This window comes from Streptomyces daqingensis (assembly GCF_014645895.1).
In the GTDB taxonomy this organism is placed as follows: Bacteria; Actinomycetota; Actinomycetes; order Streptomycetales; family Streptomycetaceae; genus Streptomyces; species Streptomyces daqingensis.
The window spans coordinates 1-57,671 of sequence record NZ_BMMP01000002.1 but is presented as its reverse complement, the minus strand read 5'-3'; the positions used below and the strand labels follow the sequence as shown (position 1 = coordinate 57,671).

Below are 57,671 nucleotides of genomic sequence, written 5' to 3'. Positions count from 1 at the left end.
CTCAGTCTTCGCGCCGGACGCCGCCGGCCTCAGTCTTCGCGCCGGACGCCGCCGGCGAGGGCGAGCCGGAGCAGCGCCCGGTCCTGGCCGCGCGCCGCGACGGCGCACAGGCCGACCGGCAGGCCGCCGGCCGTCATGCCCGGGAGCACCACGCAGGGCAGGCCGCCGATGCCCGCGAGGCAGGTGAGCTGGATGGTGCGGCGTCGCACGTCGTCCCGTTCCGCGGACGTGGAGTCGACGCGCGGTGCGGGACCGGCCGCCGCGGGCAGCATGAGCAGCGTGCCGGGGGAGAGGGCGGCGTCCAGGCCGAGCGCGGTGGCGCGTACCGACTGCGCGGCGCGTTCCGCCCGTTCCCGGGTGACGGCGGAGGCCCAGGCGAAGCGCTCGGCGACTCCGGTCCCGAGCGCGTCCGGGTGCGAGGCGACCCACTCCCCGTCGTTCTCCCACACCTGTACGGCCTGTACGGCGGAGAAGGCGCCGGCCCGCAGCTCGCAGTCGGCGCCCTCGGGCCCCAGCAGCGGATACGTCTCGACGCGCAGACCGGTCCGCTCGGCCAGCTCCTCCACCGCCGGGGCGAAGCCCTCGCGTACCGCGTCGTCGGCCGGAGCGAGGAGGCTCTCGTCGATGAGAGCCGTATGGAAGGGCACCCCTCCCTCCGGGCCCGCGACGCCCCGGCCGGTGCCCGTCACGCCGCCGTCCCCGCGGCCGCTGCGCTGCTGTTCGTCGCGCCCGGCGTCCTCGGCGGGCGGAAGCAGCGCGTCTCCCACCCGCAGCAGCGTCTCCGCGTCCCTCGCGAGCCAGCCGACGGTGTCGAAGCGCGGGGCGAGCGGCAGCATGCCGGTCACGGGTACGGCGCCGTGCGTGGGCCGCATCCCGTAGAGCCCGCAGTAGGAGGCCGGCACCCGGATCGACCCGGCGGTGTCGCTGCCGAGTCCGGCGTCGGCCTCGCGGAGGGCGACGGCGGAGGCCGGTCCGCTGCTGGAGCCGCCGGGGATGCGGCCGGGGGCGGCCGGGTTGGGCGGCGTGCCGTAGTGGGCGTTGGTCCCGTCGAGGCTGTAGGTCAGCTCGTCGGTCTGGGCGATGCCGGTCACCTCCGCCCCCGCGTCGAGAAGTGCCTGGACCGCCCAGGAGTTGCGGGTCTCCGGCTCGGCCTCCTCGAGCCAGTACGGGTTCCCGGCGCCCATCCGGTGGCCGGCGACGGCGTGCACGTCCTTGACCGCGAGGCGCACGCCGCTGAGGGGCCCGGCCGCCGCAGGTGCGACGAGAGGGGCGCCGCGCTCCCGCCACACCGCCTTCTCCGAGTCGGTCTGCATCGTCATGCGGGATGCGTACCCGCGCGGGCAAGCGGCTGACGCCGGATCACCTGCAGGCGTGCACGCGTCAGTCCCCGGGACGTCCCCGCCTTGCGTGCGGGCGCGGGGGAGGGGCGGGACGCCGGTGAGCGGCGGGCAATCGGCGGCCCGCCGGGCGGAACGGGGAACCGGCCCTGCTCCTGCGGACGGATCGGAGATAAGGGCAGGTCATTGACAGGGCCACGCAGTGCTTCGTAAGTTGCGCGGGATTCTAGATCACGGAATCGCATTCCGTGAGACGGAATACTGATGGCCCTGGCGACGGTGAGGAGGCGCTGTGACGACTCAGGCGGAAGTGCGACACCTCTCGGACTCCGCGGCCAGACACGTCCTCGCCAGACACGGTACCGACGCCGGACGCCGCACCGGCTGGCTGATGATCTCCACGATCCTCATCGAGGCCTGGGACCTGTACGCCATCTCCTTCCTCCTGCTCTTCGTCAAGGCGGACCTGAACCCCAGCGCGAGCATGCTCGGACTCGCCTCCGGGGCGGTCCAGCTCGGCGCGCTGATCGGCGCCGTCTGCGGAGGCTGGTTCGCCGACAGGTTCGGCCGCCGCAAGGTCTTCATCACGACGATGGCGCTCTTCGTCGTCCTCGCCCTTGCCCAGTCCTTCGTCACGTCCATGTGGGAACTGGTGCTCGTCCGCTTCCTGCTGGGGCTCCCGCTGGGCAGCGACATCTCCACGGGCTACGCCTACATCATGGAGACGATGCCCAAGGGCAAGCGCGAGGTGATGGGCAACCGCTGGCAGGGGATGTTCGGCCTCGGCGAGATCGCGGCGATCGCCGTCGTCACCGGGCTCTACCTCAGCGGCATGGACCACAGCCTGCTGTGGCGCATCGGACTCGGGCTGGGCGCACTGCCCGCGCTCGCCCTGCTGATCGGGCGCCTCGACGTCCCCGACACGGCGCTGTGGCTGATACAGCGCGGCAAGTTCCGGCAGGCCAAGGCCGTCGCGCGGAAGATGTTCGGGGACGACCTTGCGATGCTCCCCGACGAGGACTTCCGCATCGAGCGGCCCCGTACCCGCGACTTCCTCGCCGGGATCTGGAAGGACCCCGTACGCCGGCGCAGCAGCGTCTTCGCGTGGATCTCCAACGCCATGCAGGGCGCGGAGTTCGCCGCCTTCGCCTTCTACCTGCCGGTGATCCTGGTCCTCACGGGCGTCTCGGGCATCGGCGCGACCAACTTCATCACCGGCGCGATCTACGTCGTCGCCACGGTCAGCGGCTTCGTCGCCCCCATGGTGACGCCCCGGCTGGGCCACCGCGGCGTCGCCCGCTGGGGATTCGGGACGGCCTTCCTGTCGCTGCTGCTGGCGGCGCTCTTCCTCCACCTGGACTGGAAGTGGCTCGTGCCCGTTGCGGCGGGCGCCCTGATGTGGGGCCACTACTGGGCCGCGTCCAACGGGATGACCATCGCCTCGATGGTGGCGCCGAGCCGCTACAAGGCGACCGCGTCGGGCTTCGGGTACATCTTCGTGAAGCTCGCCGCGTTCGTGACGATCTTCTTTTTCCCGATCATGTTCGAGAGCCTGGGCGTCCCGCTGGCGACCGTCATCGTCTCGGTGCTCTCCCTGACCGGCTACCTCGCGGCGACGTACGTGCTGCCCGAGGTGTACGGGTACGTGGAACAGGACGCAGAACAGAACGGGGAAAACGCGCAACACGACGTGGCACCGGACGTGCAAGAGGACGGAGCACGAGGGGCGGAGAGCGGCATCGCCGAGCAGTCGCCGAAGTCCCCGACGAAGGAGCGGACTTGACCGACGCACACGCCGGCGGGCCCGGAGCGCGCCGCATCCTGCACCTGGGGCTCGGCAACTTCCACCGCGCCCACCAGGCCCTCTACACCGAGGACGCGGCCCGCTCCGGCGGCCCCTGGACGATCACGGGGGCCGCCGGGAGCACCCGCGGCGTCGTGGAGGCGCTGCGGCGGCAGGGGATGCGCTACCACGTCCTGACGCTCGGCCCCGGGCAGACGGACGTCCGTGAGGTAGCGAGCATCACCGACGCGTTCGTCGCCGCGGACGAACCCGGCCGCACCACCGCCGAGATCGCCGACCCGGCGACCCGGATCGTCTCCCTCACGGTGACCGAGAAGGGGTACGGCATCAGCGCCCGCACCGGCGGCCTCGACCTGGACGCCCCAGCCGTCCGCGACGATGTGGCGGGCTCCCCGCCGCGCAGCACGGTCGGCCGTCTGGCAGCGGGGCTGCTGCGCCGCTGCCGCGCCTCCGCCGAGCCCGTCACGCTGCTCAGCTGCGACAACCTCACGGCCAACGGCACGACCCTCGCCGGGCTGCTGCGGGACTTCGCCGGGGCCATGCCCGCCCGGGACGGCGCGGAGCTGCTGGCCTTCCTCGACGAGTCCGTCACCTGCCCGGACACCATGGTCGACCGGATCGTCCCCGCAACGACCGACGAGCACCGCCGGATGGCCGCCGAGGCCGGCTTCGACGACGAAGTGCCCGTCCCCGCCGAGCCGTTCACCATGTGGGTGATGCGCGACGACTTCGCCGCCGGCCGCCCCGCGTGGGAGAAGGCCGGCGCCGTGCTGACGGACCGCGTGCACGACTACGAGACGGCCAAGGTGCGGCTGCTGAACGGCGTCCACTCGCTCCTCGCCTACCTCGGCATGCTCACGGGCCGCGAGCTGATCGCCGACGCCGCCGCCGACCCCGTCGTCGCGCGGGCCGCCGAACGGCTGGGCGACGAGTACGAGCCGACGCTCGTCCTCCCCGGCGGCTTCGACGTCGCCGCCTACCGCAGGGAGCTCCGCGAGCGCTTCGCGAACCGCAGGCTGGCCCACGGCACCGCGCAGGTCGGTGCCGACGGATCGCTCAAGCTCGCCCAGCGCGTCCCCGGGGCGGTGCTGTGGCACAGGCGGCACGGGACGCTGCCCGCCGTGCTCGCACTGACGGTCGCCGCCTGGCTCAAGTGCCTCGCCCACCCCGCCGCGTTGCCCGGGGGCCGCGCCCTCGCCGACCCGAACGCGGAGCGCCTGCGGGCCAAGGGGGAGCGGGCGGCCAGGGGAGGAACCCCGGAGCGGCGAGGGCACGAACTCGCCCGGCTGTGCCTGCGGGAGGAGGCGCTGCTCGGTCAGGAGCTGGGCGGGCAGGACGAGTTCGTCGCGGCCGTCGGCGAACTGCTGGCGGAGCTGGAGCGCGGGGGAGTGGCAGCGGCGGTGGAGGCGGCGACCGGATCCTCCGCCGGCGGCCACCGCAGCGGAGGACCGGACGTCCCCTCCGGGGGGCCGTAGACCGGGTCGCGGCGGGCGCGGAGACCGCCGCCGGACCCCGGCGGGCGCCGTCCGCGAGCAGTACGAGACCACACGCATCGACGGAGAGCATTCCCATGACGACACTCGAACGCCGGTTCCCGCGCCCCCGGGACATCGCACCGCTGCTGAAGATGAAGCCGAGGCAGAGGAACGCCACGGCACGGAGGCTGGCGAGCGCCCACACCATCTGGGACCTGAGGCGGATCGCGAAGCGCCGCACCCCCGCGGGCCCGTTCGACTACACCGACGGCGCGGCCGACGGCGAGGTCGGCGTACGACGTGCCCGGGAGGCCTTCGAGGACCTGGAGTTCCGGCCCGGCGTGCTGCGGGACGTCGCACATGCCGACACCTCGGCGACCGTGCTCGGCGGGACGTCCGCGCTGCCCTTCGGCCTGGCGCCCACCGGCTTCACGCGCATGATGCACTCCGCGGGCGAACGTGCCGTGGCCGCGGCCGCCGAGCAGGCGGGGATCCCCTACGCGCTGTCCACCGTGGGCACGACCTCCATCGAGGACGTCGCCGCGGCCGCACCCTCGGCCCGCAAGTGGTTCCAGCTCTACCTGTGGAAGGACCGCGACCTCTCCCGCGAACTCGTCGCCAACGCCAAGGCGGCGGGCTACGAGGCGCTGCTCGTCACCGTCGACGTACCCGTCAACGGCAACAGGCTGCGCGACCTGCGCAACGGCATGACGATCCCGCCGCAGCTCACGCTCCGGACGTTCCTGGACGCCTCCTACCGCTGGGAGTGGTGGCTGAACTTCCTCACCACCGAGCCGTACTCCTTCGCCTTCGACAAGAGCGGCGAAGGAGCCCTCACGGAACTGGTGAGCAAGCTCTACGACCCGACCGTCACCTTCGACGACCTCGACTGGATCCGTGAGACGTGGGACGGCCCGATCCTCGTCAAGGGCATCCAGACCGTCGCCGACGCCGAGAAGGTCATGGCGCACGGCGCCGACGGCGTCGTCGTCTCCAACCACGGGGGCCGCCAGCTGGACCGCGCCCCCGTGCCGCTGCACCTGCTGCCGCGCATAGCCGAGGCGGTCGGCGACCGCGGGACGGTCATGCTGGACACCGGGATCATGAACGGCGGCGACATCGTGGCGGCGCACGCCCTCGGCGCGGACTTCGCGCTCGTCGGCCGCGCCTACCTCTACGGGCTGATGGCCGGCGGTCAGGCAGGCGTGGCCCGCGCGATCGAGATCCTCGGCGCCGAGGTGGAGCGGACGATGAAGCTGCTCGGCGTCACCTCCGTCGACGAACTCAACCCGGGCCACGTCCGGTTGATGACCCGGAGGGGGCCCGTCAGCGCGGACGTCCTGGACGCTCCGGGCGTCCCGGACGGGCGGTGACGCGGCAGAGCACCCGGCGCGGCGGAACGAAGGGGGAGCGGGCAGGACGTGGGCCTTCTCCCCCTTCTCCGGTGGGACTGGTGGGTGTGGGGTTTCTGTGCAAGCGTGATCGTGCCGCCGCCGGGACCGCCGCCGCGGCACCCCCACGACGCTCGACGCACCGCCCCGAAGGAGCACGACACCCATGGACAGCATCGCCTCCCACGCGCTGCCGAAGGAGACGACCGAGGACGTAGGGGAGCGCCGGGCGACCGTGGCGGTCCTGCCCGTGGGCAGCTACGAACAGCACGGCCGCTACATGCCGTTGGCGACGGACACGCTCGTGGCGTGCGCCGTCGTCGACCGGCTCGCCGCCGCCTACCCGGTGCAGCCGCTCCCGCCGCTGACGTTCTCCTGCTCGCAGGAGCACGCGAAGTGGCCGGGCACGGTGAGCATCACCGCGGGCACCCTCGTCGCGGTGATCCGCGACATCGCGGCGTCCCTGCGGCGCTCCGGGGTGACGGGGCTCGCGATCGTCAACGGGCACGGCGGCAACTACGTGCTGCGCAACATCGTCCAGGAGGCCACGGAGGAGGGGCACCGCATGGTGCTCTTCCCGACGGGCGCGGACTGGGAGGAGGCCACCGCGAAGGCCGGGGTGGAGACTCCCGCCCGGAGCGACATGCACGCGGGCGAACTGGAGACGTCGATCCTGCTGCACACGCGGCCGGAAGCCGTTCGCGAGGGATACGAGTCGGCGGACTGGCTGTGCGACGACCGCCGGCATCTGCACTCCCTCGGCCTCGGCCCCTACACCTCGTCCGGCGTCGTCGGGCGCCCCTCCCTCGCCTCCGCCCGCAAGGGGGACGACGTACTCACGGCCCTCTGCGGCGCGTTCGAGGACCACCTGCGCGTGCTGGAGGCACTGTGACCGCCCCTGGAGAGCGCGGCCACGCGGACGTGACCGGCGCGGCCGCCGGGACCGGGGCCGCAGCCGGGGCAGCGGCGGCCGACGGACCCGAAGCCCTGGGAGACCAGGAGGCGTGGGAGCGGCTGCTGCGCGTGCGCACCCGCGAGGAAGCAGCCGCGGCCGGCCTGGAGCAGGGGGCGGACGGCGGATGGCGGTGGCGTGTCCCCGCGTCGCCGGAGGCCGGGGTCCTCGCCTCGCTGTACACGCCGCTGTGCCTGGCGGGGGCCGAGTGCGCCTTCGCTCAGCTCGGCCAGAGCATCGACGGGTTCATCGCCACGCGCACCGGCCACTCCAACTACGTCACGGGCGAGGAGGACCGCCTCCACCTGCACAGGCTGCGCGCCCTGTCCGACGCCGTCCTCGTCGGAGCGGGCACCACGATCGCCGACGATCCGCGCCTGACGGTGCGCGCCTGCCCGGGCGGCAACCCGGTGCGGGTGGTGCTCGATCCGCGCGGCCGCGCCTGGGAGGCGAGCCGCGAGGCGCAGGTCTTCACCGACGGGCAGGCACCCACCCTGCACGTGATCGGCACGGACGCACCCGCGGGTCCGGAGGCGGCCCCCGCTTCCGGCACCTCCTCGTCCGCTACCCCCTCGACCGGCGGGGCCCCCGGCTTCGAGGTGCTCCGGCTGCCGCGCGGCGAGGGCGGTTTCGAGCCCCGGCTGCTGCTGGACGCGCTAGCGCAGCGCGGTCTGCGCCGGGTGATGGTGGAGGGCGGGGGCGCGACCGTGTCCGGATTCCTGCGCGCGGACGTGCTGCACCGGCTCTACGTGACGGTCGCGCCCGTCGTGATCGGCGACGGCGTGCCCGGCCTGCGGTTCCCGGGCCCCGTCAGGATGGGGGAGGCCCTGCGGCCGCCCACCCGCGTCTTCCCACTCGGCGAAGACGTGCTCTTCGAGCTGGACCTCCTCGCGGCGTGACCGGCGCGCCGCCACCATGCGGAGCGCCAGCACGCCGGCGCCGGGCAGGCTGGAGAGCAGCGCCAGGGCCCCGTAGACGACCGCGGCCGCGAGGCCCTGGGCGGCTCCCAGCCCCGCGACGCCGAACGCCAGCGCGCACACGCCCTCGCGGGGCCCCCACCCGCCGATGTTGACGGGCAGGGCCATCACCAGCAGCGCGAGCAGCAGAGGCGGTACCAGCACCGCCAGCGGAGCCGTCGCCCCGGCCACGCGGGCGGCGGCGAGGAACAGGCTCAGGTGGCCCGCCAGGGCGAGCACCGACAGCCCCAGCACGCCGGGCCAGCTGTCGCGGGCGAGCAGCGCCGTACGCGCGTCCGCGAAGAACGCGGCGAGCGAACACTGCCACCCGGCACGCTCCGCGGGGGACCGGCGGGCCCGCACCACGCACACCGCGGCGACGGCCCCGATAGCGGCCACCAGCACGGCGAACACGGCCAGCTGCATCCGGTACGCGCCGAGCACCGGCAGGTACGAGGTGCCAGCGCCCAGCACGGCGAGGGAGGCGGCGACCACGACGACCTGGCCGGCGGTGCGTTCCAGCAGCACCGCGCGCACGCCCCGTCCGACGTCGCCGTTGTCCTTGCCGTGCCGCACTGCCCGGTGGACGTCGCCCAGCACGCCCGAGGGAAGCGTCGCGTTGAGGAAGAGTGCCTGGTAGTAGTCGGCGACCGCGGTGCGCAACCGCATCCGCACGCCCAGCCGTTGGGAGACCACCACCCACCGGCCCGCGCTGAAGACGGTGGCGGGGACGCTGAAGAGGAAGGTGAGGAGGACGGCGCGGGCGTCTATCCGCCCCAGTGCGTCGAGGAGTTCGGAGGTGCCCAGCCGGTAGAGGACCGCGACGAGGATGCCGACGGCGATCGGTACGCGCAGTCCGCGCCACAGTCTGCGCGTCATGCGCGTCCGCCCGGTCCGGGGAGCGCGAGGAGATCGCGGTGGTGCACCACGGCGCGCAGCCCGCCCTCCTCGCAGGTGCGGAGTCTGCGGCGCAGGTAGTCCTCTCCCGCCGCCCGCAGAGCGGGCCGCTGCGCGAGGGCCGCGCCGACCCAGCCGCGCAGCCACTCGGCGGTCAGCTCTCTCTCCTGCGGCCCGAGTCGCCACGGGCTGAGCCGGGTGCGCACGGTCGCGCCGTGCAGTTCGAACGCGGACGTGGCCGCTTCGACGGCGTCGGGTCCGAGCAGGCGGCGCCCGTCGACTGCGCGGCGCTGATGTTCGTTGAAGGCGTCGGCCATCTCGCCGTCGAGGGGGTCGGCGGGGTCGAGTTCGACCCTGCCCTCCACGGAGAGGGCGAAGAGGACCGCGCTGCCCGCCGACGTGCACGCGGCGGCGATGCGGTCCACCTCCTCGGCGGTCAGCAGGTCCAGCAGCGCTGAGGCGGCCACCACGGAGGTGCCCGCCAGGTAGTCGCCGGTCACTTCGGTGACGTCCAGCTCCTCCGGCACGACCTCGACGGGGCTGCCGTCGGCGGACTGCTCCGGCATACGGGAGGCGATACCGGCGAGCAGGTCGGGATCGCGGTCGTGCATGATCCAGCGCTGCGGTCCGTCCAGCCGGGACGCGAGCCAGCGCCCCATCGAGCCCGTACCGCAGCCGAGGTCGCGGACGGTGACCGTCCCGGTGCCGCCGTTTGCCCGGGCGGCGGACAGGAATTCGCGCAGCGGCTCCAGCAGTTCGCAGGAGCGGGCCTGTGCGTCGGCGCCTTCACGCAGCGAGAGCCATTCGGGGGCGTAGCGGGAAGCGCCGACAGCGTTCAAGGAGTTCTCCGGTCTTCATGTCGCGCTCCGTCGTCCGGCGGAACGGACGGTTCGGGCGCATCGGGTCGTTCGCCGCGAAGACTCTCCAGTACCTCGTCAAGGCGCTGAGAGGCTCCGGGCCAACCTTGCAGTCCGGCACGGCGCCGGCGTGCGGATGTTGTCACAAGACGACGAATTGTGGGCTCGGTCAGCCACCTGCGCAGGGCTCCGGCCAGGGCACCGGCGTCGCCGGGCGGTACGAGGATGCCGGGGACGCTCCCGTCGGGTGCCGTTCCCACGGTGTCGCTCACGGCGCCCGCCGCTGTCGCCAGTACGGGGATGCCGCGGGAGAGCGCCTCCGTGAAGACCATGCCGTAGGTCTCGGCGTGCGACGCGAGGACGAACAGGTCCGCCGCGTCGTACGCCTCCGCGAGCGGCCGCCCCGTGAGAGGCCCCGACAGCTGTACGCGGTCCTCCAGCCCGGCGTCGCGCAGCACACCGCGGAGCTCCTCGGTGTAGGCGGGGTCCCGGTCGAGCGCTCCGGCGAACTCGCAGGTGAACGGCGTGTCGGCGACCTCGGCCAGGGCGCGGGCCAGATCGGCCTGCCCCTTGCGGCGCGTGACGGCGGCGACGCACAGCAGCCGCGAGGCGCCGTCGGTGCCCCGGGCGAGCGGGGCGGGGTCCGTGCCGGGGCACACCGTGTGCACGCGCCGCGGGTCCAGCCCGTGCCGGTGCCGCACGTCGCGGGCCGCCCAGTCGCTGGTGGCGACGACCGCGTGCGCGGCGCGCAGCGTCCGGCCCTCCAGCTCCTCCAGCCGCGCCGCCAGGCCGGGTTCGATCCCCGTCTCGTCCGCGAGGGGCAGGTGCATCAGCACCGCCACGCGCAGCCGTCCGGTCTCGGGCACGACGATCTCGGGCACCCCGCAGGCCACGAGACCGTCCACGAGGACGACGGATCCGTCCGGCAGGCCCGCCAGTTCACGCTCCAGGGCGGACCTGGCCGACGGGCCCGGATCGGGCCAGCCGCCCGGGAGGGCCGCTTCGCCCACCGGCCGTCCGGCGGCGGCGAGTTCGCGGCACATCCGGCGGTCGTAGGCGTTCCCGCCGCTGGGGGACGCGGGGTCGTCCACGTCGCCGGGCATCACGAAGTGCACGGGCGAAGCCCTCTGCGCGCCGCCTCCCGGACGGCCCCCGGTGCCGTCCGCCGAGCTCACAGGGAGCGCTCGTAGCTGGCCCACGCGACGTGCGACTCGTGCAGCGTCACCACGATCGAGTCGAGGCCGCGGGCGTTCTCGCCCAGCGCGCCGCCGTGGACCTTCTCGGCGAGACGGTCGGCGACGACCTTGCAGAGCACCTCGGTGGAGGTGTTCATCCCGGCGAAGTCGGGCTCGTCGTCCAGATTGCGGTAGTTGAGGGCGGCGAGAATGCCGTTCAGCTCCTGCGTCGCGGCACCGATGTCGACCACGATGCCGTCGGAGTCCAGCTCGCGGCGGCGGAAGGTGGCGTCGACCACGAAGGTCGCGCCGTGCAGCCGCTGCGCGGGCCCGAAGACGTCACCGCGGAAGCTGTGGGCGATCATCATGTGGTCACGGACGGTGATGCTGAACATCGTTCACTCTCCGGTGGTTCTTGGTGGTGGTGGCGGCCGGAATCGGGCCGGTGGTCGGGTTCGGGTTCGTCACTGGACGGCGTCGTCGCCGTACGTGATGAGGTGGCACAGGGCGGGCATCCGGCCGCTCGCGATCTCGGGCATCACCTCGGGGAGTTCGTCGAAGGCGGAGCTGCCGGTGACGAGCATCTCCAGGGCGGGGTCCCGCAGCAGGTCGAGCGCGAGGGCCATGCGGTCCGCGAACGTGCGGCGCGAGCGCATCGACGGGGGCAGCGCCCCGACCTGGCTGCTCCTGATCGCCAGGCGCCGCGAGTGGAAGAACTCCCCGAGAGGGACGCTGACCTTCTCCTCGCCGTACCAGCTCAGTTCGACGATCCGCCCCTCCGGTGCCAGCAGTTCCAGGGACCGGGTGAGACCGGCCTGCGTGGCGCTGGCGTGCACGACGAGGTCGCAGTCCTCCGCCGCCTCCTCCGGCAGGGCGAAACCGACGCCCAGCGCCTCCGCGGCCTCGGCGCGCGAGGGATCCGCGTCGACCAACTCCACCCGGGATGCGGGGAAGCGGCCGAGGACGGCCGCGACGCTGCAGCCGACCATCCCGCCCCCGACCACGGCGATCCTCTCGCCGAGCATCGGCGCCGCGTCCCACACCGCGTTCACCGCGGTCTCCATCGTTCCCGCGAGCACAGCCCGGCGCGAGGGCACCTCGTCCGGCACGGGAGTCACCGCGTCGGCGGGGACCACGTAGCGGGTCTGGTGCGGGTAGAGACAGAAGACCCGGCGGCCCAACAGGTCATGATCCCCCTCTTCGACGATCCCCACGTTCAAATAGCCGTACTTGATGGGTCCGGGGAAATCGCCCTCCTGGAAGGGGGCCCTCATGACATGGTGCTGGCTTTCAGGCACCCGGCCGTGGAAGACGAGGCTCTCCGTCCCGCGGCTCACACCTGAGCAGACCGTACGCACGAGCAACTCGCCTTGGCCGAGGGAAGGAAGGGTGACGGAGTGGATCTCGCCGAATCCCGGGGACCGGAGCCAGTAAGCCCGAGCTGTGCGCTCCATTTGTGCCCTCCAGGCAAGGTGGCAACTGCAATTTCTTCACATCACGCTGATCACTCGTACCATAATCAGCCCCATCCGGCTCCGCCACACCTGCACCAGGAGGCGCGATGATCACGCAAGACTGGCGGAAGGTCGGGCAGTTGGGACGGCAGACCGCCCTGGGGGTCGCCGCTCAGCTGCTCCTTCTCGCGCTCCTGTGGTCGACGGTCGGCCTCGGGCCGGTGGGCTGGCTGACCGGCACGCTCTTCGGTGTGACGGTCTGCGCCGTGCTGCTGCGCTCCGGCAAGCCCGGCCTCGGGCCGGCCGACAAGGTCACGCTCGCCCGGGCCACTCTCGTCGGCGGGGTCACGGCGCTCGTAGCGGACGCGGCAGGCGGCGCGCACATCGGCGCGACGGTGGCGATGACGACCTGCGCGCTCATGCTGGACTTCGTGGACGGCCTCGTGGCGCGGCGCACCGGCACCTCGTCCTCTCTCGGAGCGCGATTCGACATGGAAGTCGACGCGTTCCTTCTTCTTGTACTGAGCATCTACCTCGCGTTCGCCCTCGGACCGTGGGTCATAGCCATCGGCGGCATGCGGTACGCGTTCGTCGCGGCCGCGCGGGCCCTGCCCTGGATGAACGCCCCGCTCCCGCCGAGCTTCGCGCGAAAGACCGTCGCGGCGCTCCAGGGGATCGTCCTCCTCGTCGCGACCGCCGGTGTTCTGCCCGGATCTGTGAACGTCACGCTGGTCGCTCTCGCGCTGACCTCGCTGGTGTGGTCCTTCACACGTGATGTCGTCTGGCTGTGGCAGTCCCGTCCGCGCTGTGGGAGAGTCGGCTCCGTTCCGGCCGCCCGGTATCCCGCCGGGCGTTCCCGCGCGACGCTGCCCTGACTGTGCTTTTCACCCAACTCTGCGCATTCAATTCCGAGAATGCGCACGTTGATTCAGCTTTTTCGGCAAGAGCCAGATGAATGGTTGTACGGGAGGTACGCTCAGCCCATGGCAGACCTTGAATCCCTTGCGAACGGCGCCCCGCCGCGATCTGCTGTCGAGCGGGTGGTCGAGGTCCGGCTGCCCACGGTGCACGGAGATTTCCTGGCCATCGGGTACTTGGACCGGGAGAGCGGAAGAGAGCAAATAACCCTCGTACACGGCGACATCACCCCGCACGGGGTGCTCACCCGTGTGCACTCCGAATGCCTGACAGGAGAGGTCTTCGGGTCGACGCACTGCGAGTGCGGTGACCAACTGGGCACGGCCCTGCAGATGATGGTCGCCGAGGGTGCGGGCATCCTGGTCTACATTCAGGGCCACGAGGGCCGCGGCATCGGGTTGTTGGCCAAGCTGAAGGCGCTGAAGCTGCAGCAGGCCGAGGGGCTCGACACGGTCGAGGCGAATCTCGCGCTCGGGCTCCCCGTGGACGCGCGGGAATACAGCGTCGCCGTCGAGATCCTGAACGACCTGGGCGTGGAATCCGTCCGCCTCCTCTCGAACAACCCGAGAAAGCGCAACGCGCTCGAGGCCAACGGTATCGACATCTCGGAACGCATCCCGCTGCTGATTCAGCCCAACAAGGAGAATTTCGACTACTTGTGGACCAAGCGGGAGCGGCTCGACCACAGCCTGCCGCATCTGGACGGAATGCCCGGCTGACTCGCCTCTCCGCCCCGGAAATCCCGGCACAATGCCGGGAGGGCGATTCCAGGACAGGGCCACCGGCCCGGGGCGGCGAAGCAGTGAATTCCCAGTAACTCCGCTCGCCGCACCGCCGCGGGCGGGAACGCCTGGGAATGCCCGGATTCCCGAGGGGACGATATCGGGGCGGTCTCCGCTCCCGATGACCGTCCCCGTCCGCTGACGACTCCCGTACGGCGGCCGGAGGAGCCACCGCTTCCACCGGCCGCCCCCGGGGCCGCGTCACGTGCGCGACCCATCGGGCAGGGGCCCCTCTCCAGCCTTCTTCTGCCGCTCGGCGCCGCGTAGTTCGGCCCCGGCCCTCCCGCCACCGCTCCGGCTCTCCGGCGTGCGCAGAGGCGCACTCCGTCCCCCATCGTGCGCGGTCCCTCGTACGGCCCTTGTCCGCCGCTCCTCTCGCACACCGCGCCCTCACGCACGTGCGGGCAGGGCACGCGTCAGGGCCCCGCCCCACCGGAGTGGAACGGAGCCCTCGACGACGCGGTCCGGCCTACCGCCCGGGCCTCAGCCCCGGCTGAGGGCGGCAAGCGCCTCGTTGAACGTCTTCGACGGGCGCATGACGGCCCCCGTCTTCTCCTCGTCGGGGTGGTAGTACCCGCCGATGTCGGCCGCGGAGCCCTGCACCGCGATCAGCTCGTCGACGATCGTCTGCTCCTGCTGCGACAGCGTCGTGGCGAGCTCCGAGAAGGCCGCGGCCAGTTCGGCGTCCTGGGTCTGCTTCGCCAGCTCCTGCGCCCAGTACAGCGCCAGGTAGAAGTGGCTGCCGCGGTTGTCGATGCCGCCCAGCTTGCGGCTCGGCGACTTGTTCTCCTCCAGGAACGTGGCCGTCGCCCTGTCGAGGGTGTCCGCGAGGATCTGCGCACGCGGGTTGCCGGTCCGCTGCGCGAGGTGCTCGAAGCTGACCATGAGCGCGAGGAACTCGCCCAGGCTGTCCCAGCGGAGGTAGTTCTCCTTGACGAGCTGCTGCACGTGCTTGGGCGCGGACCCGCCGGCACCCGTCTCGAACAGGCCGCCGCCGTTCATCAGCGGGACGATGGAGAGCATCTTCGCGCTGGTGCCCAGCTCCAGGATCGGGAAGAGGTCCGTCAGGTAGTCGCGCAGCACGTTGCCCGTGACGGAGACGGTGTTCTCGCCGCGGCGGATGCGCTCCAGGGAGAACGCCATCGCGTCGGCCGGGGACATGACCCGGATGTCCAGTCCCTCCGTGTCGTGCTCGGGGAGGTACTGCTCGACCTTCGCGATGAGGTTGGCGTCGTGCGCGCGGCTCTGGTCCAGCCAGAAGACGGCGGGGTCGCCGGTCGCGCGGGCCCGGCTCACGGCCAGCTTGACCCAGTCCCTGATCGGGGCGTCCTTGGTCTGGCACATGCGGAAGATGTCGCCGGTGCTGACCGCCTGCTCCATGAGGACGGCGCCGCTGCCGTCGAGCACTCGCACCGTGCCGGGGGAGGGGATCTCGAAGGTCTTGTCGTGGCTGCCGTACTCCTCGGCCTTCTGCGCCATCAGGCCGACGTTGGGCACGGAGCCCATCGTGGACGGGTCGAAGGCGCCGTTGGCGCGGCAGTCGTCGATGACGACCTGGTAGATGCCCGCGTAGCTGCTGTCGGGGATGACGGCGAGGGTGTCGTCCTCCTCGTCGTTCGCGTTCCACATGTGGCCCGAGGTGCGGATCATCGCCGGCATGGAGGCGTCGACGATCACGTCGCTCGGAACGTGCAGGTTCGTGATGCCGCGGTGGGAGTCGACCATCGCCAGCTGGGGTCCCTCGGCGAGCTCCGCCTCGAAGGACTCCTTGATCTTCGCGCCCTCGGGCAGCGACTCCAGGCCCTTGAAGATGCCGCCGAGGCCGTCGTTGGGGGACAGGCCGGCGGACGCGAGCGTCCGGCCGTACTCGGCGAAGGTCTTCGGGAAGAACGAGCGGACGGCGTGACCGAAGATGATCGGGTCGGAGACCTTCATCATCGTGGCCTTCAGGTGGACCGAGAAGAGCACGTTCTCCGACTTCGCCCGCGCGACCTGCGCCTCGAGGAACTCCCGCAACGCCGCGACGCGCATGACGGCGGCGTCCACGACCTCGCCCGCCAGCACGGGCACGGACTCGCGCAGCACCGTGACGCTTCCGTCGTCGCCCGCGAGTTCGATGCGCAGCGAGCCGGCCTCGGAGACGACGGCCGACTTCTCCGTCGAGCGGAAGTCGTCGCCGTCCATGTGCGCGACGTTCGTCTTCGACTCGGACGTCCAGGCGCCCATGCGGTGCGGGTACTTACGGGCGTAGGACTTCACCGAGGCGGGCGCGCGGCGGTCGGAGTTGCCCTCGCGCAGCACCGGGTTGACGGCGCTGCCCTTGACCTTGTCGTAGCGCGCGCGGACGTCGCGCTCCTCGTCGGTCTTCGGGTCGTCCGGGTAGTCCGGCAGCGCGTAACCCTGCTCCTGCAGTTCGGCGATGGCCGCCTTGAGCTGCGGGATGGACGCCGAGATGTTCGGCAGCTTGATGATGTTGGCTTCGGGTGTCTTCGCCAGCTCGCCGAGGTAGGCCAGCTCGTCGTCGATGCGCTGGTCCTCCCGGAGACGCTCGGGGAAGCCGGCGATGATGCGCGCCGCGAGGGAGATGTCACGGCTTTCGACACCGACGCCGGCCGTCGACCCGTAGGCCCTGATGACGGGCAGGAACGAGTACGTGGCCAGGGCCGGCGCCTCGTCGGTTTGCGTGTAGATGATGGTCGAGTCAGTCACCGATACTCCGCTTCACGTCTACGTCGTCTCGACGTCAAGATATCTCTTGGGCGGCGTCCGCGGACACCGCCCCCCGGATCCGGGCCCGGCCGCGAGGGAGATTCCGCGCACACCGCGGGCATCGCCGCGTCGGGCGGCCCCGCCGGCGTGTACCCGGGACGCCGCCGCCGAAGAACGCGCCGCGGCATACGTCCGGACGGGCACCGGCGGGCAGTCCCGGACGCCACGGGCATTTCCGGCGGGCACGCCGGACAGCAGGAGGCGTACCGGCCGCACAGGCCGGTACGCCTCGGTGCGCTGCGGTGCGGACGGCCCGGAGACGGGCCCCTGCGGCGTGGACGGCTCGGGGGACGGCCCCTGCGGGCGGCGTCGCCCCCGCGGGTCAGGTCAGAGCTTGTCCATCGACGTGTACGGGCTGGGGATCCGGGCCTGCCGGGAACCGAAGTCGACGAGCATCGCGATCCCCTCCTCCACGCCGATGATCCTGCCGAGGCCGTACTGGTCGTGCGAGACCCGGTCTCCCAGGGCGAACTGCTTGGCGAGCGGGGCGACGGGCGCCTTGAAGGGACTGGTGGGGAGGTGGCGCCTGGGCGCGGAACGCTTCGTCATCGTGAGGTCAGTATGCTCCGCATCGTCCGCCACGGCCAGGCCCGGGGCGCGGCCGGACGCGGCCCGGCCCCTCCGCCCGCCCCCGTCCGGACCGGCACGCCTCCCGCGAGCAGGAGTGGGAGCGGGCAGCGGGGTACTCGGGGCCGATGAGTGACAACGCACCCCTGGCGGTCGTGACCGGCGCGTCCCGGGGCATCGGATACGAACTCGCCCGGCGCTTCGCCGCGCACGGCTTCGACCTCGTGATCAATGCGGAGGACGACGCGCTGGCCGCCGCCGCCGAGGAGCTCGGCGCCGCGCCCGTCGACGTCCGCGCGGTGCAGGCGGACCTGCGGACCGAAGCGGGCGTCGAGGAGCTGTACGTGGCCGTGACGTCCACGGGACGGCCCGTCGACACGGTGGCCCTCAACGCGGGCGTCGGGCAGGGCGGCGCCTTCATCGACACGGACCTCGACGACGACCTGGCGGTGATCGACCTGAACGTCGTCTCCACCGTCCGGCTGGCCAAGCGCTTCCTGAAGGAGATGGCGGCCCGCGACGAGGGGCGGATGCTCGTCACCTCGTCGATCGCCGCGACCGTGCCCGGATCGTTCCAGCCGGTCTACAACGCCTCGAAGTCCTTCCTGCAGTCCTTCGTCCAGGCCCTGCAGGAGGAGCTGAAGGAGACGGGGGTGACCCTCACGTCCGTGATGCCGGGGCCCACGGAGACGGACTTCTTCCGCCGGGCGGGGATGCTGGACACCCGTCTGGGCCGGATGCGGAAGGACGACCCCGCCCAGGTCGCGGCTCAGGCGTTCGACGCGGTGATGTCGGGCAGGCCGAAACTGGTCACGGGCTCGGCGGCGACGAAGGCGCAGGGGATCGCCGACCGGGTCCTCCCCGACCGGCTGAAGGCCGCGGCCCACCGGCGGGTCGCGGAACCCGGCTCGGGACGGAAGGCCGGCTGAGACCTGGGGCCGGTGCTCAGCCCCTGAACGCCTCGGCGAACTCGTGCGCCGTGTCCCCGGTGCTCGAACAGGTCGCCTGCGCCTTGGTGTTGGGGCCTCCAGGGCACGGCCTGTCCCGGGTGGCCGACCACATCGACAGCCCTCCCAGGCCCTTCTTCTCGGCGAACTTCCGCAGCTCCGCGGCGTCTTCGGGGCGGAAGACCTCGACCTTGACGTCGTTCACGCCGATCATCGGCGTCACCGACACCGCCCGCCACGCCTCCTCCCGGCCGCGGATCCCCAGCGCCTTCGCCACCTGCTTCCGCGTGGCGGTGGCGGCCTTCACGGCGTACTCGCCCATGTCGCCGTCGTAGTAGGTGCCGTAGTCCATGGCCATGATGTTGACGGTTGAGACCCGGGTTCCATGCTCCTTGGTGCTCTTCAGCACGGCGAGGGCGTCGCGGTTCAGGCCGCCCGGCATGACGGGGAGGGTGAAGGAGACGTCCAGCTTCGGGAGCCGCTTCTGCAGCCGGGCGACGGCGCGGGCGCGGAGCTCGTTGGCTCGGGTGTCGGTGAGCGCGGGGCCCTCGATGTCGAAGTCCACCTTCGTCAGATCGTAGGCCTCGACGACCTCGCTGTACGCGGCGACCAGATCGTCGACGGACTTGCAGGCCCGGGCCAGTTCGTTGCCGCTCTGCCCGCCGAACGAGACCCGGACGTCGCCCCCCGCCTTCCGCAGTTCGGCGGCCTGGCGGGCCACGGGATTGTCGCGCAGTTCCTGCCGTCCGCCCCACATGGGCGCGCACTTGCCGCGCCCGGGGGAGACGAAGGCCAGGTTGTACTCCTTCACGCCGGTCCGACGGGCGCCTTCGAGCAGGTCGTAGGAGGGCTTGAGCGACGTGTCGACGTACGGGGCGAAGGGGACGGGCTTCTTCCGGGGCTCCTTCGCGGAGCCGTCCCCGTCCTGCGAGGGCGACGGCGGCTCGGAACGCCCGGGCTTCCCGTCCTCGCCGCCCGAGCAGCCCACCAGCAGCGACGCGGCGACCGCCCCGGCCGTGACCACGGCGCGGACCCGCTTCAGCGAGCGGCTCCTGCGGAAGGCCTGTGCCTGGGCGCTGTTCCTCATCGTCGGGCTGTCTCCTTAGGCGCTGTGACGTCGGGACGTGGGCCGGGCCGTCTCGGCGTGAGGCGGAGCCCCCGGTCAGGAAACCATGCCAGCAGTCGGCGCCGCGGCGTGAATCGGGATGCCGGCGGCGGTGGCCGGACAGCGCGGGCGTGGGCCCAACGACGTGCCCTGACATCGCCCGGACTTGGGACCGGGGGCGGACGGCCGGGGGATGGAAGAGACGGACAACGCGTGGGCGGAGGGCGAGCCGGAGCAGCTCGTGACCCTCGAGGTCGACCGGCCGCACGCCGCCCGCGTCTACGACTGCCTGCTCGGCGGCAAGACGCACTACGAGGCCGACCGGGAACAGGCCGAGAAGGTCCTGGCCACCGTCCCGTCCGCCGAGGCGAGCGCGCGGGAGAACAGGGCGTTCATCCACCGGGCGGCGCGGGCGCTGGTCACGGAGCACGGCATCACGCAGTTCCTGGACGTCGGCACCGGCATCCCCACCTCGCCCAACCTGCACGAGGTGGCGCAGGCCGCCGACCCGGCGGCGCGGATCGTCTACGCCGGAAACGACCCGATCGTGCTGGCGCACTCGCGGGCCCTGCACACCAGCACCCCCGAGGGAAGAACGGCGTACATCCAGGCGGACGCGACGGACCCGCGGAGCATCCTGCGCGCCCCCGCGCCCGCGGCACGCTCGACCCGGAGCGCCCCGTCGCCGTCGCCCTCTGCCTCCTCCTGCACTGGCTGCCGCCGGGCTACGACTGCTACGCCATGATCCTCATGGACGCGGTACCGGCCGGCAGCGCGCTGGTGGTCACCCACGTCACGGCCGACTTCGACGCCCGGGTCAGCCGCATCGAGGAGGACTTCGAGGAGACCGGCTCGACGGTGCGCACCCGGACGCGAGCCCAGGTGGAGCGCTTCTTCGACGGGCTGCGGCTGCTGGAGCCGGGCCTCGTGGCCCCGCAGCACCGGCGTCCCGAGCCGGTCGAGATCGAGGCCGGGGGCGTCAGGCGATGCGCGACGGCGACGTGCCGATCTGGGCGGGCGCGGGGCTGAAGCCCGCGGCTTGCTGACCGGCGCCGGCACGCCGCCGACGCCGGGCCATGCCCGCGTGCCCGTCAGGGGAGGCGGCCGAAGGTGTGCGTGACGTGCTCGGTGAGCGCCTTCATGCGGGCCATGGAGCGGCCGAGGGCGTCGGCGGCCGCGGACACGGTCCTGTTCTCCAACTCCCAGCCGGACTTCGCGAGCTGGGTCTCCACCGGTTCCCGTTCCCCTCCGGGGAAGAGGGACTTCACGTCGATGCCGAGATCGTCGGAGCCTTCCTGGAGAACCGGATCGTCGACCAGGCGGGCTATGTCGTCTATGCGTTCCACGGCGAAGCGGCTGCCCGGCGCCGAGAGCCGGCTGACCTCCTGGAGGAGCCGGGCCTCCGCCTCCGGCGGCAGATACGGCAGCAGGCCCTCGGCGAGCCAGGCGGTGGGGGAGGCGGCGTCGTGCCCCGCCGCCCGGAGCGCCGCGCCCCAGTCGTCGCGGAGGTCGACGGGGACCGGCCGGTGGTCGCAACCGGGCTCCGCGCCCTCGGCGTCGAGGATCCGCGTCTTGAACTCGAGTACGGCGGGCTGGTCCAGCTCGTAGCAGACCGTCCCGGAGGGCCAGCCGAGCCGGTACGCACGGGTGTCCAGGCCGGCGGCGAGGATCACCACCTGCGTGAGGCCGTCGGCGGAGGCGGACGCGAAGTAGTCGTCGAAGACGCGTGAGCGCAGGCCCACGTACTCGGAGGTCGCGGCCCACAGTTCGTCCTCGGGCTCCTTGCCTCCGCTCCTGCCGGGGGCGGTGAACGGACCGCCCGGCTGGGCGGCGGCGACGAGGAGGGACGCGTAGGGGTCGGACATCAGCGCGTCGGGACGTGCCGTCTCCGCCGCTCTCCCGGCGGCTACCGCCAGGGCGGTCCGCCCGACTCCCGTGACGATGTCCCACTGCTGGTCCGTACTCAACGAACACCTCCGTGTTCAAGGGCGTGCTGGTCCGCCGCCGTTCGCAACGGCACGGCCCGGTCGTGACGGGCCCGGCCCGTAAGGCGATCCGACGGGATGTCAGTAATGGTAAGCCTGGGCAACTAACGTCGATCGTAGTGCTGCGCCCCGGCGTTCTCCGCCCACGGACGGCAGAGGCGGACCGGGGGAGGCGGGGCGTGCGCACCGCCTCCGTGGCGTCCGGGGCACCGATGCGTGTCCTCCCTCTTCCACCGATACGTCATGAGACTTCCCGCAAAGACGCCGTGGGAGACAGGCGGGCACAAAGCCCCTCATCCTGACCGCGCGGGACTCATGTTCAGGCCGTTTTCCTGCTCGGCCGCTTTCGCGGACAGGGCAGGTTCCCTTTGACTGGTGAGGGCGGGGCGACCCCCGTGGCGGCCCGCCACCCGCGCCCGACCCCCGGCGGACGGCACCCCTCCGGTTCCCCGGCGCCGGGGTCACCCGGCCCCCGGCACCAGTGGTGTGAGACATCGAGGAGCCGGGCAGGTGCCGGGTCCGTGCGGCACGTCAGGGCCGCGAACCTGCCGGCGCGGCCGGAGCCCGCCGCCCTCCGGCCGCCTCGTCTCCGTACGGCGCGGCACCCGAAAGGACACGATGACCGATCCCGCCGACCCCCTCGGTCCCGCCGAACCCACCACCCCCGCAGGCCCGTCGGGCCCGCACCCTTGGCCCGGGACGCCCGCCGCCCCGGCGGAGGGCGCGGGTGTGCCTGGGAGTTCCGGGGAGGGCGCGCGGGGGAGTTCCCGGCAGGGGGCCGGCACCGGACGCGACGACGGACAGGAGCCCGCCGACCGCATCGTCACGACGGTCAACCCCCGTATCGTCCCCGCGGGTTCGCGGAACCCGGCACCGCCCGAGCCCGCCGGACGCCCCCGCAGAGCCGTACTCGCCGCCGTCGCCGCGCTGGCCGTACTGGGGCTGCTGATCGGCGGGTTCGCTCTGTACGGCGGCAGCGGCGGCGACGAGCCGACGGGGACGGGCGCCAACCCGGGCCCGGAGTGGAACGGGGGCCGGGAGAACGACGCGAACAGGCCCGGTGCCCCCTCCTCGGGCGGCTCCCCCTCCGGAGAGGACGGCGGCAAGGGTGGAAAAGGGGAGGAGAAGCCGGAATCGGAGCGGCCCGGGGACGGTGACGACGGCAAGGACCGCCCTCCGCAGGACGACGGTACGCAGAAGCCCCCGGCACCGGGACCGCCACCGGGCGGCGGAGAGGGCCCCGAGGGAACCGTACGGCTCTGGAGCCACAACTCGGACCAGTGCATCGACGTACCGGGAGGCGAGGGAGAGGACGGAACTCCCCTGCGGATACGGACCTGTTCGGGATCCGCGTCGCAGCGGTGGAGAATCGAGAACGACGGCACGGTGCGGTTCCAGGACCTGTGCATGGACGTCGCGAACGGGTCCGTCGAGAACGGTGCGGTGATCCAGCTCGCCCGCTGCAGCGGCAACCCCGCGCAGCAGTTCGTGCTGAGCGAGGGCAGCGACCTGGTCAACCCGCAGGCCGACAAGTGCGTCGCCGTGCAGGACGGCGACGTGCGGAGCGGAACTCCCCTGCGGCTGTGGGAGTGCTCGGGGGACGACAGCCAGAAGTGGAGCCCCGCGTGAGGAAGCCGGTGAGGAGAACCGTGTGAGGGTCGGGGAGGCGCGGGCCGCCGCCGCGGACTGGGTGGCGCGGTACGGGCGTTCCGTGCCCGGATACCGTGGCGCGTACTTCAGCGGCTCCACGGTAGGGCTCCCCGGCGACGCCGAGTTGCCGGCGACCTCCGACGTCGACGTCGTCGTGGTCACCGACACGCCCCGACCGCCCGCCGCGCCGGGCAAGTTCGGCTACCGGGGCGCGGTGCTGGAGGTCAGCCACATGCCGGCATCGCAGCTCGAACGTCCCGAACAGGTCCTCGGGTCCTACCACTTGGCGGGCAGCTTCCGCACCTGCACGGTCATCGAGGACCCCGGCGGCCTGCTGCGCGGACTGCAGACCGAGGTTCCGGCGCGTTTCGCCGACCTGCCCTGGGTGCGGCGCCGATGCGAGGACGCCCGGCACAGGATCGTCAGCCGGCTGGAGGCCCTGAGGGCACGGGAGGTCGCGGCGCCGTTCCATGAGCAGGTCATGGCATGGCTGTTCCCCACCGGCGTGACCACGCACGTTCCGCTCGTCGCCGCATTGCGCAATCCGACGGTGCGGCTGCGCTACCTCCGGGTGCGCGAGGCGCTCGACGACTACGGACTCCCGGACATCTATCCGGAGTTGCTGGAGCTCCTCGGATGCCGGGAGTGGTCCGCCGCCCGCGTCCGGCACCATCTGCGCGCGCTGGCCGCGGCGCGGCCCATCGCCGTCGACGGCAGCCGGGAGCTGATCGGCCGCGGCGACCACCGCGAAGCGGTGTTCTGGATCATCGCGACGTTCACGCGCTGCCACACCGTCCTCGCCGCGGACGCCCCGGAGTTGCACCGCTCCCTCGATCCGGCGTTCCGCGAAGCCGTCGCCGACCTCGGGATCGGCTCCGTCGCGGACCTTCTCCCACGGGCCGAGCGCGTCCTGCGGTTCCTCCCGCGGCTGTGGGACTCGGCGGAGGACATCATGGCGCGCAACACCGCCATCGCACGCTGAGCCCGGACCGGGCCCGGCCGTCCTGTCGCGTTCAGGCCGGAGGGACCGGTCCCGGGGTCCGGCCGTCGGACGTCGCGGCGCCCGCCACCTCCCGGCTCACTCCCCGGACCGCATCAACGCCAGTAGCAGCCGCACGAGTTCGGCCACGATCTCGTCGAGCGTCGCGTCGACCCATCCGGCCGCCCAGTCGTGCAGCAGCCCGTTGACGCTGCCGATGAAGGCGGCCGCCGCGAGACGGTAGTCGCGGTCCGCGGCTTCGCCCCTGCGGACCGCCGCGGCCGCCTCGGCCCGGATCAGGTCGATCCAGCGGGCCCGCCGTGAGAGGCGCTGCTCGTCCAGGCGGGGGCTGACGCCGACGATCTCCGTGAAGGTGATGCGGATGCGGCGCGGGTCCTCGGCGATGCTCGCCGCGTACGCCCTGAAGACGGAGCCGTACCGCTCGGCGGCGGGCAGTTCGGCGGTCCGTGCGAGGGCGTCCAGTACGGCTCTCTCCGCGTAGTCGTTGACCTCCAGGTGCAGGACGGCGAGGACGTCCTCCAGGGTGCGGAACTCCTCGTAGAACTGCCTGGTCGACAGTCCGGCCGCCTCGCAGAGGGCCGCGACCGTCGTCGAGCGGTAACCGGGGCCCGCGCCGAAGAGTTCGAGACCCGCGTCGAGGAACCTCCGGCGCCGCTCCGCGTGGCGTTCCGTGGCCGCTTTGCCCGCGTAGCGACCGGTGGACCGCCTCAGTCGCTCCGTCACCCGCTCTCCCTCGCTCGTGTCCCGGCCATCTTCTCCCGTGCTTCTCGCGCACGGGGGTTGAACAACCGCCGCCCTGTCGTTACTTTCGAGTAGCCGAATGTGAAGTGCATCCTTTTCACTTTGTGGGGCGGGGCACCCCCGCACGGCGACGCGTGACAGCACAGCGCGCGGCGTACCTCCACTCCGGAGGGCGCGCCCGCTGCCGGGCCGTTCCCAGTGGCCGCAGCGCCTCCGCGGAGGGCCCGGCACAGCTCATGACGTATCAGCTGCTCGCGCCCCGGCGGCGCGGGCCGCCACGTGAAGGAGAGCCGTGGACGTGACCAGGAAGAACGCGGACCCCCGGACGCCCGCCCCCGCAGAACGGCAAGCCCCCCGCGCGAGGCGCCGCCACCGGCTGCCGGTGGCGCTCGCGGCGGCCCTCGCCGCCGTGGCCGCCACGACCGGCGCGGCAGGTGCCGCGCCCGCCCCGCAAGGGGAGCGGGCGGAGCTGCGGGAAGTGATGTTCGTCGGCAACAACTGGGACGGGACGGCCGACGTGATCGAGTCCAGCGGCTCCTTCGGGAAGCTCGGACGCATCAACGTCGTGCCCGACAAGCAGGAGCGGCTGGACGAGATCTACGCGAACCCGGTCAAGCTGCTGTTCTTCCTGGGCATCAGGAACGGACCGGGGGAGGGGCACGACCAGTTCGTGGACGACATGTACTCCACCCCGGACGGCAAGTCGATGGTCGTCTCCCGGCCCAGCTTCGCCGACGTCGTCTCGATCGACGTGACGACGGGGAAGCTCAACTGGCGTTTCCCCGTCTCCGGCTTCCGCTCCGACCACATGGCGGTCTCCCCCGACGGGAAGCGGGTGGCGGTCTCGGCCTCCACGTCCAACACCGTGCACGTCCTCGACATCGAGACCGGGGAGGAGGCGGGCTCGTTCAAGACGGGCGACAAACCCCACGAGAACGTCTTCACCGACGGCGGGAAGCACCTGTGGAACATGTCCATCGGCGACGTCCAGACGAACAGCGACGCGCCGTGGCTCGACTGGACGAAGGGCGACCGCAAGATCACCGTCGTGGACGCGGAGACGTTCGAGGAGGTCGAGGTCATCGACATGCGCGAGCGCCTCGACGCGTTCGGCCGCAAGGACCTCTCCGACGCGGTACGGCCGGTGGCGTTCACGCCCGACGAGTCCAAGCTGTACTTCCAGGTCTCCTTCTACAACGGGTTCCTGGAGTACGACGTCGCCGAGGACAGGATCACTCGCGACAAGACCCTCCCGAAGAATCCCGACACCGACGAGGACCGCACCACCTGGGTCAACGACTCGCGCCACCACGGAATGTCGATGAGTCCGCAGGGCGACAAGCTGTGCGTCGCCGGGACGATGGACGACTACGCGACCGTCGTCGACCGGGAGACTCTGGAGGAAGGCCCGCTGGTGACGGCCTCGAAGCCGTACTGGGCGACGGTCAGCGGCGACGGGAAGTCCTGCGTGATCTCCGAGAGCGGCAGCGACCAGGTCACCGCCATCGACTTCGGCACGGGCGAGAAGACGGTCTCCGTCCCCGTGGGGGACCATCCTCAGCGCGTCCGCATCGCCCACGTCCCGGACGGATGGACGAGCCCGCCGGCGCGCTGAGCCGGGGCGGGAGCCGGGACCGGGCCGGGCAGCCGGGGCTGCGGGGGCGACGCGCCCCCAGCCCGCCTCGCGTGCTGTCCGGGGCCGGGCCCGGAGGCACCAGGCCGGGCGCCCGGAGTGGCCCGGTGCGACGGCCGCGCCCGGTCCCGGTTCCTCAACGCGCCCGGGACGGGGCCCTTCTGACGCCTCCCCGTCGCGTCCCGGCTGCGGGACCGGAGCCGAGGGAGAGGTGCTTCCCCCGCCAGCGTGCCCGGACGCGGCGGTCGTGCGAGACGAGGACGAGCGTGCCCGGGTAGGTGCTCAGAGCCTCCTCCAGCTCCTCGGTGAGGGCGGGCGAGAGGTGGTTCGTCGGCTCGTCGAGCAGAAGCGTGTCGGTGGAGCGGGTCAGCAGCCGGGCGAGGGCGAGCCGCTGGCGCTGCCCCGTGGACAGCCGGGTGACCTGCGCGGTGAGCCGGTCGGAGGTGAACAGGCCGAGGGAGAGCAGCAGTTCGGCGTGGTCCTCGGGGGTGCCCGTGCGCCCTTCCGCGAAGGCCTGCAGGAGCGTCCGGCCGGGGCGGCCGGGCCCGGGCTCCTGCGGCAGGTGGCCGACGCGTCCGCGCCGGGCGACGTGGCCGCCGTCGGGGGCGAGCTCTCCGGCGAGGACACGCAGCAGGGTGCTCTTGCCCGCCCCGTTGCCGCCGGTGATCAGCAGACGGTCCCCCGCCTCGACGGTGAGCCAGGTGCGGGGGAGGCGTCCGCCGACGGTGACGCCGTCGGCCTCGAGGACGGTGCCCGTGAGGCGCTCGGCGCGCAGTACCGGGGTGAAGCGGAGGGGTTCCGGCGGCGCGGGCACGGGGTCCGCGAGGAGGCGGCGCAGGCGCTCCTCGGCGTTGCGGACGCGGCTCGCGAGCGACTGCTGGACGCGTCCGGCGGCGCGGTCGTAGGCCATCTTGTTGCCGTCGGTGATGGGCCGCCCGGGCGCGACGCGGCGGGCCGTGGTCTCCGCGGTCTCGCGCACCGCCTCGACGTCCGCCTTCCAGCGGAGGTGGCTCTCCTCCCAGCGCTGACGGGCTGCCGCCTTCCCCTTGAGGTAGCCGTCGTAGCCGTTGCCGTAGCGGGTGACGGTGTGGCGGTCGCCGTCGACCTCCAGGAGCGTGCCGGTGACGCGTTCGAGGAAGGTGCGGTCGTGCGAGACGGCGACGGTCGTGCCCCGGCGCGTGCGCAGATGCTCCTCCAGCCACGTCAGGGCCTCGTCGTCGAGGTGGTTGGTGGGCTCGTCGAGCAGAAGGACCTCCGGGGCAGCGGCCATGAGGGCGGCGAGGCGCAGCCGGACCTGCTCGCCGCCGGCGAGGTCGCCGACGGCCCGGTCGCGCGGCAGGTCCACCAGGCCGAGGCCGTGCAGGGCGCGCTCCACCCGGGCGTCGGCCTCGTAACCGCCGCGCAGCTCGAAGGCGGTCGTCACCTCGCCGTACTCGGCGAGCGCGGACTCGTCCTCGGCGAGGAGCCTCTCGAGCCGGCGCATGCGCCGTTCGAGGGAGCGCAGGTCGCCCAGCGCGACGTCGACGGCCTGCTGGACGGTGTGGCGGGGCGGGAAGGAGGACTCCTGCGGGAGGTAGCCGACGCCTCCGTCGGCCTGGACGACGACCTCGCCTTGGTCGGGCTCCTCGGCCCGCGCGAGAAGGCGCAGCAGGGTGCTCTTCCCGGAGCCGTTCTCGCCGACGATTCCGGTGCGCTCGCCCGTGGTGAGGGTGACGGTGACGGAGTCCAGGACGAGCAGGCCGTTATAGGCCTTCGTGACGGAGCGGCAGCTGATCTGAGTGGGCATGCGGGTCCTTCGGGGCGTCCGACGGCTGGACGGCCGCTGTGGGCCGGGAGGTTCGGTGAGCGCCCGGGAAGAGCATGACCACTCCACTGGTGCGACGACAGTTGCGTCCGGACGCTGCCACGGCTCCGGCGGTGAGGGCAAGCGGGCTTCCTCCCCGCGCGCCGCCGGTCGGAGGCGGCCGCCCGCTGGACGCGGTGGGGCGCGGCGTCACCCGCGCCCGCCCGGCCGGGGTGCGAGGCGCATGACAACTCTGCGGTGCGGAGCGGCACTTGGCGCTCCCGGCCGGTACGGGACGCGGTGAGATGTGTGCGAGCCGGCCATGATCGCCAGTCGACCGCGTGGCGGCGGGCGCAGTCGTCACCCAGCGGCAGGACTCGATCGGCCCCGTGGCGAGACGCGAGACGCACGCCGGACAGGCCGTCAGCCGCCGACGGTCTCGAGGCGCTGCCCGTCGGTCTCGGCCTCGGCCGCGATCTCCGCGCTGACCTTCGTGCCGCGGTCGCCGTCGAGGGCGACCGACGCGAGGACCGAGGAGATGACGACGTTCGGCAGGATGTGCCGCAGCAACTCGGCGATCCGCTCGCCCAGGTCCGCGTAGTCGCTCAGCGTCTGCGACATGGCCTGTACGCCGGCGAAGGCGCCGACGATCACGCGGGCCGTCTCGGCCGGCTTCACGTGCGGCAGCAACTCGCCCTGTTCACGGGCCGCTTCGAGCAGCTCGGTCAGCGTCTCGCTCCAGGTCAGGAACGGCCCGCTGCGATCGAGGTCCGCCGCCTGCTGGTTGAGCGCCAGCCACACGCCGGCCCGGACCATGGAATCGGTCTGCAGTCGGTGGACGTAGACCATGACCATGTCCACGAGCTCCTGCGCCTTGCAGGTGCGCGAGGGAACGGGGTCCTGCCCCTCCTGGGCCCGCAGAACGCCCTGGGCGAGCTGCTCCTTGGAGGCGAAGTGGAAGTACAGGGCGCCCTTCGTGACACCCGCGGTGGAGAGGATGTCGGCGATCGTCGCCGCCTGGTACCCGCGCTCCCCGAAGACCGATGCCGCCGCCTCGAGGATCTTCCGGCGGGTGCGGATGGCCCGGTCCTGCATAGCCACGTCCCTCCCGATGTGGCCGGCGGTCCGCCGGGGGACCCCTGGCAAAGAAACCGACGAGTTTGTATCTTACCGGGCCTTACCATGTCCGCGTTCACGGGGGCCTTCCGGACCCCGTCACATCAGGGGGATCAGGGATGTTCAGGGCTGCGCCGTCCGGCAGGGACGGCAGTGACGGAGCCCCCGGGGCGCCGCTGTGATCCTCGTGACCGGCGCCACCGGCACGGTGGGGCGGGAGGTCGTCCGCCGGCTCCCCGCCGACGGGCCGGTCCGCGTCCTGACCAGGCGTCCGGACAGGGTCGGCGACCTGCCCGAGCACGTGGAGGCCGTCGCCGGCGACTACGGCGACGCGCCGTCCCTGGAGCGGGCGTTGAAAGGCGTGACGAAGGTCTTCCTCCTCACCAACGCGGTGGGCGGCGGCGACGACGAGCGCTTCCTGAGGGCGGTGCGCGGCACGGACGTACGGCTGATCGTCAAGCTCTCCGCGGCCGCGGTCGCCAACCCGGCGGCGGACGACGCCATCACCCGGTGGCAGCGGCGGTGCGAGGCGCGGCTGCGGGAATGCGGGACGGAGTGGACGCTGCTGCGTCCGCGGGCCTTCATGTCGAACACCCTGGGGTGGGCTCCGCTGATCGCCTCCGGGCGTCCCGTGTCCGCGTTGTACGGCACCTCGCCCAACTCCTGTGTGGACCCCCGGGACATCGCGGAGGTAGCGGTCCGCGCGCTCACCGAGGAGGGGCACGCGGGCAGGGCGTACACACTGACCGGGCCCGAACCGGTCAGCGCCGTCGACCAGGCGGCGTGCCTCTCCCGGCTGCTGGGGAAGCCGGTGCGGTTCGAGGAGTGGGACGTGGCCCGGGCGAGAGCCGCCTATCTGCGTCGCCATCCCGAGCACGTCGCGGAGGCGCTGCTGCAGAGCGCGGAGCAGCAGCGGGCGGGCGCGAAGGCCCGGGTCGAGCCGGCCGTCGCGGAGGTGACGGGCCGTCCGGCGTGCTCCTACGAGCAATGGGCGGCGGACCACATCAGCCGCTTCGCGGACGGCGCGGCGTCACCTCAGCAGGGGTGGGCGGGGGCCGGGCGGCACCCGGGGTAACGGGTGCAGGCACCGCCCGGCGCGGAGTGCGTAAGCGCCGCCGTCAGGGGCAGGCCGCGGTGAGAGTGGAGCTGAAGAGCTGCTCGCCGCCCTGCGTGGCCGTGACGAGCACCGTCGCCAACGAGCCCTCCCCGTCCGGTAGTTGACGGGCCTCGACCATGCAGGGGGCGTCCAGTTCGGCGTAGCGCTCGAACGTGCTGCGGGCCGAGACGGGGAACGGGGCGTGCCCGAGCAGGGCGTGTGCGGCCTGCCGGGCGGCTTCGAGCAGCACCATGCCGGGGACGTGGTCGACGGGGTGGTCGAAGAGGACGGGGTGCCGGGTGTCCGCCCGGAGCAGCCACCGGCCGGCCTCGCCGATGGGGGAGAGGACGACGTCGACGGGCGACGTGCGGCCCACGTGCTGAGGGGGGAGCGGCGCGGTCAGCGGGAGCGGTGACTCGTCGCTGCGCGGACGGTCGCGGCGGAGCCGGTCGTGCACCTCCGGTCTGGTGCAGGTGAACGAGGCGCCGCCGGTCGCCACGGTCTGCCCGTCCTGGCGCAGCACCGCCTCGTACCGGAGCCCTTTGAGGGCGCCGCCGGGGCGGCGGTCCACCTCCGTGCAGGAGACGTCGATGTCGAGGCTGGCGGGGGCGCCCGCTATCCGGAGTCGCTCGGGTACGACGGCGAACTCCAGGTCCCACATGAGGAACTTGTGGCCGAGGGGTACGTCGAAGCCGGTGTGGGCGAGCAGCGCGCCGATCTGGCGGATCGTCTCGGCGGCGAACAGGGGGTCGTAGCGGCCGTCGACCGGGGCGAAATAGCTGTGGCAGCGCGGCCATTGGGCGGTGACGCGGAATTCCGTCCCGCTGCGGGGGGCCCAACTGGTCAGCAGGACCTCGGCGACCGCGGCCCGGTGCACGAACTCCTTGGGCACGGTGGTCGTCAGCGGCGGAAAGTGGGACAGCGCCTGGCTTAGGTGTGCAGGGTGCGGGCCGGTACCCTCCGGTGTTCCGGACAAGCAGGGCGTGACCTGGGCAGTGCTCGCGATCATGATATTCCCCGATTGACTGCAACAGAACTTACAGATTAGGGGTGTTGATCCGCCGGACCCCTCGTTGCCGTAAGATACATACCATCCGGTTTAGTTTCTACAGATTCCCTGTACTCGCCGGGGCGGAAGATTCCGGTGCCGGCGTAGGTGCAGGTGGCCGCCGCGGGAAGCGCGGCAACTGGCATGGCGCTCTCGCCGGGGAGATCCGGACAGGGGTGCGCAGTCGCTTCCCGGGGCTCGCCGCGGAGTGCGTCGAGTCGCCGCGCTCGTGGCGGGGTCGAGCGGGCCGGGAGGCCGGTTCCGCTCGACGCCAGAGGGTCAGGAACTTCCAACTTCCGTGTACTCGCCGTGTGTTGGGGCCCGCTTCTTCGAGTAGCGCGCGAGCCGTTCTCGAGGTGTGTGCTGAAGCGTGTCCGGAAGGCCATGGCCGCGGGCGGGGCAGGGTGCGGCATGGCTGCGTCGCCGCACGTGCCGGGCGCGGCCGTCGGCGAGGGCCGGGGTGCGGGACCGGCGTCCGATGCGACGTGAAGCCAATACGTCCGCCTGGCAGAGCACGTGAAAACCGCATAAGCGGTTTGTTACCGTGGGCCTTCCGAGAGCTGTGCGCCTCACGATGTGCATCCGCGCGGGCGTCGTGCCCTGGTGGCGGCCGGTGCCCTGCCGGTCGGCCCGGACCGGATCGCGCCGGTGTTCGCACAGCTCCCCCGGCCTGCAGGCGGGGCGTTCCGCGAACCGCGGCGCCGCCGCCGCGAGAAAAGGAGAGCCCGCTGGTGGGGGAGTGTCGCGGTCCCGCAGGTCCGGGCCGTGGCGCACCGCCCCGGGGTCCGGCACGCAGACGCCCCGATGTCAGGAGACGATCGATGGTGAAGCAGGAACGCGCGGCGCGCACCAGGCAGCTGCTGCTGCAGGCGGCCGCCGAGGTGTTCGTACGGGAGGGATATGCGCGCGCCTCGCTCAGCACCATCAGCGCGCGGGCCGGTGTGAGCAACGGGGCTCTGCACTTCCATTTCGAGACCAAGAACTTGCTCGCGGAGGCTGTCGAGGAGTGCGCGGCCGCGACCCTCCGGCGCATCGCCGTCGCGGCGAACGAGGCCCCGGGCAGCGCTCTCCAGCGTCTCATTGACGCGACGCACCGCCTGATGGCCGCTCTCCACCAGGACGTCGTGGTACGGGCAGGGTTCGAGCTCTGCGCCGCGGCCGGACGGCGGGGCGGCGGGCCCGACCTGCGGCGCGAATGGCAGGACCGGGTCGTGAAGTTGCTCGCCGAGGCCGAGCGGAAGGGTGATCTCGCCGAGGGCGTCACCGCCGCGGACGCCGCGATGGCCGTGGTGACGTCCACCGTCGGTTTCGAGATGCTCGGCTCGCGCGACCGTGCCTGGGTGGCCCCGGAGACGGTGGCGCGCTTCTGGGAGTTGCTGCTGCCGCGGCTGTCCCGCCCGGAGGTGCTCGGTGAGCTCAGCACCCGCTGCGCCGACGTCGTCGGGCCGCCACCGGTCTAGCGGATCCGCCGCATAAACCGTCCACGCGGTTTCTAAACGTGTCTCCGCTGGACTCCTTCGGGGCGCCCTGTCGCCTTCACCGACTGTGCTCCAGCCTCGGGTTGGAGCACTCCACGGTCCGTCGAGAATGTCGCAGGTGCCGCTGGGTATGGCGGAGTTGACGCGCTCCGCGAAGCTCGCGCCGGACGGGTGCCCGGCAGCCGGCGGCGGAGGGTGCGAGGTGACGATGTGTCCGATAAAACAAACCACGTGAACGGTTTTATATTGACAGACAGTGCGCCCTGTTCTCTAATCAGGACCCTCGCACCGGAAGAGTCCCTTCGGGTTCGAGGTGACCCCGACAGCAGAGATCGAGTCGTGCAGGACTCGATGCGACCAGACCAGCCAAACAGGGGGAAAACGGCGTGGACATTGGTGTACTCGGTGCGCTGGCAGTGCGGCAGAACGGCGTTTCGATCACGCCGACGGCTCCCAAACCCCGGCAGGTGCTTGCCCTGCTGGCACTGCACGCCGACAAGGTGGTGCCGGTATCCGTACTCACCGAGGAGCTTTGGGCCGGCACACCTCCCCGCAGCGCCCGGACCACGCTCCAGACGTACGTGCTGCAGCTGCGCGAACTGATCGCGGCCGCGCTGGAGGACGGCGGGGCCTCCGGGGAGGAGCAACTCAGCGCAAAGGACGTGCTGGTCACCTCGCCCGGGGGCTACATGCTGAACAGCGAGGGCGGCACGAGCGACGTCCGCGAGTTCGAGCGTCTGGCCGGGCTCGGCTACCGGGCGATGGACGCCGAGGATTACCGGGGTGCGGCCCAGCAGTTGAGGGCGGCGCTTGACCTGTGGTCCGGCTCCGCGCTCACGGACGTCCACGCCGGCACGCATCTCGAGACGGAGATCCGCCGTCTCGAAGAGAGCCGGCTCTGCGCCCTCGACCAGCGGATCGAGGCGGACCTGCACCTCGGCCGCCACCGCGAACTGCTCTCCGAACTGACCGTCCTGGTCAGCCGGTACCGCACTCACGAGAACCTGCACGCCCAGTTCATGCTCGCCCTGCACCGGTCCGGGCGCCGGGGCGACGCGCTGGAGGTGTACCAGCGGCTGCGCGGCACCCTGGTGGGAGACCTGGGCCTCGAACCGTCCGAGGGGCTGCGCAGGTTGCAGCATTCCGTCCTCATGTCCAACGCCGAGCAGCCGTCGGAGGCCGACGACAGCCAGAGCCTCGTACGCTCGGCCTGAGGCGTCCGCCGCTCTCCCCGACGGTCGCCGCCGTCGCGGTCCAGGCCGACCCCGTCCCAGAGCCCTTCGTCGGGCTGCGCAGCTGATTCCCCAGGCCGTGCCGGAGGGGCGGACGCCCTCCCGGCCGGGCCGCGGCACCACCACGGGAGCACGTCTTGCCCACAGAGCACCACCACTCCGTCCCGCCGTACACCGGCAGCCCGCCTGCCGGCTACTCGACCCGGCTGGTCCCGGTCCCCGGACGGGGACCGTACGCGGTGGCCGAGGACGCGGACGGGACGCTGTGGGTGACGCTCGCCGGGTCCGGGCAGATCGCCGAGCTGAACGACCGGGAACCGCCGCGGCTGCATTCCGCTGGGCGGGCCGACGCCAGGCCGACCGTCGTCGCCGCCGGACCGGACGGGCGGACGATGTGGTTCACGGAGTTCCTCGCGGGCCGCGTCGTGGGCGTCCGCCCGGGACTTGACCCGGTGTGCGTGCCTCTGCCCGCCGGGGACGAGGGGCCGTACGGCGTCACGGCGGGGCCGGACGGCGCGGTGTGGTTCACCGAGCTGACCGCGAACCGGATCGGGCGGCTCGTGCCCGCCGCCGTCGGAGACGAGCGTGAACAGCCCTGCGCCGTCGAGGAGTTCGCCCTGCCGGTCTCCGACGGCAGCCCCGCGGGGATCACTGCCGGTCCGGACGGCGGACTGTGGTTCACCCTCAGCGGGGCCGACGCGATCGGCCGCATCGACCCCGGCGGCGAGGTGACGGTGCACCGGCTGCCGTCCGCCGGTGCGCGGCCGGTGCACATCGCGGCGGGCGACGACGGGGCGATGTGGTTCACGCAGAACGGCGCCGGCAGCATCGGCCGCATCACCGCCGACGGGCAGATCGACGAGGTGCCGCTGCCGGGCGGGCCCGCCACCCGTCCGCACGGCGTCGCCGCAGCAGCCGGCGGAGGCTGCTGGTTCACGGAGTGGGGCACCTGCCGTATCGGACGCGTCGACGCGTCCGGGCGGGTGTCGACGTGGCGACTCCCGCCCGGCGTCAGCGAACCGCACGGGATCGCGGCCACCGGAGCGGACACGGTGTGGGCGGCCATGGAGAGCGGTGCGCTGGTCGGCCTCACCCTGAACTGACCGCCCCGGCAGAACCCTTGCGCCGACCGCTGGGGCAGGCCGCCTGGTCCGTCCGCTCGGGCGGCAGGCAGCCCGTCAGGCCGTGGTGGAGGGGACGGCCTCCTCGCTGCGCACCACCGCCGCCGCCCAGCCGCAGGCGAGTACGGCCGCGGCCGCGGTCACCGCCAGGGCCGTCCCGAAGCCGAGACCCGACCCGCCCAGCGCGATGCCGGAGAGGGCCAGGCCCACGGCGCCGCCGAGTTGCTGGCTGGAGTTGACCAGGGACGCGATGACGCCGGAGGACTCCGGGCCCGCACCCTGCGCGGCGGCGGCCGTCGCCGCCGGGAGGCCGGCGCCGACGCCGAGCGAGAAGAACAGAATGCCGGGCAGCAGTCCGGCGTAGGAGAGTTCCCATGCCGCGGCGAACGCCAGCAGCAGCGCTCCCGCTCCGGCGCCGGCACAGGCCGCGGTGAGCACCCGGCCCGCCCCGAAGCGGACCGTGACCCGCTCGCCGCACTTCACGCCGGCTAGCGACCCCAGGGCGAACGGCACGTAGCCGAGGCCCGCCAGCAGCGGAGACCAGCCGAGGCCCTTCTGCAGGTAGAGCGTCAGCACCAGGAAGCCCTGGAAGGTGGCGGCGCAGAGCAGCACGCCGGACACCAGCGCCCTCGAGCGCACGGGAGAGCTGAACACCCCGGCGGCGACGAGCGGGTCGGCGGACCGGCGCTGGTCGAGGACGAACCCGGCGAGCAGCACCAGCGACAGTGCGGCGCATCCGCCGGTCACGAGCGGACGGCCGGTGCCTTCGACGGACAGCAGCGCGTACACGAGCAGTGCCAGGCCCAGCGTGAGGAGCGCCGCGCCGCGCCAGTTCAGCGGCTGGGCGCCCCGTACGGACTGCACGCCCCGCAGCATCCGCGGCAGCAGCCCCAGGGCGAGTGCCGCCACCGGCAGGTTGATGTAGAAGATCCAGGGCCAGTCCAGGTACTGCGTGATCAGTCCCGAGAGGATCAGGCCGGCCATGGCGCCGGTCACGGCGGTGGCGCCCCAGGCCGCGAACGCCTTGGCCCGCGCCGCCGGTTCGGTGAAGACCAGGGTCAGCAGCCCCAGTACCGCCGGGGCCACCAGCGCCGCTCCCAGGCCCTGCAGGGCGCGTGCCGCGATCAGCTGCCACGGCTCGGCGGCGAGACCGCTGACGAGCGAGGCCACGGCGAACACCGTCGTCCCCACCGTGAAGGTGCGCACCAGGCCGAACCGGTCACCGAGGCGCCCGCCGAGGACGAGGAACCCGCCGAAGGTCAGCATGTAGGTGTTGACGACCCACACCAGGGAGGGGGCCGAGAAGCCCAGATCGTCCTGGATCGTGGGCAGGGCGATGTTGACGACGTTGTCGTCCAGGGTCAGCAGAAGCTGCGTCATGCAGAGGACGGCCAGCACGGCCCGCGGTCGCGAGGCTCTCGCCTGCGTTGCTTCCTGTGACGTGCTCGTCATGGATCTCAGCGGTCCTCTCGTGGACGGATCGGTACGGGGGCGGCTCGGACGCCGTCCGGTAGGCGCCGCGCACGGGGCGGAGCGGGGCTCACCGCGCGGGACCGCATCGCCTTGCCCGCCGCCTGGCGTGGAGCACCCGGCCCGCTCGGGGCGCGGCCTGGGCGGCTGGTCGCGGGCGGGGACCGCAGTAAGGGCATGGAGGCGGGTACTCGCTTCGGCGTGCTGGAGCCGGGGCGGAGGAGCGCCCCGCTACGGGTAGGTACCGGGGGCCGGAGCCCGAGGCCCGCAGATCTGCAGCGACGTGCTCACAGTCTGTCATATCGCCCTCTCTGCCCGCCCGTTGACGTTCCCAGCTGGTCGGGGTCGTCGTCCGCCCGGGCGCCCGGCGCGACGCGCGAGCACGGCGCCCCGTCGTCGCCGGCCGAACGCGGGCCCCGGCACGCGACTCGCAGCACGGGAGGACTCGCCGGAACTCCTGTGCCGATGTGTGTAGTTGACGTCCAATCAGGACGAATGGAAGACTTGAACGCATGATCTACTGAGTCTGCGGGTTCTGCCCACCCTCCACGGTTCGCCGCCGCGCCTTCCAGGCTCGCACCCTCCCGGTGCCGGGCCCGTCCAGTGATACCCGCCGGTGAGCCGCTTCCCCTCCGCCGCTCCGTACGGGAGCCGCGCACTGCTGCCATGAGCGTCCCGGCACGAACGCGCCTGGACGCGCTTCAAGCTGCGCGCCGCGGAGGACCTGAGGTGACGGGCAGCCAGGTCGTGAGCAGCAACGCAACGTCCCAGACCCGCTCAGGAGATCATCCATGTCAGAACAGTCGTCAGCGGCAACCGCGCAGCAGCGGGATCCCCGCCGCTGGTGGATTCTCGCCGTACTGTGCTCGTCCCTGTTCGTGATCGTGCTCGACAACACGATCCTGAACGTCGCCATCCCGTCCATCACCGAGCAGCTCGGCGCCAGCACCGCCGAGATCCAGTGGACGCTCAACGGCTACACCCTCGTCCTGTCCGGTCTGCTCATCACCGCGGGAGGGCTCTCCGACCGGCTCGGACGCAAGCGTGCCCTGCTGCTGGGCCTGCTGGTCTTCGGCGGAGGCTCCCTGACGGGCGCTCTCGCGAAGTCGCCCGAAGTGCTCATCGCCGCTCGCGTGCTGATGGGCGTCGGCGCCGCCTTCCTGATGCCCGGCACGCTCGCGGTGCTCGTGCGCACCTTCGACGACGAGGAGCGTCCCCGCGCCATCGGCATCTGGGCGGCGGTCTCGTCGGCCGGCATGGCGCTCGGGCCCGTCGTCGGCGGGTTCCTCCTCGACCACTTCTGGTGGGGGTCGACCTTCCTGATCAACGTGCCCGTCGCCGCCGTGGGCCTGGTCGCCATGGCCCTGCTGCTGCGCGAGTCCAAGGACCCCGGCCACTCCCGTCCGGACCTGCTCGGCGCCCTGCTGAGCACCGTCGCCGTGGTCTCCCTGGTGTGGTCGGTCATCACGATCCCACGCGAGGGCTGGCTCTCCCCGAAGACGCTGACGGCAGGGCTGCTGGGCATCGCCGTCGGAATCACGTTCGTCTGGTGGGAGCGCCGGGTCCAGGACCCGATGCTGGACATGGCGATGTTCAAGAACCCCAAGTTCCGCGGCGCCGTCTTCGGCGGCATCCTCACGGCGTTCGGCATGGCCGGATCGCTTTTCCTGCTCACGCAGGACCTGCAGTTCCTCCGCGGATACGACCCGCTGGAAGCGGGCGCGCAGCTCATCCCCATGGCCGTGGGAGTGCTTTTCAGCAGCGTCGTCGTCAGCCCCCGTGTGCTGAAGAAGCTCGGCATCGGCAAGGGCGTGGCGCTCGGCGTCAGCGCATCGGCGGCCGGGCTGACGGTCGTCGCCCTCGCACCCGCCAGCAACGGCTACCTCGTCCTCGTGGCGGGACTGCTGCTGCTCGGCGGGGGTGCGGGCATCTCCGGGCCGCTGGTCGCCAACGCGCTGCTGAGCTCCATCCCGCCGGAGCGCGCCGGCACGGGCTCGGGCGTCAACAACACCCTGCAGGAGCTGGGCAGCGGACTCGGCGTCGGCGTGCTCGGTGCCGTCCTCGTCGCCGTCTTCTCCCAGACCGTGCCGGGCCGGCTCGGGACGGCCGCCGGCGAGTCCTACCCGCAGGCCGTGAAGGCGGCGGGCGACTCGCAGGCGCTGCTCTCGGACGTACGGGACTCCTTCACCAGCGCACTGACCGTCAGCCAGCTCATCGGTGCGGCGGCGGTGCTGCTCGGCGGCTGGATCGCCGGGATGCTGCTGCGGGCGGACCGCGCGGCGGCCGCCGGGGCGCCGGCGGAGAACGCCACCGAGAACAGCCCGGCATGACGATCGCCTCCGCCCGGCGCGTGCCGGCGGAGGCGATCGTCCGGCCGAGCCCGCCCATCGGCACAAGTGCCCGCGCGGGAGCGGGCGTTACGGAAGTGCCTGGTTGGCGGCGGGACCTTGCCGGTTGTCCCTCACGGGGCACCGGGGCGCCGGTACGGGCTCCGCTGCGCCTGCTGCAAGATGCGTGGGCACCCGGCCGCGGCGGCGCGGAGGATGACGCGGGCCTGCGGCTGGCACAGCGCAGCGAACTCGGCTCGGAGGGCCGTCCCCACTACGACGCTGTTGGTTAATTCGGTCCTCGCGTGACGTCGGTCTCCACGATCCGGTTGTGGTCGTGGAGACCGACGTTGTTGTGTGGGGTGGGTGTCGATGTCGATGCAGCCGAAAGGGCCGGGGGAGATTCCGGCGGAGACGGTGCGGGTGGCCTGGACCGCGTTCCCGAAGGGAAGCCTGGCGATCCGGCTCCGGGATGAGCTGGGGCCGTTGTTCCGTGACGAGGACTTCGTGGATCTGTTCGCTGCCCGGGGGCGGCCTGCCTGGTCACCTGCCGGGCTGGCGCTGGTGTCGGTGTTGCAGTTCGTGGAGGGGCTGACCGACCGCCAGGCTGCCGAGGCGGTGCGGGCGCGCATTGACTTCAAGTACGCGCTCGGTCTTCAACTCGACGATCCTGGCTTCGACTTCTCTGTGCTGTCGGAGTTCAGGGACCGGCTGGCCGGGGCTGATGGTGGACGGCGGGTGCTGGACGGTGTGCTGGCCGCAGCCTGGGAGAAGGGGCTGCTCAAGAGCACGGGACGGGCCCGGACCGACTCCTCACACGTGCTGTCGTCCGCCCGTGAACTGTGCTGGCTGGAGCAGGTGGCCGAGACGCTACGGACGGCATTGAACGCGCTGGCCCAGACCTCGCCCGACTGGCTGGCGGGGGTCGCAGAGCCGGACTGGTTTCGCCATTACGCCACTCGGGCCGAAGACTCCCGGTTCCCCAAGACCCGCACGAAACGGGACGAGGTGGGAGCCCGGATCGGCCGGGACGGAATGCGCCTGCTCCAGGCGCTTCACGCCGCAGACGCGCCCGAGGGCCTGCATGCACTGAAGGAAGTGGAGATCCTGCGGCAGGTGTGGGTCCATCACTTCCATCTGGTGGACGGCGAGGTGATGCGCAGAGGCCCAAAAGACCGGCCGCCGGGCGCGAAGCGCCTGGTCACTCCCTATGACACCGACGCCCGTGTCGGGGTCAAACGGGACACCATGTGGGACGGGTACAAGGTTCACCTCACCGAGACCTGCGGCGACGACGTCCCGAACCTGGTCACCAACGTGGCAACCACGCTGGCCACCGTCGCGGACAACGCGATGAACGAGGAGATCCACACGTCCCTCGCCGCCCGGGACTGCCTGCCCACGGAGCACTGGGTGGACGCCGGATATCCCACCGCCGCTCACGTCCTCGCAGCCCGGGCCGAGCACGGCGTCGAACTGCACGGGCCGCTGCCCGGCAACACCTCTGACCAGGCCAAAGGCGCCTTCGGGCTCGATGCATTCACCGTCGACTGGGAACGCGGGCAGGTCACCTGCCCCAACGGTGTCACCGCCAGGAGTTGGTATCCCCGAGCCGATTCCAAGGGCCTCCCGGTCATCCAGGTGCGGTTCCCTGTCAGCCGCTGCGGCCCATGCCCTGACCTGCGTTCATGCGTCAGCTCAGCCACCGGCCGTCGCCGGGAACTCATGCTGCGACAGCAGCAGGCCGAGCACGACGCCATCCGCACAATCCGCGCTGAACAGCAGACCGACACCTGGAAAGAGCGTTACAAGATCCGAGCCGGCGTCGAAGGCACCATCTCCCAAGCCGTCGGGCGCTGTGGCCTGCGCAGGTCCCGCTACCGGGGCCTGGCGAAAACCGGCCTCCAGCATCAGTTAACCGGCGCCGCCATCAACCTCGCCCGCATCGACGCCCACCTCACCGAAACACCCCGAGCCCGCACCCGCACCAGCCACTTCGCAGCACTTCGCCCCGCCGAGCTGACGCTCGACGGGGCGAAGCAAGGACCGAATTAACCAACAGCGTCCCACTACGGGGCGGCCCCCGAGCCGTGAGGCCTGCCCTTGTGGTCCGCAACTCGCTGCGACGGGGGCCTCCTTCCGTGTCACGGCGGGCAGTTGGCGATTCCAGTGGACTTCGAGTCGGCGCCGGCGCGCTTTCATCGGCAGCAATCTCCGCTAGTGAGGCATATTCCGAAGAGCGAGCAGAAGGGTTAGGAGGGGCTGCCGCTTGCGGTTTCGGGGCTTTTCCGGCTTCGCGCTGCCCGGAGTGTCCATCCGTCGGCAGAGAGCGGACAGCGCGCGCGTGGCGGGCCACCGGTTCGAGGTGCGGACCCCCATCCGTTCCGCCTGCAACAACTGAAGGAAAGCCGGGGGGACTTCGGCCGCTCGCCCGCCGGGCCGCAGTCCGCAGGCGGGAGGGGGCCGCGCCCGCCGGCCGTTGCCCCGCAGGCGCGGCTACGCCTCTCCTGTGTAGTGGCCCCACAGTCCCAAGCCGACGAGGAGGACCGCCCCCGCGCCCAGCCCGTACCAGCCCGCGACTCCGGTCGCGCGCTCGGCGAGCGACGGCGGCTCGTAGCCGTGCTTGCGGCCGATCTTCTCGGCCAGCCGCTCCACGGTGTCCTCTTCGCCGTCGCTCAGGCCGCCTTCCGCTGCGAGGGAGATCGCCAGCTTCGTCACCCGGGCGGTCTCCTCGCCGGTGAACGCCCCGCCGGACCCGGCGGGGGTTCCGCCGACGCCCGGTACGAGGCCGCAGTAGAGGAGTTCGCCCTTCTCGCGGTCGAGGACGAGGCCCTTCACTCCGGAGTCCGGCTTACCGGGCTCGCGGCTCCCGCCGCACGCCTCGCCGACTGTCGAGAACGCCACCTGGTACTTGGACTCGGGCCCTTTGATCGCGTGATGGACCGCGAGGCTCACTCCGCCGACGAGCAGCCCCCCGATACCCAGCAGGCAGACGATCACCGAAATCAGGGCGGTGCGGTCTTCGGCGCTGAGCCGCGACCGTGCTCCCTCCGTCGCGCCAGGCACGTGTCCCCCCGGATGTCCGCTTGGGCGGCTGAGTGCCGCCCGCGGCCATCATCCGTCCGTGCGGGCCGTCCCGGAAGTGCTTTCCCTCCTACGAGACCCGTGCGTGCTCCGGACCGGTAGGGCGAGGGCGGCCGCGCCGACGGTCCGCGCCGATGGTCAATTCCGAACGCGTGGGAAACAGAGTCATTCTGGCGCCTCCGCCGGGGAGACGCCATTGCCACCAAGGGCAATCGATTCACGGTCCACGGTCTTGCGATTGCCCGGGCCGGCAAAATTCCGTGCCCTCAACGGCGTTGCGCAGTGCGGAACTTGTGAAGGTCTTCGAGCTCTGCTCGGATTGCGTCGCGGGCGGCAATGCCGTCCTGGAAAAAGGAGAGAGAGAATGCGCAAGCTGCGAAGATCGATATCCGCTGCCTCCCTGACGGCAGTTCTCGCGGGCGGTTTGACGATGCTGAGTGCGACGCCGGCCCAGGCGGCCTGGCAGTGCACCGTCCCGCCCGGGATGACCTACACCTGGGTCACCTACGACGCCAAGTGCGGCGTGCCGAACGGCATGAGCTACGACGTCGTCGCCCCGTCGGAGGGCCAGTGGGCGTGCATGGCCCCGGTGGGCTGGAACTGGACCGAGACCCGCACCAGCACCCACTGCAGTGCCAACACCGGGTTCCCCACCACTGAGTACCGCCTCACGAAGGCGAACTGACCATGACGGGCCAGGCCCTCGTGATCCGCGGCGGGCGGGATGGCTCCACGCCGGCACGGGGCGGGAGGCACCCGCGCCCGCAGAGCGGCGAGGGCCGTCGCCGGGACGGGTGACCGTCCCGGCGGGCCGGCTCGGGGGCGGTCCGGTCAGGGACCGCCCCCGGCGTCACCGGAGCCGCGCCACGGGCCACGGGGCCCCGTGAGCCGTGCGTCCGGCCGGGGCCGCCTACAGGGGCGGCTCCGTGAGGAGTTCGAGCAGCCACCGGGTGCTCTCCGCGACTCCCGTCGCCGGGGCGGCGGACGGTGCCGGGAACAGACGCCCCCAGGAGCAGGCACGGCCGAGCGCGGCCAGCCGCCACGCGAGCCTCGCCGCCCTGCGCAGTTCCACCGCCGTGCGGCCCGCGCCCGTCCAGGGCTCCAGATAGGCGTCACGGAGGCGTGGCAGCATCTGCGGGCCGTACCGGTCGCAGGCTCTGCCGACGGGGACCGGGAGGCTGCAGAAGGGGTGGGAGACGGAGGCGTCGCCCCAGTCGAAGAAGACGAACCGTCCGTGCCGGGTACGGAAGACCTGCCGGTCGTGGAGATCGGCGTGGTCCAGGGAGTCGGCGATGCCCACCGCCGCGAGCTCCGCGCACCACTCCACGAGCCGGGGGCGGAGAGCGGCGAGCTTCCCTCGTTCCGCGGACGGTAGCGCGGGGTTCTCCGCGAGGAGCCGGTCGAAGACGCCGGGCAGCGCCGCGGTGCGTGCGCCGGGAACGCCCAGCAGCTCCATGTCGCGGGCGTACGGCGTCAAGTCCCGCTGCACGGCGGCGTACTGCCTCAAAAGCTCCTCCCACGCGCCGGGGCCCGCCGCGCCCCTGTCGAGGAGGTCGCGGAAGGGCTCTCCTCCGTGGGGCAGGAGGGACCAGCCCCGCTCCGCGTCGACGGCGATCGGCTCCAGTACGTGCACCGGCACCCAGCGCGCCAGCGCCGCGCCGAGCGGAGCCTCGAACGCTCCGGCGGGCGGATTCGCCTTGAACCAGACGGTGCCGCCGCCCCCGACGGACACCCGGATCAGGACGGACCACGGCCGGAGCCTCACCCTCTTGACCGCGGCCGTCCTCAGGCCGCGGTCCGCGAGCCGGTCCTCGATCCAGCCGCAGGCGGCGGCCCGCCAGGTGGCGTCCGCCCAGGGGGTCGACGCGTCCTCGTAGGCGCCCCGGTCGACCTCGAAGGGGCCTGGTCCGGCGGCCTCCGTCGGCTCGTGCTGCATCGCGCCATCCCAGCAGCGCGCCGGATCCGTCTGCCACTGCTTTTCGTGCGCGGCGGTCCCGGCGGTCCCGTGCCCGGTCCAGGCGAGCCCGCCGCGCACGTCTCACTTCCGCACCGCCGGGACCGCCGCAACGCAGCACTGCCGCAACCGCCGTGCGGCGGCGGCGAGTTCACGCCAGCCGCCGTACGCCCTCCAGATAGCGGAGCACGGCTGCCACCCGGCGGTCCACACGGTCCGTGGGGGAGAGGTCGAGCTTCGCGAAGATGCTGCGGATGTGCTTGTGCACCGCGCCCTCGGTCACCACGAGCCGCTCGGCGATGGCGGCGTTGCCCATGCCCTCCGCCATGAGGGCGAGGACGTCGCCTTCCCGGGGGCTGAGCCTCTCCAGCCTGCTGTCCCGGGAAGAGGTGAAGAGCTGCGCCACGACCTCCGGGTCGATGGCGGTGCCGCCGCCGGCGACGCGCCGCAGCGCGTCCATGAACTCCTCGACCCTGCCCACGCGTTCCTTGAGGAGGTAGCCGAGGCCCGCGACACCGCTGGTGAGCAGCTCCGTGGCGAAGGTCTGCTCGACGTACGCGGAGAGCACGAGCACCGCCAGGCCCGGGCGGCGGCGCCGCGCCTCGACCGCCGCGACGATTCCCTCGTCGGTGTGGGTCGGCGGCATCCGCACGTCGAGGACGGCGACGTCCGGTTCGTGTGCGTCGATGGCGGCGAGTGCCTCCTCCGCGGTGCCGGCCGTGGCGACCACGTCCATCGACTCGGCGCGCAGCAGCAGGGCGAGCCCCTCGCGCAGCAGGGGGTCGTCCTCGGCCATCACGATCCGCATGGCAGCTCCACCTCGAGTGTCGTCGGTCCGCCCAGGGGGCTGGACAGCGAGAAGTCTCCGTCGTGCGCGGCGATCCGGCGGCGGATTCCGGTCAGCCCGGAGCCGCCCCCCGCACCGGACGCCCCGCCGTGCAGGGCGGCTTCGGCGCCGCCCCGTCCGTCGTCCTCGACGCGCAGCCGCAGCCGCCCGCCGCTGCTGCGTACGGTGACGACGGCCTGATGGGCGCCGCTGTGCTTCGCGACGTTGGTCAGGCCCTCGGCGACGGCGAAGTACGCGGTCGCCTCCACCGACGCCGCGCACCGCTCCGGCACGTCCACGTCTATCCGGCAGGGCACGGCGCAGTCGGCCGCGAGCCCGGCGAGCGCACCGGCCAGGCCCCGGTCCGCGAGGACGGGCGGCAGGATGCCGCGCGCGACGGAACGGAGTTCGGCCAGGGCCTGTTCGGCGGCGGACTGGGCGCGCTCCAGCAGCTCGTCGGCCCCCGCCGGGTCGCCGGACGCCATGCGCCGGGCCGCTCCGAGCAGCACGGTGACCGTCACGAGCCGATTCTGCGCGCCGTCGTGCAGGGAGCGCTCGATGCGGCGCAGCTCGGTGGCGTGCGCGTCGAGAGCCGCGGCGCGTGTGGCGGCGAGTTCGGCCACGCGCAGGGACAGGTCCGCTTCCGGGCCCGCCGTGAGAAGCCGCCGTCCCGGATTCGCCTGGAGCCGTGCCATGCCGGGCGTGAGGCCGAGGACGACGGCGGCCCAGCCCAGACCCAGCAGGACGACGGCGAGGGCGTCCGGCCAGGACTCGGCGGTGCCGACCCCCAGGGACGTACTCGTCGCGTCCGCCGGGACGAGCCGCCACCACAGCGGGAACGAGATGTCGCGGACGGCCGCGACCGGCAGGACGAGCCCGCACAGCCCCAGCAGGAGCCCGGACGTCGCGTGCCGCACCAGCCAGCGCAGCTCCCGCCGCGTGGTGGGATCGGCGAGAGCGGGCCGCAGCCGCGTCGGCGGGTCGTCAGGTGCGGCCGGCTCCGGGCCCCAGCGGGCGAGCCGGGCACGCTCACGGGCCGCGAGCGCGTGCAGGGCGCGCAGCGTCGCGGGCGCGAGCAGCAGACCGGCCCCCACCAGCGACGCCGCCGCGGTGAAGGCCACGCACAGCAGCACCGGCAGTGCCAGGAAAGCCGTGCCGAGCCCGCCGACGAGCTGCGCCAGCGCGGCGGCCGCGCTGCCAGCGGTCCGCGCCGCGGTCTGCCGCAGGCCCGAGTCCCGTTCGGCGTCCCCCGTCGTCTGTCCGCTCGTCATCGGCCCTCCACCCCCTTCGCGGAGGACCTTATGACGCCCCGGAGTTCGGCGCCGCCCGCAGACCGGGAAAGTACAGCCTGCTGTACCTCGCACCGGCCGGTGTACGGGATCGTCGCCGAGGGGGGCGCTCCGTAGCGTCGGATGAACGAGAGCCGGCCGGGCCGACAGCCGGCCCGGACCGCGAACCCGTGGAGGGAACACCATGACGAACACCGGCCCCCGCCCCGTCACCGTGCCGGACGACGCGCAGACCGCGGCGGCGCCGAGCGTCTCCCGCGGCCAGGTCCTGCGCTCGCTGCTGTGGACGCTTCTGGTGATCAGCGCGGTCGCCAACACGCTCGCCTCGTTCGCCGGCGCGGACACGGGCGTGCATCTGGTCTGCGGTGCGGTCACCGCCGTCACCGGGGGTCTGCTGATCGCGCGCCGGCTGCGGCAGAGCCGGTAGGGTTCCGCGCCGGCACGGAGGCCCTGGCCGGGCGACCGGCCGGGGCCTCCGGCATGTCACGGGGCGGCCCCCCGCCGGGGTGCGGCAGGCCCGAAGTACAGCCTGCTGTACCGCCACTTGGGCTGTGCACGGCAATGACCGCGGGTGCTCCGCGCTGATGTGCTCGGCACGTCGCGCAGACCACACCGGAGGGACACCACAGTGACGACGACCAGAGCTCCCGGGAGCCTCGAAGACCGCCCGGACGGCACCGGCTCCGGACCGCGCGCCGGTGTACGCGAGAGCATCCGGCGCTCCCCACTGGCCTGGTTCTTCTCGCTGGCGTTCGCCTTGAGCTGGGCGGCCTGGGTGCCGTACGTACTGTCCGAGAACGGCCTGGGAGTCTGGCACTTCGCCTTCCCCTCGGTCGCCGGCACCACCCAGCTCCTGGGCGTCCTGCCGGGCGCCTACCTGGGACCCATCCTTTCGGCCTTCCTGATCACCGCGATCACCGAGGGCCGCCCCGGGCTGCGGGCGTGGTCGGGACGGCTCGCCAGGTGGCGGGTCGGCTGGCGCTGGTACGCCATGGTGCTCGTCTCCGTGCCGGCGGCGCTCACCCTCGCCTCCGTCGCACTCGGCGGCAGCGCGCCCGTGCTGCCGGGCGCCGCGGTGCTTGCCGCGTACCTGCCGGGGCTGCTCCTGCAGATGATCACCACCGGCCTCGCCGAGGAGCCCGGCTGGCGCGAGTTCGCCATGCCCCGGCTGCAGCGCCGCTTCGGTCCGGCCCTGGCCAGCCTCGTCGTCGGCCCGCTCTGGGGCGCCTGGCACCTGCCGCTGTTCCTGACGGAGTGGGGCGGCGGCCCCCACGTGACCTGGCTAGAGCCGGTGGAGTTCGTCGCCACCACGATCGCCTTCAGCTACGTCATGACCTGGGCCTTCAACCGCACGGGCGAGAGCCTGCCGCTCGTCATGCTGCTGCACACCGGCGTCAACAACTACTTCTCCCTCGCCTGGGACGAGATGTTCCCGGACCTGCCCGACGGGTACGCCGCCCACGCCTTCCTGCTCAGCTCGGCGACGGCCGCCATGGTGCTGCTCGTGGCCACCCGCGGCAGGCTCGGCAAGCCGTAGCGCCGGGGCGTTCGGGGTGCGGGACCCGGCGGGTGCCTCCGCCGGGGAGCCCGCCGGGGAGGTCCGCAGGGTCGGCGTCCTCGAACAGAGAAACCCAGGGGGCCGCGGCAGGGGCGCAGTGGCGGTGACCTGCCCCGGGCTGACTGCCCGTCAGCTTTCCGGGGAGCCCGTTCGGCCGACCCTTCTGAGCTGCGTTTTCCTTGTGTTCGAATTCGCCGGCGGGGGCCGCGAAAACCGGTGCGGGAACCGACCCAAGAGATGCCTTGACAAGGGATGAAGCGCGACCTCACAGTAGGCGCTACGCACAACGCAACCGGATGCGTTCTCTGCGTAATTTCCGAAAGACCTCTTCTCGTCGCCCTTCTCTGGGGCTCACCACAAGTGTGTCCAGGGCGCGAATTCGTCCTGCCCGTATTGCCGCCGGCTTCCCGCCTGCGCGCAGCCGACAGAAATTCAGCGGCGAAACAATCCGCCGGCAAACCTGGGATTCCGGCCTTCCATGGCCGGTACCCGGGCCTGTGCGCGTGCGTCTGCACGCGAGAGCAAGTGCCTATCAGTGAGTGGAAAGGGTGAGTGCCAAGTGACGCAAGCTGCTGTCGAAACACCAATGCAGGTTCTTGAGCATGAACCTTTTCTGCAGGTCACGTGGCGCGACTCCGTCACGCCCGCTCGCGGCTTCGTCGTCATCGACCAGCTCGTGACGGGCATCGCCACGGGCGGCCTGCGTATGCGCCCCGGGTGCACGATCGGTGAGGTCTCCGAACTCGCCCGTGAAATGACGCTGAAGATGGGCGCATTCGGAATTCACGTCGGAGGCGCGAAGGGCGGCATCGACTTCGACTCGGCGGACCCGCGGGCCGAAGAGGTGCGGGAGCGCTTCCTCGAAGCCGTCCGCCCCCTGCTGGAGCGGTTCTGGGTGACGGCGGGCGACCTCGGCACGCAGCAGGAGCAACTCGACCGCGCATTCGCCAGGGTGGGTATCGGCGAGACCTCCTTCCACGCCGCCGTCGTCCGCTCGCCGGACGAGGCCGAGGTCCGGGCGCGTATCCACCAGGCGTTCACCACACGGACGGACGGTCTGCTGCTGTCGGAGCTGATCGGCGGCTTCGGCGTCGCGGAGTCCGCGCTGGCGGCTCTGGAGCACGAGCGCATCCCGGCCGGCACCGCCCGCGCGGTCGTGCAGGGCTTCGGTGCCATGGGCGGCTCCACGGCGCTCTACCTGGCGCGCGCCGGGGTCACGATCGTCGGCGTCACCGACGCCCAGGGCCTGATCCTCAACACCGAGCGGGGCCTGGACGTCGAGAGCCTGCTGGCCGCGCGGAGCACGAGCGGCGTCATCGACCGCTCCGTGCTGCGCGAGGACGACGTGGAAGGCCCCGGCGATGCCTGGCTCGACCAGGACGTGGACGTGCTGGTGCCCGCGGCCGTCTCCTACTCGATCACGGCGGACAACTGCGACCGGATCCGCGGCAGGCTCGTGGTGGAGGCCGCCAACGTGCCCACCACCCCGGAGGCGGAGCAGCGCCTCCTGGAGCGCGGGGTGACCGTGGTCCCGGACTTCATCGCCAACACCGGCGCCGCGGCCGGGGCGTGGTGGGTCATCCTCGGCGAGGTCGTCAGCCCCGCCGGGGCGTGCACCCGGCTGTCCGCGCAGATGCGCCCGCTCGTCCGCGACCTGATGACCAGGGCGGCGGCGGCCGGGACGTCCATGCGGGAGGCGGGCGTGCAGTTCGCCAAGGAGAACTCGCAGCGGATGATCGGCGAGTACGGTGCGGCGGTCGCCTTCCGCGACCTCTTCCCCGCCGTCCCGCAGGGAGCGATCGGCGAGGACGACGAGGACGGCGCGGGCGTGGAGGTCGCGGTCCCGGCGGAGGCCGTCGCCGCACCGCCGAGCGGCACCTTCCCCGTCGCCGGCGACCTGGTCGACGCACCGATGGAGACGGGCCGTCAGCCCGCTGCGGCCTTCCCCGCCTACTGGCCCGGGACGGCCGACGAGAGCGCCGGCCAGGCCTGAACCGCCTTTCCCGGACGCACCACCGGCGCCCCGCCGGACGTGCTCAGGCACGCCCGGCGGGGCGCCGTCCGTACCGGAACCGCCCCGCGGGACCGGCACGTTGACGGCGTCCCGCACCCCGGCGGCCCGGCCGCTCCTGAAGCGGGGCTCGCGCGGCACAGAGCAGGCACCCGCGCAGCCGCGGCGGAGGGCGCTCACGTACCCGGCCCGCTACCGGCTGTCCCACCGCGCGGAGGAAGGACCGGACCCGGGGCCCCGGCCGGAGGCGACCCGTCCGTGGTCGGGGTCCGCCGCACGCCCCACGGCCTCGCACACGGCGGCGTGCGCGGCGGCCGCCAGCGAGCGGCGGTCATGACCGCCGGGCCACAGCGGGGGACAGGGCCGCACGAGAGCGGTGAGTCCTTCGGCGGCGGCGACACGCCGCAGCGAGCCGAGGAGGGTGTCGTCGCCGACGTACGAGGCCGCGGTGCTGCACTCGCCTCCGAGCGTGAAGTCGATGCCGAGGGGGCGTACCGGTGCCCCGGCGTCGAGGGCCGCCTGGAACGTGGCGCGCCGGAACGGCCCGCCCGGGGCGGTGCACCAGGTGGCGCCCTGAGGGAAGACCATCATCGACTCGCCGTCCCGGAGACGGGCGGCCAGGGCCGCCACGGTCTCCGGGAGCCGGCGCACGGCTCCGCGGTCGATGAACCGGCTGCCGGTCCTGCGGGTCAGCGTCCCGATGACGGGCCACGCGGCGACCTCGCGCTTGGCGATCAGGGGCACGGGTTCGACGGCCAGAGCCGCCACCACGTCGAGCCAGGAGACGTGGTTCGCGACGATCAGCGTGCCGGTGGACGCTCCCGGCACCCGCAGCGGCCCCGCCGCCGCGTCGAGGCCGACGCCGAGCGCGTCCAGTACGGACTGCGCGTGCCGCCGCAGGACGGGCGGATCCGTGAGCTCCTTCCCCGCGGCGAAAGCACGGCTGACGGCGGCGCCGAGCCCGGCGTACCGGCGGAGCACCGTTCCTGGAGACGGCCGCGCTCCGGCCGGGCGGGCGTGCGGCGCGGGCGTGACGCAGCGAGGCGTGCAGGGGGACAGCAGCCCCCAGGTGTCCGCTCCCGCCTCCGGGCGGGCGCGGGATCTCACCGCCGCGCGCCGGGGGAGTGATGCCGGCGGAGGCCGTCCGCGGGCAGGGGCGGGCGCGGACGTATGCCGGCCTCGGCGGCGCGGGCACGGGCGCGGAGTCGCTGGCTGGGACGCATCCACCCTTTCGTAGCAGTGAAAGGGGCCGTGCACACCGCAGTTGTGGTGCACGCGACACCACGGCCGGGGTCCGGCCCGTGGCAGGCGACGCGTGGGGAGGACCGGTTCCGCCGCCGGAGACCTCGCGGGGCGGGCGGACGAGCCGTCCGGAGTCAGGGGGTGATCCGGGCTGATCCACTCCAGGAGCCGCCCGGATTTCCCGCTTCCTTTACGGGAAATCGAATTTGTGACGGCGTAATTCCGGCCAGTGCGGGACATCGGTGCGCCGCGCGCACTGGCCGGAATGCGGTCATGAAGATCGGGCAGTGCGGTCGGGAACGGACGCAGCCGCTCCCCTTCCTCGGGTCCCCGCGAGGGCGCGGCGAGGGGTGAGCGGGGGTGCGGGGATCAACGATCTTTCCCTGGCCGAGGGGCCGTCTGGCCCCTCGGCGCGCGGCTGTTCCGGCCTCGGATGATCGACTGACTCCCCTTCAGGCGTGAGCACCGGCCGAATTCTGCTAATGCAGCTGCACAATTTCGCCGAGATTCTCCTTCCGGCCGCTGAAATTGCCCTGCATACAATCGAAAACCGCTACGGTCATGCTCGGACGACCGCGCGTCGACGGGGGCGTGCGGACGGCACTCGGGGGAATGCCGCGACGGCTGCGACAGCGTCCGCATGAGCCCGTCCTGACCAGATGGCTCTCGCCGAGCGGCGCGACGCCTCTCCACCGAGGAGGACGGCCCGTGGCTATTCAGGAGTGCTCCGGGTGCGGGGCGCAGGTACAGCCCGACGGAACGTCGCCCTGCTCGTGCGTGCTCGCCGCGGCGGACGAGGTCGACGCGGCGTTCAAGGGATCACCCCGGCCGCAGGGCAGGACCAGATCGTCCTGGCGCATCGTGGGCAGGCCGCCGCAGCCCGTACTGGTGCAGAGCGGCGAGGAGCGCGGACTCCGAGGGTCCGGGCGCGCCAGGGGAGCCGCGCTCGGTCTCGTGATGGCCACGATGGTGGGAACCCTGGCCTTCGTCGTGGGGGCGGCGAATTCGGGCCAGTCGCAGCATGGCGAGTCGCCCTTCCCCTCCTCGACCGGCGTGGGCGTCCTGCCGCGGCCGGTGGAGGGCAACGCGGCCTTCCCCGGCGGTGACTTCGGCAAGGGCGCTTCACCTGACCCCTCGCGGAGCGACGCCACGCAGGACGACCGGGCGGAAGCAGCCGGGGACGCGGAGGAGCCGGCGGAGGCGCCCTCGTCTTCCGCCGAACCGTCCTCCGAGGTCCCCTCGTCGCCCTCGGACGGCGCGGCGGGCGGCGGTTCGGACGGAGGGACGTCCGACGGCGGCACCTCGGACGGCGGTTCCTCCGACGGCGGTTCCTCCGACGGGGGTTCGTCCGAAGGCGGTTCGCAGTCCCCCTCGCCCAGCCCGAGCGGGGATGAGGGAGGCGCGTCCGACGGCGGCAGCACCGAGGGCGACGGCGGTGCGGACGGCGGCGGTGGCGAGGAGGACTCGGGCGGGCTCCTGGGCGGGCTGCTCGGCGGCATCCTCGGCTGACGGCTGACAGATGACGACCGACGGCTGACAGATGACAGCTAACAGATGACGACCGACAGTTGACGGCTGACGACCGACAGATGACGGTCGGCCCGGCTGCTCCTGCTCCGGCTGCTCCGGCGACCGGCCGCGGCGCAGCCACCGTGGCGCGCCGCGTTCGGGCTGACGCACCGGAAGGACCCGAGCGGGTTCCGCGCGAGCCGTAGCCGCGCACCGCGGCCCCCGTGTCTCCGCCCCGGGCGCCGCACGGCGCCGGCGCCCCCTTGGACCGCACTCCGGCCTGCGGCATTCACCTGCCGCGGGCCTCTCTCACACAGGTCTCCCACACAGGCCCGAGGGCCGGATCGTGGTGTCCCCTGGAACGGCGATCATGGCGGGCCGCCCCCGCCCGGGCGAGGAGTACGGTCGGAGGAGGACCGGGGAGATCCGAGCCACCACTCCGTGGAGGCACTGATGACGGAAGGCACCGAGCAGTCCCTCGAGGTGGAGCACTTCGAATTCGGTACGTCGGATCCGAAGACCGCGGAATCCGTGACGAAGAGCGTGTACGGCGACTGCCGGCAGAGCGGCAGGGGCGCGGAGGACTTCACCTTCAGTTTCCGGCGTACGAGCGCCGGCGGGATAAGCCTCGACCATGTGGTCCACACGATGGACATGAGCGTCGACTACGCAGGCACCGACGGCCTGATGTTCATCTTCGTCACCGGCGGCACCTTCGGCGTCGCGTCGAACGACCAGGAGGCCCGGCTGAGGATCGGTGACACGGCCCTCTACCCGGTGGGCGTCCCCGTCCGTCTCGCCTGGGACCGCCTCCGCGCGGAGATCCTGTCCGTGCCCCCGGAGGCGGTGGAGAGGGCGGCCGCCCCCGGCGGCGGAGGGGTGCGCTTCCTCGGCACCAGCCCCGTCTCACCGGCGATGGACAGGTACTGGCGGTCCACGGTCGGATACGTCAGCCACCAGCTGGAGACGCCCCACAGCCCCCTCTCCTCGCCGCTGGCACGTGCCCAGACGCTCGACCTGCTCGCTTCCGCGGCCGTCAAGGCGTTCCCCAACACGACGATGACGGCGGACTACCACCCCGGTCCCGGCCATGCCTCCCCGGCCGCCGTCCGCAAGGCGGTCGAGTTCATCGAGGCGAACGCCGACCGGCCCGTCGGGCTGTCCGACATCGCGGCAGCGGCGGCGACGTCCCCCGGTGCGCTCGAAGCCGCCTTCCCGCTGCATCACGGCACGTCGCCGCTCGGCTACCTGCGCCGCGTGCGTCTCGAACGGGCCCACCGCGACCTGGAGTCGACCGACCCCGCCAGCGGCGCGAGCGTCCCCCACATCGCGACGCGCTGGGGGTTCCCGCAGTCCGGAGCGTTCGCCGCCCACTACCACGACGTGTACGGACGGCCCCCCGGCCACACCCTGCACACCTGACCTCCCGCTGCGAGAAGCCCATGGACGACGCCACGGAAGAGACGCCGGCACGGAAGCGGCCGCCCGTGCAGCGCGTGTTCGAGACCTCCGACGTCGACGTCGCGCGCGACTTCATGAACGCGGCCTACGGCACCAGCCTGCGGATGAGGGGCAGTGCGCGCAGGCAGCTCGTCAGGCACGCGCGATTCGACTACGGCTCGTTCTGCCTGGACGACGTCACGCTCTCCATGGAGACCCGCTACGACGCCGAGCCCCTGGGGTGCCTCGCGGTGGTCGAGCCGAGGACGGGCTGGGTGGAGCACCGGTGGCCGGACGGCGGCGAGCGTGTCGGGCCGGGCGAGATCGCGGCGATCTCACCCCCGGACCGACCCTTCACCGCACTGGCGCACCAGCTGGAGTTCGACTCCGTCGTCCTGGGGCAGCCGGCTCTGGAGCGCAACGCGACGCTCCCCGAGGGCGGCCGGTCCGAGTCCCTGCGCTTCACCGGCATGCGTCCGGCGTCGCCCGGTCTGGCGGACCGCTGGCGCGGCGCCGTCGCCCACGTGCGGGACGTCCTGGCCGTGAACCCGCAGGCGATGAGCGAACCCCTCGTCATCGGGAACATGGCACGTGCCCTCGCGGAGAGCGCGCTCGCGGCGTTCCCCAACTCGGGTTCTGCGGAGCCCACTTCGAGGGACGGCAGCGACGCGACGCCGGGCGCCGTCCGCCGTGCCGTCGCGTTCATCGAGGAGCGCGCGGACTCCGACATCACGCTGCTCGACATCGCCCGCGCGGCCCGCGTGAGCCCTCACGCGCTCCGTATCGCCTTCGCCCGGCACCACTCCCGCAGCCCGTTCGGCTGTGTGACGGGAGTCAGGCTGGACCGCGCGCACTTCGACCTCCTGCAGGCCGACGGCGAGAACGGCGACGCCACCGTCTCGGCCGTGGCCGCGAAATGGGGGTTCCCCAAGCCGTCGCGTTTCGCCGCCCTCTACCGCGACGTGTACGGGGTCGGCCCGCACGACACCCTGTCGCTCTGAGCGGGGCACGGCCCTGCCGCCCCAGACCGGCCGACGGCACGGCCCGGATCCGCACAGCCCGCGAACCGCGTTCACCCGAGGGTGGATCGGGCCCGCGGCGTCCGTCGCCTCAGTCGGTCGCTGTGCCGTGGCCGTCCTGCTCGGGGAGGGTCGCCGCGTCACCGTGGAACTGCGCGTCGAGCGCGTTCGCCGCTCCGAGGGCCGTCAGGACCCAGGCGTCGTCCTGGGGCCGACGCCGGGCGGCTTCACGGTGCGCGAGCGCCGCTTCCAGCTCGTCGAGGGCGCTCTCCAGCAGGGCGCCGTCGGTTCCGGCCGCGGCCTCGCGGACGCGCTGCCGGGCTTCCTGCACCCCCTGGTCCGCGTCCGCGTACAGGGCGTCGGGTTCTGACTTCTCCGGGTCAACCATGGCTCCGAGCCTACGGTTTCCGCGCCGTGCGCCGCCGCGCCGGGTTCCCGGGCCGGGGGCGGCGGGCTCGCGAGGGCGGAGGAGCAGGGGCTCGGGGGCGCGTGCGGGCGGAGAGGTGCCGGGCGTCAACTGCCGTAAATACGCCGGAGATTGGGTTTCGAGGTATCCGCGGGGCCCGGTGGGGCATGAACACGCCAACACTAGAGCTCTGTCCCCCACCAGGAGGCTGATGTGTTGGTCCGCAACCTCGTAAGAACGGCCCTCGCCGGGGCGTTGACGGCCGTGGTCATGCTGGGCGGCCAGGCCGTCGCCGCTTCGGCGGCAGCACCGGACGAAGCCGCCGCGCCGGTAGTCCTCACCTACGACGCCAGCGGGTCGGAGGAGTTCGCCGACGCGGTGGCGAGCGGCGTGCAGGTGTGGAACGAAAGCGTCACCGGCGTCCGCCTCGAAGCGGCCGGCGCCGGCGAGCAGGCGAACGTGCGCATCGTCGCCGACGACGGCTGGCCCCGCGCCATCACCACGAGCCTCGGCAACGGCATCGTCTACATGGGCCGCGAGGCGGTGCAGCAGGGGTACCACACGACGCGCATCGCCTCCCACGAGCTGGGGCACATCCTCGGCCTGCCCGACATGAAGCCGGGCCCGTGCTCCAGCCTGATGTCGGGCTCGTCCGCGGGTCCGGAGTGCACCAACCCCGACCCCGACGCCGCGGAGAAGGCGGAGGTCGAGGAGAACTTCGCCGGCGGCCTCGCGGAGACGCGGGGCGATGAGCGGACGAAGGTCTTCGCGGACTGACGTCCCGACGGAGAGATGCAGTCGCCGCGGTGGCCCCGGGTGCGCCCGAGGTCACCGCGGCGGGCTGTGCGTACGTCGACACAGAATCTTCGTACATACGGCCGAGAACCAGTTACCTTCGTGGAACACTCTTGCGCCGGTGCCGTCGTACGGCACACCACCGCTGAGAACGGCACCGGCTGAGAGCGGCAGACCGCCGAGAGACGTCGCGACGACAGGGACGAACGGATGCGGCGATCCTGCGGGCCCCGGGGGCCGGCAGGACGCGCACCGTGGCCATTGAGGAGGACCGCCCGTGGCAGCACAGAAGTGCTCCGGGTGCGGGGCACGCGTACAGGGGGACGAGCCCGCACGATGCTCGTGCGCGCGCACGGCCGTGGAGGAGGTCGACGCGATATTCGACTCCTACCGGCCCGATGAGAGCGGCGCCCAGTCCGGCGACCCTGCGGACGCCCCCGCAGGCGCGGCCGGGGGCGACGGGGACGCCGGAGCGGCCCGGGACGCCGCCCGAGCCGGGGACGACGGGGGTGACGGGGATTCCGCGGACGACGCGGACGACTGTGACGACGGGGACGCCTCAGCGCGGCACGGCGGGGGAGAGGGCGCCGCGTCAGGGGAAGGAGCGGAGCCCGCGTCGGAGAGCGGCGGCGAACCCGCCTCCGGGGCGGCAGCAGAGACTCCGCCGGGACGCGACGGCGATGCCGGGTCCCCGCACACCGGTGCGTCGGCGTCCGACGGGCCGGTTCCGGGCGGTCCTGCTGGCGCCGAGGGAGACGAGGACGGAACGCCGGGCGCGCCGCGCGGCGGACGTCGCGGGAGGCGGGTCGCCCTCGGACTCGGCGCCGCGGCGACGCTGGGCACCGTGGTCTTCACGGTCGGCGCGATGAACTCGGGCCCGGTGCCCCAGGGCGGCGACCCGTCGGTGCCCGCGTCGACCGACAGGGACCGGGGCCCGGAGCCGATGGAGGGCGCCGATGTGGCCCCTCCCGGGAAACCGCCCCTGACGGGCACCCCCTCGAAGCCCGGCGAGGAGCGCGGCACGGGCGGCGTCCGCGAGGGCGGCGGCGCGGAGCACCCCGGCTCCCGTCCTCCCGCGCAGGGCGGTGCCACCTCGCCTCCCTCGGGCGGGGCGACCGGCGGCACCTCGCACGGCGGCGGGTCGTCCGAGCCCGGTCCGTCCGGCGGAGGGCCCTCGGGGTCGCCCAGCGGCACGGACGGAGGCGGGGACGGTTCGTCCTCGGACGGCGGCTCCGGCGATTCCGGCGGGAGCGGCGGCTCGGACGGCGGGGGCGAGCACGACGGCGGATTCCTGGGCGGCCTCCTCGGCGGCATCCTGGGTTAGGCCGTGTCTTCAATTGATCTTGTGTGGTGGATCATGGTCGGGTGATACGTCGCCATGAACTGTCCGATGAAGAGTGGGAGTTCCTGCGCCCGCTGCTGCCCGAGTCGTTGCGTGGGCGGAAACGGTTGGACGATCGAACCGTGCTCAA

46 protein-coding genes and 2 pseudogenes are annotated in these 57,671 nt (G+C 72.7%); 27 read left to right on the top strand and 21 right to left on the bottom strand.

Features of this window, described 5'->3' with window-relative positions; all coding sequences use genetic code 11:
* Positions 1–29: 29 nt before the first annotated feature.
* A complete protein-coding gene (locus IEY56_RS02655) occupies positions 30–1,319 on the bottom strand; it encodes an amidase family protein (RefSeq protein WP_229711540.1) in 1,290 nt (429 codons plus the stop codon).
* 310 nt (positions 1,320–1,629) lie between these two features.
* Here IEY56_RS02655 and IEY56_RS02650 point away from each other — a divergent pair, with 310 nt between their 5' ends.
* The 5 genes from IEY56_RS02650 (at position 1,630) to IEY56_RS02630 (ending at position 7,858) form a co-directional block, all read left to right on the top strand.
* Positions 1,630–3,120, top strand: coding sequence for an MFS transporter (locus IEY56_RS02650; protein WP_229711538.1), 1,491 nt, complete (start codon positions 1,630–1,632; stop codon positions 3,118–3,120).
* Positions 3,117–4,616, top strand: coding sequence for a mannitol dehydrogenase family protein (locus IEY56_RS02645; protein WP_189035416.1), 1,500 nt, complete (start codon positions 3,117–3,119; stop codon positions 4,614–4,616). Before IEY56_RS02650 ends, IEY56_RS02645 begins: the two co-directional genes overlap by 4 nt.
* A 95-nt stretch (positions 4,617–4,711) precedes the next feature.
* Positions 4,712–5,989, top strand: coding sequence for an alpha-hydroxy acid oxidase (locus IEY56_RS02640; protein ID WP_189035415.1), 1,278 nt, complete (start codon positions 4,712–4,714; stop codon positions 5,987–5,989).
* A 184-nt stretch (positions 5,990–6,173) separates the two neighbouring features.
* Positions 6,174–6,899 carry a creatininase family protein gene (locus IEY56_RS02635; RefSeq protein WP_189035414.1) on the top strand — a complete coding sequence of 242 codons (726 nt, stop codon included), beginning with the start codon at positions 6,174–6,176 and terminating at the stop codon, positions 6,897–6,899.
* Positions 6,896–7,858, top strand: a complete 963-nt coding sequence (locus tag IEY56_RS02630) for a RibD family protein (protein ID WP_229711536.1) — start codon at positions 6,896–6,898, stop codon at positions 7,856–7,858. The genes IEY56_RS02635 and IEY56_RS02630 overlap by 4 nt, the downstream gene beginning before the upstream one ends.
* Before the next feature lie 105 nt (positions 7,859–7,963).
* Here IEY56_RS02630 and IEY56_RS02625 read toward each other — a convergent pair.
* The 5 genes and pseudogenes from IEY56_RS02625 to IEY56_RS02605 form a co-directional block, all read right to left on the bottom strand.
* Positions 7,964–8,794 (bottom strand): annotated as a pseudogene (locus IEY56_RS02625) (lysylphosphatidylglycerol synthase domain-containing protein); the annotation flags it as partial.
* Positions 8,791–9,651 carry an SAM-dependent methyltransferase gene (locus IEY56_RS02620; protein WP_189035413.1) on the bottom strand — a complete coding sequence of 287 codons (861 nt, stop codon included), beginning with the start codon at positions 9,649–9,651 and terminating at the stop codon, positions 8,791–8,793. The gene IEY56_RS02620 and the pseudogene IEY56_RS02625, both read right to left, overlap by 4 nt.
* Positions 9,648–10,844 (bottom strand): glycosyltransferase family 4 protein, encoded by a 1,197-nt coding sequence (locus IEY56_RS02615; RefSeq protein WP_373292021.1) that lies wholly within the window; start codon positions 10,842–10,844, stop codon positions 9,648–9,650. Before IEY56_RS02615 ends, IEY56_RS02620 begins: the two co-directional genes overlap by 4 nt.
* The gene (locus IEY56_RS02610; RefSeq protein ID WP_189035412.1) at positions 10,841–11,239 is read right to left on the bottom strand and encodes a 6-pyruvoyl trahydropterin synthase family protein; all 399 of its coding nucleotides are present in this window, start codon (positions 11,237–11,239) and stop codon (positions 10,841–10,843) included. The genes IEY56_RS02615 and IEY56_RS02610 overlap by 4 nt, the downstream gene beginning before the upstream one ends.
* A 69-nt stretch (positions 11,240–11,308) precedes the next feature.
* The gene (locus IEY56_RS02605; RefSeq protein WP_189035411.1) at positions 11,309–12,298 is read right to left on the bottom strand and encodes a zinc-dependent alcohol dehydrogenase; all 990 of its coding nucleotides are present in this window, start codon (positions 12,296–12,298) and stop codon (positions 11,309–11,311) included.
* 107 nt (positions 12,299–12,405) lie between these two features.
* Between IEY56_RS02605 and IEY56_RS02600 the strand changes: the two genes are divergently transcribed.
* Both IEY56_RS02600 and ribA read left to right on the top strand, forming a co-directional pair.
* On the top strand, positions 12,406–13,173 hold the full coding sequence (locus tag IEY56_RS02600) for a CDP-alcohol phosphatidyltransferase family protein (protein WP_189035410.1): 768 nt from the start codon (positions 12,406–12,408) through the stop codon (positions 13,171–13,173).
* 108 nt (positions 13,174–13,281) lie between these two features.
* The gene (gene ribA / locus IEY56_RS02595; protein WP_189035409.1) at positions 13,282–13,935 is read left to right on the top strand and encodes a GTP cyclohydrolase II; all 654 of its coding nucleotides are present in this window, start codon (positions 13,282–13,284) and stop codon (positions 13,933–13,935) included.
* Between the two features lie 546 nt (positions 13,936–14,481).
* Here the strand turns inward: ribA and IEY56_RS02590 are convergent.
* Together IEY56_RS02590 and IEY56_RS02585 are read right to left on the bottom strand one after the other, a co-directional pair.
* On the bottom strand, positions 14,482–16,707 hold the full coding sequence (locus IEY56_RS02590) for an NADP-dependent isocitrate dehydrogenase (protein ID WP_189035408.1): 2,226 nt from the start codon (positions 16,705–16,707) through the stop codon (positions 14,482–14,484).
* A 387-nt stretch (positions 16,708–17,094) separates the two neighbouring features.
* Positions 17,095–17,316 (bottom strand): hypothetical protein, encoded by a 222-nt coding sequence (locus IEY56_RS02585; protein WP_189035407.1) that lies wholly within the window; start codon positions 17,314–17,316, stop codon positions 17,095–17,097.
* A 146-nt stretch (positions 17,317–17,462) separates the two neighbouring features.
* On the opposite strand from IEY56_RS02585, the gene IEY56_RS02580 reads away from it, so the two are divergent.
* Positions 17,463–18,263 carry an SDR family NAD(P)-dependent oxidoreductase gene (locus IEY56_RS02580; RefSeq protein WP_189035406.1) on the top strand — a complete coding sequence of 267 codons (801 nt, stop codon included), beginning with the start codon at positions 17,463–17,465 and terminating at the stop codon, positions 18,261–18,263.
* 16 nt (positions 18,264–18,279) lie between these two features.
* On the opposite strand, the gene IEY56_RS02575 is transcribed toward IEY56_RS02580, so the two are convergent.
* Positions 18,280–19,368, bottom strand: a complete 1,089-nt coding sequence (locus IEY56_RS02575) for a chitinase (RefSeq protein WP_189035405.1) — start codon at positions 19,366–19,368, stop codon at positions 18,280–18,282.
* A 211-nt stretch (positions 19,369–19,579) separates the two neighbouring features.
* Between IEY56_RS02575 and IEY56_RS02570 the strand changes: the two are divergent.
* Positions 19,580–20,415: pseudogene (locus IEY56_RS02570) on the top strand (SAM-dependent methyltransferase).
* Positions 20,416–20,477: 62 nt separating this feature from the next.
* Here the strand turns inward: IEY56_RS02570 and IEY56_RS02565 are convergent.
* Positions 20,478–21,353 (bottom strand): SAM-dependent methyltransferase, encoded by an 876-nt coding sequence (locus IEY56_RS02565; protein WP_189035404.1) that lies wholly within the window; start codon positions 21,351–21,353, stop codon positions 20,478–20,480.
* A 636-nt stretch (positions 21,354–21,989) separates the two neighbouring features.
* On the opposite strand from IEY56_RS02565, the gene IEY56_RS02560 reads away from it, so the two are divergent.
* Positions 21,990–23,000, top strand: a complete 1,011-nt coding sequence (locus IEY56_RS02560) for an RICIN domain-containing protein (protein ID WP_189035403.1) — start codon at positions 21,990–21,992, stop codon at positions 22,998–23,000.
* 22 nt (positions 23,001–23,022) lie between these two features.
* Entirely contained in the window at positions 23,023–24,003 is a 981-nt protein-coding gene (locus IEY56_RS02555; protein ID WP_189035402.1) for a hypothetical protein, read from the top strand.
* Positions 24,004–24,099: 96 nt separating this feature from the next.
* Here the strand turns inward: IEY56_RS02555 and IEY56_RS02550 are convergent, their stop codons facing one another.
* On the bottom strand, positions 24,100–24,744 hold the full coding sequence (locus tag IEY56_RS02550) for a TetR/AcrR family transcriptional regulator (protein ID WP_189035401.1): 645 nt from the start codon (positions 24,742–24,744) through the stop codon (positions 24,100–24,102).
* A gap of 394 nt (positions 24,745–25,138) precedes the next feature.
* Between IEY56_RS02550 and IEY56_RS02545 the strand changes: the two genes are divergently transcribed.
* Complete coding sequence (locus tag IEY56_RS02545; RefSeq protein WP_189035799.1) at positions 25,139–26,377, top strand: YncE family protein; 1,239 nt, start codon at positions 25,139–25,141, stop codon at positions 26,375–26,377.
* Between the two features lie 154 nt (positions 26,378–26,531).
* On the opposite strand, the gene abc-f is transcribed toward IEY56_RS02545, so the two are convergent.
* Together abc-f and IEY56_RS02535 are read right to left on the bottom strand one after the other, a co-directional pair.
* Complete coding sequence (gene abc-f / locus IEY56_RS02540; protein WP_189035400.1) at positions 26,532–28,181, bottom strand: ribosomal protection-like ABC-F family protein; 1,650 nt, start codon at positions 28,179–28,181, stop codon at positions 26,532–26,534.
* Positions 28,182–28,601: 420 nt separating this feature from the next.
* A complete protein-coding gene (locus IEY56_RS02535; RefSeq protein WP_189035399.1) occupies positions 28,602–29,279 on the bottom strand; it encodes a ScbR family autoregulator-binding transcription factor in 678 nt (225 codons plus the stop codon).
* Between the two features lie 193 nt (positions 29,280–29,472).
* Between IEY56_RS02535 and IEY56_RS02530 the strand changes: the two genes are divergently transcribed.
* Entirely contained in the window at positions 29,473–30,369 is an 897-nt protein-coding gene (locus IEY56_RS02530; protein ID WP_189035398.1) for an NAD(P)H-binding protein, read from the top strand.
* A gap of 43 nt (positions 30,370–30,412) precedes the next feature.
* Here the strand turns inward: IEY56_RS02530 and IEY56_RS02525 are convergent, their stop codons facing one another.
* The gene (locus IEY56_RS02525) at positions 30,413–31,399 is read right to left on the bottom strand and encodes a ScbA/BarX family gamma-butyrolactone biosynthesis protein (RefSeq protein WP_189035397.1); all 987 of its coding nucleotides are present in this window, start codon (positions 31,397–31,399) and stop codon (positions 30,413–30,415) included.
* Between the two features lie 860 nt (positions 31,400–32,259).
* Between IEY56_RS02525 and IEY56_RS02520 the strand changes: the two genes are divergently transcribed.
* The 3 genes from IEY56_RS02520 (at position 32,260) to IEY56_RS02510 (ending at position 35,251) form a co-directional block, all read left to right on the top strand.
* A complete protein-coding gene (locus IEY56_RS02520; protein ID WP_189035396.1) occupies positions 32,260–32,898 on the top strand; it encodes a ScbR family autoregulator-binding transcription factor in 639 nt (212 codons plus the stop codon).
* A gap of 404 nt (positions 32,899–33,302) precedes the next feature.
* The gene (locus IEY56_RS02515) at positions 33,303–34,130 is read left to right on the top strand and encodes an AfsR/SARP family transcriptional regulator (RefSeq protein WP_189035395.1); all 828 of its coding nucleotides are present in this window, start codon (positions 33,303–33,305) and stop codon (positions 34,128–34,130) included.
* Between the two features lie 155 nt (positions 34,131–34,285).
* Entirely contained in the window at positions 34,286–35,251 is a 966-nt protein-coding gene (locus IEY56_RS02510) for a Vgb family protein (protein ID WP_229711529.1), read from the top strand.
* Between the two features lie 75 nt (positions 35,252–35,326).
* Here the strand turns inward: IEY56_RS02510 and IEY56_RS02505 are convergent, their stop codons facing one another.
* Positions 35,327–36,721, bottom strand: a complete 1,395-nt coding sequence (locus IEY56_RS02505; protein WP_189035394.1) for an MFS transporter — start codon at positions 36,719–36,721, stop codon at positions 35,327–35,329.
* A gap of 809 nt (positions 36,722–37,530) precedes the next feature.
* Here IEY56_RS02505 and IEY56_RS02500 point away from each other — a divergent pair.
* The gene (locus IEY56_RS02500; protein WP_189035393.1) at positions 37,531–39,069 is read left to right on the top strand and encodes an MFS transporter; all 1,539 of its coding nucleotides are present in this window, start codon (positions 37,531–37,533) and stop codon (positions 39,067–39,069) included.
* A 369-nt stretch (positions 39,070–39,438) separates the two neighbouring features.
* Positions 39,439–41,121: an IS1182 family transposase gene (locus tag IEY56_RS02495; RefSeq protein ID WP_189035392.1), complete on the top strand. Its 1,683-nt coding sequence runs from the start codon at positions 39,439–39,441 to the stop codon at positions 41,119–41,121.
* Positions 41,122–41,562: 441 nt separating this feature from the next.
* On the opposite strand, the gene IEY56_RS02490 is transcribed toward IEY56_RS02495, so the two are convergent.
* Positions 41,563–42,132 carry a hypothetical protein gene (locus IEY56_RS02490; protein WP_189035391.1) on the bottom strand — a complete coding sequence of 190 codons (570 nt, stop codon included), beginning with the start codon at positions 42,130–42,132 and terminating at the stop codon, positions 41,563–41,565.
* A 382-nt stretch (positions 42,133–42,514) separates the two neighbouring features.
* Here IEY56_RS02490 and IEY56_RS02485 point away from each other — a divergent pair, with 382 nt between their 5' ends.
* Positions 42,515–42,835 carry a hypothetical protein gene (locus tag IEY56_RS02485; protein WP_189035390.1) on the top strand — a complete coding sequence of 107 codons (321 nt, stop codon included), beginning with the start codon at positions 42,515–42,517 and terminating at the stop codon, positions 42,833–42,835.
* Positions 42,836–43,060: 225 nt separating this feature from the next.
* Here IEY56_RS02485 and IEY56_RS02480 read toward each other — a convergent pair whose 3' ends face one another.
* The 3 genes from IEY56_RS02480 to IEY56_RS02470 all read right to left on the bottom strand — a co-directional run bounded on the left by IEY56_RS02480 (position 43,061) and on the right by IEY56_RS02470 (position 46,201).
* Positions 43,061–44,086, bottom strand: a complete 1,026-nt coding sequence (locus tag IEY56_RS02480; RefSeq protein WP_189035389.1) for an aminoglycoside phosphotransferase family protein — start codon at positions 44,084–44,086, stop codon at positions 43,061–43,063.
* 169 nt (positions 44,087–44,255) lie between these two features.
* Complete coding sequence (locus IEY56_RS02475; RefSeq protein WP_189035388.1) at positions 44,256–44,912, bottom strand: response regulator transcription factor; 657 nt, start codon at positions 44,910–44,912, stop codon at positions 44,256–44,258.
* Positions 44,900–46,201: a sensor histidine kinase gene (locus tag IEY56_RS02470; RefSeq protein WP_189035387.1), complete on the bottom strand. Its 1,302-nt coding sequence runs from the start codon at positions 46,199–46,201 to the stop codon at positions 44,900–44,902. Before IEY56_RS02470 ends, IEY56_RS02475 begins: the two co-directional genes overlap by 13 nt.
* Positions 46,202–46,403: 202 nt before the next feature.
* Between IEY56_RS02470 and IEY56_RS02465 the strand changes: the two genes are divergently transcribed.
* The 3 genes from IEY56_RS02465 (at position 46,404) to IEY56_RS02455 (ending at position 49,770) form a co-directional block, all read left to right on the top strand.
* Complete coding sequence (locus IEY56_RS02465) at positions 46,404–46,646, top strand: hypothetical protein (protein ID WP_189035868.1); 243 nt, start codon at positions 46,404–46,406, stop codon at positions 46,644–46,646.
* Between the two features lie 201 nt (positions 46,647–46,847).
* Positions 46,848–47,756, top strand: a complete 909-nt coding sequence (locus IEY56_RS02460; protein ID WP_229711527.1) for a CPBP family intramembrane glutamic endopeptidase — start codon at positions 46,848–46,850, stop codon at positions 47,754–47,756.
* A gap of 607 nt (positions 47,757–48,363) precedes the next feature.
* Complete coding sequence (locus IEY56_RS02455; RefSeq protein WP_189035386.1) at positions 48,364–49,770, top strand: Glu/Leu/Phe/Val dehydrogenase dimerization domain-containing protein; 1,407 nt, start codon at positions 48,364–48,366, stop codon at positions 49,768–49,770.
* Positions 49,771–49,980: 210 nt separating this feature from the next.
* Here the strand turns inward: IEY56_RS02455 and IEY56_RS28230 are convergent, their stop codons facing one another.
* Positions 49,981–50,769 (bottom strand): lysophospholipid acyltransferase family protein, encoded by a 789-nt coding sequence (locus tag IEY56_RS28230; RefSeq protein ID WP_229711525.1) that lies wholly within the window; start codon positions 50,767–50,769, stop codon positions 49,981–49,983.
* A gap of 969 nt (positions 50,770–51,738) precedes the next feature.
* On the opposite strand from IEY56_RS28230, the gene IEY56_RS02445 reads away from it, so the two are divergent.
* The 3 genes from IEY56_RS02445 to IEY56_RS02435 all read left to right on the top strand — a co-directional run bounded on the left by IEY56_RS02445 (position 51,739) and on the right by IEY56_RS02435 (position 54,980).
* Positions 51,739–52,539 (top strand): hypothetical protein, encoded by an 801-nt coding sequence (locus tag IEY56_RS02445; RefSeq protein ID WP_189035384.1) that lies wholly within the window; start codon positions 51,739–51,741, stop codon positions 52,537–52,539.
* Between the two features lie 453 nt (positions 52,540–52,992).
* Positions 52,993–53,961 (top strand): helix-turn-helix domain-containing protein, encoded by a 969-nt coding sequence (locus IEY56_RS02440; protein WP_189035383.1) that lies wholly within the window; start codon positions 52,993–52,995, stop codon positions 53,959–53,961.
* 20 nt (positions 53,962–53,981) lie between these two features.
* Positions 53,982–54,980, top strand: a complete 999-nt coding sequence (locus IEY56_RS02435; protein WP_189035382.1) for a helix-turn-helix transcriptional regulator — start codon at positions 53,982–53,984, stop codon at positions 54,978–54,980.
* 109 nt (positions 54,981–55,089) lie between these two features.
* Here IEY56_RS02435 and IEY56_RS02430 read toward each other — a convergent pair whose 3' ends face one another.
* Positions 55,090–55,386, bottom strand: coding sequence for a hypothetical protein (locus IEY56_RS02430; protein WP_189035381.1), 297 nt, complete (start codon positions 55,384–55,386; stop codon positions 55,090–55,092).
* Between the two features lie 231 nt (positions 55,387–55,617).
* Here IEY56_RS02430 and IEY56_RS02425 point away from each other — a divergent pair, with 231 nt between their 5' ends.
* Positions 55,618–56,181, top strand: coding sequence for a snapalysin family zinc-dependent metalloprotease (locus IEY56_RS02425; RefSeq protein WP_373292020.1), 564 nt, complete (start codon positions 55,618–55,620; stop codon positions 56,179–56,181).
* 295 nt (positions 56,182–56,476) lie between these two features.
* A complete protein-coding gene (locus IEY56_RS02420; protein WP_189035380.1) occupies positions 56,477–57,523 on the top strand; it encodes a hypothetical protein in 1,047 nt (348 codons plus the stop codon).
* Positions 57,524–57,671: the final 148 nt, after the last annotated feature.

Bases quoted from the DNA above. Each gene is read 5' to 3' on its own strand.
- IEY56_RS02655 (WP_229711540.1), bottom strand. From the start codon at position 1,319: ATGACGATGCAGACCGACTCGGAGAAGGCGGTGTGGCGGGAGCGCGGC.
- IEY56_RS02640 (WP_189035415.1), top strand. From the start codon at position 4,712: ATGACGACACTCGAACGCCGGTTCCCGCGCCCCCGGGACATCGCACCG.
- IEY56_RS02635 (WP_189035414.1), top strand. From the start codon at position 6,174: ATGGACAGCATCGCCTCCCACGCGCTGCCGAAGGAGACGACCGAGGAC.
- IEY56_RS02610 (WP_189035412.1), bottom strand. From the start codon at position 11,239: ATGTTCAGCATCACCGTCCGTGACCACATGATGATCGCCCACAGCTTC.
- IEY56_RS02605 (WP_189035411.1), bottom strand. From the start codon at position 12,298: ATGGAGCGCACAGCTCGGGCTTACTGGCTCCGGTCCCCGGGATTCGGC.
- IEY56_RS02600 (WP_189035410.1), top strand. From the start codon at position 12,406: ATGATCACGCAAGACTGGCGGAAGGTCGGGCAGTTGGGACGGCAGACC.
- ribA (WP_189035409.1), top strand. From the start codon at position 13,282: ATGGCAGACCTTGAATCCCTTGCGAACGGCGCCCCGCCGCGATCTGCT.
- IEY56_RS02585 (WP_189035407.1), bottom strand. From the start codon at position 17,316: ATGACGAAGCGTTCCGCGCCCAGGCGCCACCTCCCCACCAGTCCCTTC.
- IEY56_RS02580 (WP_189035406.1), top strand. From the start codon at position 17,463: ATGAGTGACAACGCACCCCTGGCGGTCGTGACCGGCGCGTCCCGGGGC.
- IEY56_RS02575 (WP_189035405.1), bottom strand. From the start codon at position 19,368: ATGAGGAACAGCGCCCAGGCACAGGCCTTCCGCAGGAGCCGCTCGCTG.
- IEY56_RS02560 (WP_189035403.1), top strand. From the start codon at position 21,990: ATGACCGATCCCGCCGACCCCCTCGGTCCCGCCGAACCCACCACCCCC.
- abc-f (WP_189035400.1), bottom strand. From the start codon at position 28,181: ATGCCCACTCAGATCAGCTGCCGCTCCGTCACGAAGGCCTATAACGGC.
- IEY56_RS02525 (WP_189035397.1), bottom strand. From the start codon at position 31,399: ATGATCGCGAGCACTGCCCAGGTCACGCCCTGCTTGTCCGGAACACCG.
- IEY56_RS02520 (WP_189035396.1), top strand. From the start codon at position 32,260: ATGGTGAAGCAGGAACGCGCGGCGCGCACCAGGCAGCTGCTGCTGCAG.
- IEY56_RS02505 (WP_189035394.1), bottom strand. From the start codon at position 36,721: ATGACGAGCACGTCACAGGAAGCAACGCAGGCGAGAGCCTCGCGACCG.
- IEY56_RS02500 (WP_189035393.1), top strand. From the start codon at position 37,531: ATGTCAGAACAGTCGTCAGCGGCAACCGCGCAGCAGCGGGATCCCCGC.
- IEY56_RS02495 (WP_189035392.1), top strand. From the start codon at position 39,439: ATGTCGATGCAGCCGAAAGGGCCGGGGGAGATTCCGGCGGAGACGGTG.
- IEY56_RS02485 (WP_189035390.1), top strand. From the start codon at position 42,515: ATGCGCAAGCTGCGAAGATCGATATCCGCTGCCTCCCTGACGGCAGTT.
- IEY56_RS02480 (WP_189035389.1), bottom strand. From the start codon at position 44,086: ATGCAGCACGAGCCGACGGAGGCCGCCGGACCAGGCCCCTTCGAGGTC.
- IEY56_RS02475 (WP_189035388.1), bottom strand. From the start codon at position 44,912: ATGCGGATCGTGATGGCCGAGGACGACCCCCTGCTGCGCGAGGGGCTC.
- IEY56_RS02470 (WP_189035387.1), bottom strand. From the start codon at position 46,201: ATGACGAGCGGACAGACGACGGGGGACGCCGAACGGGACTCGGGCCTG.
- IEY56_RS02465 (WP_189035868.1), top strand. From the start codon at position 46,404: ATGACGAACACCGGCCCCCGCCCCGTCACCGTGCCGGACGACGCGCAG.
- IEY56_RS02455 (WP_189035386.1), top strand. From the start codon at position 48,364: ATGCAGGTTCTTGAGCATGAACCTTTTCTGCAGGTCACGTGGCGCGAC.
- IEY56_RS02440 (WP_189035383.1), top strand. From the start codon at position 52,993: ATGACGGAAGGCACCGAGCAGTCCCTCGAGGTGGAGCACTTCGAATTC.
- IEY56_RS02435 (WP_189035382.1), top strand. From the start codon at position 53,982: ATGGACGACGCCACGGAAGAGACGCCGGCACGGAAGCGGCCGCCCGTG.
- IEY56_RS02430 (WP_189035381.1), bottom strand. From the start codon at position 55,386: ATGGTTGACCCGGAGAAGTCAGAACCCGACGCCCTGTACGCGGACGCG.